Origin of the sequence: Nocardioides sp. (genome assembly GCF_036493135.1) — a bacterium.
Taxonomy (GTDB): Bacteria; Actinomycetota; Actinomycetes; order Propionibacteriales; family Nocardioidaceae; genus Nocardioides.
Genome location: NZ_DASXQG010000042.1, coordinates 1 through 57,164 on the forward strand (window position 1 = coordinate 1; position 57,164 = coordinate 57,164).

Sequence of the window (57,164 nt, forward strand, 5' to 3'; positions counted from 1 at the left end):
CAGCTGACTGGCGCACTCCAGGCCGATGCCGTCGCTGGCGCCGGTGATCACGAAGGTGGTCACGGGTGGGTCATGCCCTCGACGTCCAGCGCGGTGTCGAGCTCCTCCTCGGTGATCTCGCCGCGCTCGACGTGGAGCGGATGACGCGGCCTTGACGGGTGAGACGACGTACGTGATCACCGGCGGGTCCGACGGCATCGGGCTCGAGTGCGCCAGCCAGATCGCGAGGGCCCGGCCGGACTGCCGGATCGTGCTGCTCGGCCGCAACCCGTCCCGTACCGCGGCCGCCGTCGGGCGCATCCGCGCGGAGTCACCGCGGTGCCGGGTCGACTCGCTGCTGTGCGACTTCGCCGACCAGTCCGCCGTACGCCGGCTGGCCGAGGACCTGCTCCGCACCTGCGACCGGATCGACGTCCTGGTGAACAACGCCGGCACGGTCTTCGCGCGGCGGGTCCTCACCGCCGACGGCATCGAGTCGACGTTCGCGGTGAACCACCTGGGCGGGTTGCTGCTGACCGAGCTGCTCCTCGACCGCGTCCGAGAGAGCGCACCCGCGCGGATCGTGTTCACGTCGTCCGCAGGCCACTACTCCGGCACGCTCGACCTCGACGACGTCGGGTTCGAGCGCGGGTACTCGGTGATGCGCGCCTACGCGCGCTCCAAGCTCGCCAACGTCCTCACCGCGCGTCTTCTCGCCCGCCGCCTCGACGGGAGCGGGGTCACCGTGAACTCGCTCCACCCGGGAGCGATCTCCACCAACATCTGGAGCCGGGCGCCGTGGTTCGCCCGACCGGTGCTGGCGCTGATGAAGCGGCGGATGGAGCGCCCGGAGGTCGGCGGCTCGAGGCTGGCGTACCTCGCGACGAGCCCCGAGGTCGAGGGACAGACCGGCGGCTACTACGACGGCAACCGGCTGCGCGAGCCGTCCCCACTCGCCCAGGACGACGCGCTCGGACAGCGGCTGTACGACGTGAGCGCGCGGCTCGTGGGGCTGCCGGTCTGACCGGCTTCTCCTCCCCGGCCAGGAAGGTCTCGATCTCGCGGACCAGATGCGGCCACGCGGGCTCCTCGGCCATCGCGATGTGGTTGCCGCTGTCGACCAGGTGCAACCGGCTGCCGGGGATCAGCGCGGCCAGCTCGCGCGCCTGCGACTTCGGCACCCGGCGGTCACGCCGAGCGTGCACGATCAGGGTCGGACACCGCACCTGCGAGGCCAGCGGGGAGACGTCGAGGTTCGCGAAGGTGTCGAGGAACCGCACCACGTTCTCCGTGGACGTCGTCGCGCGCTGCAGGGCGTTGAAGGCGTCCCAGCGACCACGGTCGGCGTCGGGCAGGAACTGCGCGGCGAAGACCTGGCGGTACGCCGGGTCGTCGCGGCGCCACCCCACCCGGCCCACCTGGAGGTCGAGCGCCGCCTCCTCCCGCTCCTCCTCGGTCGCGGCACGCGCCAGCCGCCCACGCGCGTAGGCGCCGATCAGCACGATCCGGGTGACCCGCTCCGGGTGGCGTACGGCGTAGGCGATGGCGACGGCGCCCCCCTGGGACATGCCGAGCAGGGGGAACCGGTCGAGGCCGACGGAGTCCACCACGAGCTCGAGATCCTCGACCCAGGCGTCCAGGCTGAACTCGCGCACGTCCCAGTCGGACAGGCCGCTGCCGCGCTCGTCGTACCGGATCAGGCGGCGACCGGCCGAGAGCGCGTCGATCCAGTGGGCCCAGATCGGGCTGTCCCACTCCAGGTCGAGGTGCGTCAGCCAGTTGGCGGCCTTGACCAGCGGGGCTCCCGACCCCGTCGACGCCCAGGCGATGCTGACCCCGTCCGGCGACGTGCAGTACCGGATCTCCTGTGTCGTGCTCCGGCGGTGGCTCACCTCGACCGGAATGGCGGCATCGGGGGCTTCGTCCCCCACCGCCGCGACGAACCGGTAGCCGACCCCGTGCACGGTTGCGATCAGCCGTTGCCCTCGCCCGTCGTCCCCGATCGCCTTGCGGGCGGCCTTAAGCCGGCTGGTGAGCGTGGAGTCGCTGACGAACCGGTCTCCCCACACGGCGTCGAGCAGCTCGGTCTTGGGGACCACCCGGTCGCGGTGGGTGACCAGGTAGACCAGTACCTCGAACACCTGGGGCTCCACGTGGACGGCCGTCCCACCGCGACGGAGCTCGAAACGCGCTGGGTCCAGCTGACAGCTCTCGAACGTGAAGACCATGACCTTCGTCGGCCATTGTCCTCAGCCCGGACCGGGGGCCACAAGCACTTATGGACGTCCCGGTGCTGCGGGGTCAGCGGTGGGACAGGCTCGCCTTGTGGGTCATCGTCGCGGACCGGTTCTTGACCTCGTCGGTCGCCCACACCTTGTAGACCAGGGTGCCTTTGCCCAGGTGCGCCGCCTTGGCGGACCAGGCGTGCTGAGCGTCGACCTTCACGCGGAGCGTCCTGCTCTTCGCGAACGCCTTCGCCTTGGTCGCCGCCTTGATCCAGTGGTGGGTCTTGGCGTCGTAGCCGTACCACGCGCCGCCACGCTTCTCGACGATCTGCAGCGCGACCTTCTGGACACCGGTACCCGCGTCCGTGGCCGTGCCGCGCAGGGTCTTCCACGCCGCGACGGAGTGCTTGTGCCGCGGCAGGTGGAGCTTGACGACCGGAGCCGCCGAGTCGACCTTGACCGAGACGGCAGAGGAGTCGATCGGTGCGGAGCTGTTGCCCGCCTGGTCGGTCAGGGTCACGCGCGGCGTGAACGTGCCATGGGACTTGTAGACGTGGGTGAGGGTCGTGCCCGTGGCCCAGTCCGCCGACGTGCCGTCGCCCCAGTCCACGGTGCGGGCGATCTTGTTGTCGGGGGTCACGTTGTCGTGGATCGCCGTCTGGACGAGGTTCACCTGGGTGTGTTTCGCCCACGCGGTCGCCCGGTTCATGTGGAACGAGCCGGTCGGTGGCTGGGTGTCCGTGGCCGCGTTCGGGGCGGGGTACGCCGCGAGGTACGGCTTGTGGTTGTTCGTGCCGTTCACCACCTCGCCGGTGAAGTCGCCGCCCACCCACAGGGTTCCTTGTGTCGAGGTGAACGCCCAGGTCCCGGGGTAGGCCCCGATGTGCCTCGGCAACCAGCGACCGTCCGGCAGCCCGCTCCCGATGAACACCGCCACCAGCTGCTTGGCCGGCACCGGGTTCTGCGGCGATCCGGAGCTCCAAACCCCTTCACCGAAGTGACCGCCGTAGTAGACGTGGCCGTCACCGGGCACCCAGGCGGCCTGGAAGTCGCCCGTGCCCCGGATGGTGTGCCAGGGCGGCTGGCCGGTGGCGAGGCTGAACGCGCCGCCGGCGTTGCCCGAGGTCGCGACGTAGGCGTTGGTGCCGTCGGTCTGAACGTCCCAGTACTGGTCGCAGCTCGAGCACAGCTTGGCCGGCGCCCAGCCGGTCAGGGTGTTGGTGGACAGGTCGATGGATGCCAGCTCGTTGCGAGCCACGCCGTTGATGTGGGTGAACGAGCCGCTCAGGATCAGCCGGGTGCCGGTCAGGGCCAGGCCGAGCACGTCGTTGTCGGCCGAGAACGTGAAGCTCCCGTCTCGCTTGCCGGTGGTGGCGTCCAACGCACCGATGCCACGCTGAGCGACACCCCCGACGCTGGTGACCTTCCCCGCCACGTAGACGTCGCTGCCGTAGGCGATCAGGTCGCGCACCGTGCCGGCCGCGGCCCCCTTCCACGACGAGACCAGGGTGTGGTTGGCGACGTTGACGGCCACGACGCCCCGGTGGGTGACGCCCTCGACGGTGGTGAACCTGCCACCGGCGTACAGCGTGGACCCGTCGGGTGAGAGCGCCAGCGCACGCACGTCGTTGCTGGCGTGCAGCATCCACAGGAGGGCGCCCGTGGACTCATTGACCGCAGCGATCCCGCCGGTGCCGTCGAGCTTCCCGCCCAGGTAGACCACGTTGCCGCCGTCGAGAAGGGCATGCACCGGGCCGTCGGGGTTCCACGCCAAGGGGCGCGGCTCAGCGCGATAGATCGCGTGTGCCGGTCCGGCGAAGCCGAGCAGTGCGACGAGCGTCGCCGTCGCCGTGGCGCACAACGCGAACGTGCGAGTCCCCCGCATGGTGTCCCCCATCCCCTCGTCCCATGGGGAGCGTAGGGCGACGACACACGGTGGAAACAGGGGTGTGGACGCGTTTGCCCAATCTTGTGTACGCGGTCGTTCGTTGCGCGCGGGGGACCCGGTCGGTCAGTACCAGCCGTGGCTCTGCTTGAAGCCCCACGCGCCGCAGGGTGAGCCGTAGCGTTCGGCGATGTACCCCAGCCCCCACTCGATCTGGGTGGCGGGGTTGGTCGCCCAGTCCGCGCCGGCGGAGGACATCTTGGATCCGGGGAGGGCCTGGGGGATGCCGTAGGCGCCGGACGAGGAGTTCTCGGCGTTGACGCGCCAGCCGCTCTCACCGGCCCACAACGGGATCAGGCAGGACATCTGCGAGCTGTCGAAGCCGAACTTGGGCAGGAGTGCCTCGGCGATCCCCTGCGCGTCCCCGGAGGACAGGCTCTCCTGGCCGCCGACAGCGGGTCCGGTGGAGAGGCCGAGCGCGGCGGCCTTGGCCGGGTCGCGCTTGGTACGCCGGTCCGCGCGCGACAGCGCGGTGCGGTCGGCCGACCGCGACACGACGGCGCTGCGGTCCTGCACGTCCGCGGTCGGGGTGTCCGAGCTGTCGTTGGAGGCGACCGGCGACAGGGAGTCGGCGAAGCTCACCGCCGTGCCGGGCGACTGGACGACGCCGGTCGCGACCGCGACTCCGGTCGCGGCTGCGGCGAGCCCGGTCAGGGTGACCGTGCCGCGCAACGCCTTGCGGGCGGTGCGGCGTTTGTCGCCGATGTGGCGGGGTCCGGACAGGGCAACAGGCTGCGTCGGAACAGGCGCAGCCCGGTGCTTGGGCAGGTACTGCTGCTGAGGGGGCACGAGAGCATTCGGGGGTAGACGACTCGGGTGCGCCCCCCACCTCGACGAGAGCCGAGTTCACTCGAATCGGCGGAGGACCGCCCTGCCACCTTGCATGAGTTGGGGGGGCCGTGCAAACCGAACAGGCGAGAAAGTAGTGGAAATGTGGATGAGTTCAGGACTCACGAGTCACACCGAACACACCGAGCACACCAGTCCCAGCTCACAGCGGGAGATGGTCACGGAACGGTCACGGCGTACGACGTGCGTCGCGGCCGGACCGGGCCGGGGTCAGAGCGCGACGTCCTCCAGCATCTCGGTCACCAGGGCGGCGATCGGAGACCGCTCGGATCGGGTCAGGGTGACGTGGGCGAAGAGCGGGTGGCCCTTCAGCTTCTCGACCACCGCGACCACGCCGTCGTGCCGCCCGACCCGCAGGTTGTCGCGCTGGGCGACGTCGTGGGTGAGCACCACCTTGGAGTTGGCCCCGATCCGGGACAGCACGGTCAGCAGCACGTTGCGCTCGAGCGACTGTGCCTCGTCGACGATCACGAAGGCGTCGTGCAAGGAGCGGCCGCGGATGTGGGTCAGCGGCATCACCTCGAGCATGCCCCGGTCGAGCACCTCCTCGATCACGTCGCGCGAGGTGATCGCGCCGAGGGTGTCGAACACCGCCTGCGCCCAGGGCGACATCTTCTCCGACTCCGAACCGGGCAGGTAGCCGAGCTCCTGGCCCCCGACGGCGAACAGCGGGCGGAAGACCACCACCCTCTGGTGCTGGCGGCGTTCCAGGACCGCCTCCAGGCCTGCGCACAGCGCCATCGCGGACTTGCCGGTGCCGGCGCGGCCGCCGAGGGAGACGATGCCGACCTCGGGATCGAGCAGCATCTCCAGCGCGATCCGCTGCTCGGCGGAGCGCCCGTGGATGCCGAACGCCTCCCGATCACCGCGGACCAGGTGGACGTGCTTGTCGGGTCCGACGCGCCCGAGCGCCGTCCCGCGCTCGGAGAGCAGGACCAGACCGGTGTGGCAGGGCAGCTCCCGGGCGGACTCGAGGTCGGTGGAGCCGACGTCGTACAGCTCGTCGAGCACGGCCGCCGGCACCTCGAGCTCGGCCATCCCGCTGTAGCCAGGATCCGAGTCGCCGGCGTGCTCGGCGTGGTACTCCTCGGCCCGCAGGCCGACCGCCGACGCCTTGATCCGCATCGGGAGGTCCTTGGAGACCAGGGTGACGTCGCGGTGCTCGTTGGCGAGGTTGCGGGCGACGGCGAGGATCCGGGTGTCGTTGTCGCCGAGCCGGAAGCCGGACGGCAGTGACTCGGGATCGGTGTGGTTGAGCTCGACCCGGATCGAGCCGCCCTCGTCGCCGACCGGGACCGCCTCGTCGAGTCTGCCGTGGGTCACCCGCAGCTCGTCGAGCACGCGCAACGCCGTGCGCGCGAAGAAGCCGAGCTCGGGATGATGGCGTTTCGCCTCGAGCTCGGTGATCACGACGACGGGCAGGACCACCTCGTGCTCGGCGAACCGGCGCATCGCGCCCGGGTCTGCCAGCAGCACGCTCGTGTCGAGGACGAACGTGCGCACCGTGGCCTTCTGCCCGGTCGCACGCGTGGTCCGTCGGGTCCCCTGCTTGGCCTGCGGCACCAGACACCCCTCACCAGACCGTGCGGGCACCCCACGCCCGGTCCTGTTCTCCCTCTGCGTGGCGGACCGGGAAGGAACCCGAAGGCCGGAGTGCCGACCTCGCTGGGCGCGGCCTGGCGGCCGAGCCGCACGGCCGACTGCACCGCGCTTGCTGATCGTGAAGTATCACGAACGGGCCTCCCGATTCGATGGGGTTTCCCCAACCCATCGATGCCGCGAAACTACGCCCGTCGTCCGGGGATTGCGGGAGACACGCTGAGGAGGTGTCTTCGGCAATCACGACCGGGTCAGGAGCCGAACCGACGCTCTCGTTGGGCGTAGGCCCGGATCGCGCGCAGGAAGTCGACCTTGCGGAAGTCGGGCCAGTAGGCCTCGCAGAAGTAGAACTCGCTCTGCGCGCTCTGCCACAGCAGGAAGCCCCCGAGCCGCTGCTCGCCCGACGTACGGATCACGAGGTCGGGATCGGGTTGGCCCTTGGTGTAGAGGTGTTCGGCGATGTGGTCGACATCGATCACCTCGGCCAGCTCCTCCAGGCTCGTCCCACGCTCGGCGTGCTCCTGGAGCAGCGAGCGTACGGCGTCCGCGATCTCGCGCCGGCCGCCGTACGGCACGGCGACGTTGACCAGGATCCCGTCGATGTCGCGGGTCGACTCCTCGGCCTCCTTGAGCCGGTTCGCCAGGGCGGCCGGCAGCAGGTCGAGGGCGCCCACCGGGTGGATCCGCCAGCGGCCCTGCTCGGCGAGCTGCTCCACCGCGTCGCCGATCACGCCCAGCAGGCCCTCGAGCTGCCCGGGCGGCCGGTTGAGGTTGTCGGTCGAGAGCAGCCACAGCGTGACCACCTGCACCCCGACCTCCTCGCTCCACTCCAGCAGCGGCTCGATGTTGGCCGCGCCGGCCTGGTAGCCGTGGGTGCTGTCGCCGCCGACGCCCTTGGCCCAACGGCGGTTGCCGTCGAGCATCACGCCGATGTGCTGGGGGATCCGGTCCTTCGGCAGCGCCTTGACCATGCGCGCCTCGTAGGCGGGGTAGAAGAGACGGCGTACGCGCTCTTTCAGCTCCGGTATCGCCGCCACCCCTCGATGGTAACCGGGGGCGGGCACCCACGAAGCAGCAACGGCGACCTTGCCTCGCCGGTATCGTCACCGCATGAGCGACTCGATCCGAGCGGGTCTCGACTCTCTCGCCCAGCACGTGGCCGAGAGCGTCGCGAAGCCGCGGCTGCGCGGGTGGTTGCACCTGGGCACCGCACCGGTGACCCTCGCCGCGGGTGTCGTCCTGATCGCGCTCTCGCCGACCGCGGCCACCCGCCTCGGCTCGGTGGTCTACGTCGTCTCGTCCGTTCTCCTGTTCAGCGTCTCCGCGATCTACCACCGCGGCCGGTGGTCGCCTCGCGTGACCGGGGTCCTGCGACGGCTGGACCACTCCAACATCTTCCTGCTGATCGCGGGCACCTACACGCCGTTCAGCCTCCTTCTCCTGCAAGGCACGGATCGGGTGGTGTTGCTGAGCGTGATCTGGCTCGGCGCGTTGCTGGGGGTGGGGTTCCGCGTCCTGTGGATCGACGCGCCCCGATGGCTGTGCGTGCCGATCTACGTCGCGCTCGGGTGCGCGGCCGTCTTCGTCCTGCCCGAGTTCGCCGCCGGGTCCGAGCGGTACGGGGTCGGCATCGGCACCGCCGTGCTGGTGCTGATCGCCGCCGGCGGGGTGCTGTACATCCTCGGCGGCGCCGTCTACGGGTTCCGTCGACCTGATCCGTGGCCGCGCTACTTCGGGTTCCACGAGGTGTTCCACTCGTTCACCGTCCTGGCGTTCGTCGCCCACTACGTCGGCATCTCGCTCGCGACGTACTCCCTGCGCTGAACACCGAGTCGCCTTGCGCCGACTCGGCGTGAACCCGCTCACGTCGGGACGGATCGCGGAACATCTGACCGGCGCCCGTCGTCACACCCTGCGATGCCTGATCAGAAGACCCATGCCCTGAACTACCCGACCGTGGTCGCCGGTGCGGTCGCTGCGGCAACCGCGACCGCGCTCTCCAGCCAGCTCGGACTGCTGGGGACGATCCTGGGAGCCGCCATCGCCAGCGTGATCAGCGCGGTGGTGACCAACGCCCTGGGTGGGTGGATCGCCCACCTGCACGGCGCCACCCGCGAGCACAATCCCCTCCCGTTCCAGCGGTTGCTGGTCGGGGTCCTCGCGATCACGCTCGTGGTACTGGCGTTCCACACCGGGGTCGACCTGCTGACCCGGGGCATCCCGGCCGACAGCTTCGCCGGAAGGCTGGTCGCGCAGGTCGGTCTGCGCTGAGCAGACGACGGGCGACGGATCAGCAGGGGATGCGCACGGTGAACGTCGATCCCTGACCCTGCGTCGAGTCCACGGTGATCCGTCCGCCGAGACGGGTGACGATGCGGGCGCAGATCGCCAGGCCGATCCCTGAGCCCGGGAACTCCTCGGTGCGCGCGTCCGGAGTACGGCGTGAGATGTCGAAGATGGTCTCGAGAAGGTCGGCCGGGATGCCGATCCCCTCGTCGCTGCACCGGAACTCCACCGCTCCGTCGGACCGGGTGAGATGCAGTACGACGCGGCCGCGCGGCAGGCTGAACTTGACCGCGTTCCCCACCAGGTTGGCGAAGACACGCGCCAGAGCGTTGGGGTCGACCATCGCCCACAGGTCCTTCGGGGTGTCGAGTTCGAAGCCGACCCCACGTAGACGTGCCTCGGTCTCGGCATGGTCGCACGCGTCGCGCAGCATCTGGACCAGGTCGACCTCGGTGAGGTTGTCGGCGCCCTCCTCGGCGCGAGCCATGGCGAGGAGGTCGTCGACCAGGTTCGACAGGCGGTCGGCGCTCCGGCGGATCGCCTCGACGGGGTGCGAGCCCGCTTCCGCGAGACGTCCGTCGGACTCGAGCAGCTCGGTGTTGAGGGCGATCGCGGTCAGCGGGGTCTTCAGGTCGTGCGTGATCGACGCGACGAGGTCGCGCCGGTACTGGTCGAGCCGCATCAGCTCCTCGACGATCTCCTGGTCGCGGCGGCGTCCCTGGACCTGGTCGGTCACGGTGCCGAGTCGACGGCCGAGTGCGAACACCGCCTCACGGTCACTGTCGGTCCAGGGCTCGTCCTCGGCCCGACGGAGCACCAGCAAGGCGCCCCGGCTGCCGGTGCCGTCACCGATCGCGGCGAGCAGTGCCTGCTCGTGCCCGGTCACGGCCGCCAGCCGGCCGAGCAACGGAGCCGACTCGTCGGTCAGCGTGGTCTCGTCGCTCAGGCAGGCGCCGATCATGGGCTGGAGCAGGGTGCACACGTCCGTGCCCAGTCGCTCGGCGACCTCCGGCGGGTACGACGCGGCCTCGGCGTGGACACCGGGCTCGAGCTCCGCGCAGGTCCAGGCACCGCGGGCGCGCATCATCTCCCCCAGCCTGCCGGCCACCGACTCGAGCAGCGACGGCACGTCCTCCGCGGCAGCGGCGGCCTGGAGTACGCCCTGGGCGGCGTAGGACATCCGGAGCCGTTCGGTCAGGACGTCCTGCCGGCGCAGCCCGGTCAGTGCGAGCCGCGCCTGCTCGGCGTACAGCTCGACGAGCTCGCAGGTGCCCGCCGGCGGGTGGGCGATGTCGACCGGACCCTCCGTGGTGAGGACGCCGAGGAGCTCGCCGTCCGCAGCGTGCAACGGTGCGACCAGCAGGCCGAGGTGGTCGGCGACGTAGAGCGAGGTCTCGGGCACGTTGGTCGGCACCTCGACGTAGGACAGCGTGCGCCGCTCGGTGGCGTGGAGCCGCCCCAGCTGCTCGGCGTCGGCGAGGAGATTGGCCAGGTCGGAGCGGCGCCAGCGGAGCCCGTCGACGAGCCCGGACGACGGCTCGCCGACCACGGTCATGACCTCGAGCCACTCGTCGTCGATGACCCGGCTGATCATGGCCGCTCGGGTGTCGACGACCTCCCTGACGGATTCGGCGATCCGTGCCACGTCGTCGACGAGCTGCTTGTCTGCGGGATGGACCGCGCCGCTCCCCATTGGGTGCGCATCACCCGCGGCTGGTCCCCCCAATGCCGATCACCTTCGGTCCGCCGCAGGCCCCCCGGTCGCGGTCGTTTGAAGGTTAGGTCAGCGTCCAGAGGGTGGAAAGAATTTGCCAGGCGATAGCACCGGATGGTCACAAACGTTGCCACGACAGACGTACGCCGCGGGTGTGCCGTCGACCGGACCCCGGCCCTCGAGCAGCAGAACGGCGTCGCTCGGGCCCTCCGCGACGACGACGACCGCACCCGGCCACCGGCGCGCCTGACGCTCGAGATCGTCGCGCTCAGGGCCGCCAGGACCCACCACCGCGATCTCCGGCGCCCCGTCGACGAGAGACTGGGCGGCCGCCAGGGACCAGCCTGCGAAGCGGGGAGCGCGCCGCGCCAGCTCGGACACGCCCGCCAGGGCCTCGTCGGCCGCGTCGCGCCATCGCCCGTCGCCGGTGAGCGCGTGGGCCGCGAGGAGTGCGTGGATCGTGGCCGAGGTGCCCGAGGGGCTGGCGTTGTCGCCCGGGTCGCGCGGCCGGGCGACCAGCCGCTCGCCGTCGGAGGGCGTGTCGAAGAAGCCGCCGTCGTCGGCCCTGAAGTGGGTGAGCGCGGCGTCGAGGAGGTTTGTGGCGCCTGCCAACCAGCGCTCGTCTGCGGTCGCGCCGCACAGGGCGAGGAACCCGGCCGCGACCGCCCCGTAGTCCTCGAGCACGCCGGCCGGGCCTCCAACCCGGCCGTCGCGGGAGACCCGGCGCAGCCGGCCGTCGACGAGGTGGACAACATCCAGGAACTCCCCCGCCGCGAGTGCGGCGTCGACGTACTCCTCACGGCCGAGCAGACGACCGGCGTCGACAAGGCCGCAGATCGCCAGGCCGTTCCAGGCGGCGACGACCTTGTCGTCACGCTCCGGCCGCACTCGCTGCCCGCGCGCGGCCAGCAGGCGGCGTCGTACGTCGTCGAAGCGGCGCCAGTCCTCCGGATCGCGCGGAAGCTGGAGGGTCGAGCTGCCGTGCTCGAAGGTGCCGGTGACCTCGAACAGCCCGGTCGCCCAGCGGCCGTCGTCCTCGCCGAGGACGTCGGTCAGCTGCTCCGGGGTCCAGACGTAGAAGCGCCCCTCCTCACCCTCGCTGTCGGCGTCGAGCGCCGAGGCGAACCCGCCGTCGGGAGTGCGCAGCTCGCCGAGCATCCAGTCGGCGGTGCCGGCGGCGACCCGATCGCCCAGCGGGGTTCCCCAGCGGGCGTAGAGGCCGACCAGCTGGGCGTTGTCGTACAGCATCTTCTCGAAGTGCGGTACCACCCAACCGGCGTCGACGCTGTAGCGGGCGAAGCCGCCGGCCAGCTGGTCATGGATGCCGCCGCGGGCCATCGCCTCGAGGGTGCCGTCGAGCATGCGCCGGGCCGCGTCGTCGTCCGGTCGGCGCCGCAGGAGCTCGAGCACCATGCTCGGCGGGAACTTCGGCGCGCCCCCGAAGCCACCATGCGCCCGGTCGAAGTCCGATGCCAGCGCGACTACGGCGGCATCGAGGTCGTCGGCGGTGAGTGCGGCCCCCGTGAGCGAGACCTCGCGAGCGAGATGGTCGCGCACGGTGCCGGCCGCACGTCGTACGTCGTCGGGCCGGTCGCGCCAGGCCTCGGTCAGTGCGGAGAGCACCTGCCGCAACGCCGGCTGTCCGCCGCGCGGTCGGTCGGGGAAGTAGGTGCCGGTGAAGAACGGGCTTCCGTCGTGGTCGAGCACCACGGTCATCGGCCAGCCACCGTGGCCCGTCATCGCGACCGTCGCCTCCATGTACACCGCGTCGACGTCCGGTCGTTCCTCACGGTCGACCTTGACGCAGACGAACTCCGTGTTCAGCTGGGCGGCCGTGGCAGCGTCCTCGAACGACTCGTGCGCCATCACATGGCACCAGTGGCACGCGGCGTACCCGACCGACAAGAAGATCGGTACGCCGCGACGCCGCGCCTCGGCGAACGCCTCGTCGCCCCACTCCCACCAGTCGACCGGGTTGTCGGCGTGCTGGAGGAGGTACGGCGACGTGGCCGTGCTCAGCCGGTTGGGCATCCGTCCACGCTAGCCGCGCTGCCGTGAGGGTCGCAGCGGGCGCAGTGATACACGCAAGTGATCCCACGAGGATCACCATCACCGTTTGCCATTGGCAGCACAGCTGCGACCGGGGCCGGCATCACTCAGGCGTCGTGCGCTCCAGGGCCTGGGTTTGGGCGAGCTTCAAGGGGGCGAAATCGGCTAGGGCTGTGGCGGCGAGTCGGTGCCGAGGTGCGTCCCTGGATCTGAGGACAGGTCGGTTCCACGCCGGGGGAGGCAGACGGTGATGTCCAGGCCGCCCGAGGGGAATGCGGACGCGTTCAGGGTGCCTCGGTGTACCGCGGTGATCGACGACACGAGGGTCAGGCCGAGCCCGAACCCTTCGTGGCGGGTTCGGTCGTCGAGCCGAGTGAACGGTAGGAAGAGTCGATCGACCATGTCGGCGGGAACGATGGTGCCGGTGTTGGTGACTCGTAGCACGGAGGCTTTGTCGTTCGTGGACGTTGAGATCGTGACGGTTCCGTCTTCGACGTTGTAGCGCTCGGCGTTGTCGAGGAGGTTTGCGACCAGGCGTTCGAGGAGCACCCCGTCACCTGTCACCGGTGCCTCGTCAAACTCTGTGATGGTCGTGATGTGATCGGTGGAGCGCCCTTCGAGTGCGTCCTCGGCGATGACTGCGAGGTCGAGGGGGTCGGTCAGCGCGCGGGTCTGCTCGTTGCGGGCGAGCACGAGCAGGGCCTCGATGAGGCGCTCGGCGTGATCGACGGCCTGGCGTACCTCTGTGGCCATCGACACCAGCTCCTCCCGGGTCGGCGCCGGCTTGGCGAGGACGACGTCGATGGCGGTGCGCATGACGGTCAGCGGAGTGCGTAGCTCGTGGCTGGCGTTGGCGATGAACTGCCGCTGGCTGGTGAACGCGCGGTTGAGCCGTTCGAGCATGTTGTCGAAGGTGTCGGCGAGCTCACGGAGCTCGTCGCGCGGGCCTTGTAGAGCGATGCGTTGGGACAGGTTCTGCTCGGTTGCCGCCCGGGCAGCTGCCGTGAGCCGGTGCACCGGCCGCAAGATGCGCCCAGCGGCGACCCAACCTCCCACCGCGGCCAGTACGACGACGGCCGCCAGCCCGAGCAGCGAATAGGTGAGCAAGTGGTTCAGTGTCGTGCTTCGCTGGGAAGCTGCGCCTGCCTGGACGGCGTTGGTGTACAGAGCCGTGCACTTGACCATGGCGCCGGGGCGACCGTGTGTCTGGACTGCCTGGACGCACCGCGCGACGGCTCTCTGGACCTCCGGCGTGATGGATGTCGTCGGGCTGTGCAGGCTGTGCGCGACCAGCACGTAGGTGATCGCGACGAGTGTGCCTCCGCCCAGCGCGAAGAGCGACGTGTAGAGCAGCGTCAGCCGTGACCGTGCGCTCAGGGTGCTCACAACCGGTAGCCCACGCCGACCACGGTCTCGATCACCGGCGGGTCGCCGAGCTTCCGGCGTAGCCGCCCGACGGTCACCGCGACGGTGTTGCTGAACGGATCGGCATGCGCGTCCCACACGTGTTCAAGCAGGTCCTCGGCGCTGACCGCCGCGCCGTCAGCGCCGAGCAGGCATTCCAGAACGCCGAACTCCTTGCGGGTCAGGGCCAGCGGGAAGCCGGCGCGGCTGGCGCGGTGCCGTGCGCGATCGACCGTGAGGTCGCCCCGCTGTACGAGCGCGGGAGACCCGGGCCCGCGTCGGCCCAAGGCCCGGATGCGTGCGATCAGCTCGTGGAAGGCGAACGGCTTGCCCAGGTAGTCGTCCGCACCCAGCTCCAGCCCATCGACCCGATCGTCGACGTCGGCGGCGGCGGTGAGCATCAGGATCCGGGCTGGCGAGCCGTCGCGCACGAGTTGGCGGCAGACCCGGTCGCCGTGCACTCGCGGCAGGTCGCGGTCGAGCACGAGTACGTCGTACGCAGTGCTGGTCGTGCGTTCCAGGGCCGCGGCGCCGTCATAGACGACATCGACCGCGAACCCAGCGTCGCGCAGGCCCTCACCGATCCGGTCGGCCAGCGCGATGTGATCCTCCACGACCAACACTCGCACGGGCTCATTGTGCGCGCTTCCGGATGACAACCGCCTAACAACGACTGTTCGGCTGGTGTCACCGCCTCGGCGCTAGAACGGATCCGGGATGGGACGTGGAGTCGCCTCGAAGGAGCAGCCATGATCCAGGCTGGCAGTGCGAAAGTCGCCATACGTCGCCGTCTGCATGACCCTGCCCGTCGCGGGATGCAGCGGCGGCGATCACCCGACATCCGACGGCCCACCGAAGGCAGAAGGGTCGCCGACGGCGACGTCAGCGGTCGCTTACTCGGCGTGCATGCGTTCCCATGGTGTACCGAACCGGCCGACCCCACGGTCGACTCCCAGGGCCGCCCCGGCTTCGTCATCGGCAACACCAGCATCGACATCGGCTCGGCTCAGTGGATGGCGGCCGACAAGTCGCCCGAGCACCCCGTAGGGATAGCCGGCGAGGTTCCGGTGGATGTGGGGTGAGGCACCCGTGAACGAGCTCATCGCAGTACGTCGCCGACAGCGGTTGCAGCCGCACTGGGCGGGCATCATCGCCGCCATGGTCCTGCTCGTGGCGGGTTGTGGCGGGCACCCGTCGTCTGCCGGCGGGTCTCCGGATGCGGGTGGGGGAACGTCGCCGACATCGGCCTCCGCCGTCGGCTTCTCCCGGTGCATGCGTTCCCACGGGGTGCCGGAATTCCCGGACCCCGACAGCAGGGGAGTTGTCCCCAAGGTCGTGCCGCAACAGGTCGCGGTCACCGCTTCCCAGCTCGAGCGAGCCCAGGCCGCGTGCGGCCACCTGCTCCAGGCGTCGCAGGCCCAGTCGCAGCAGACGATGAGCGGCATGCTGGACTTCGCGCGGTGCATGCGCGCCCACGGAGTGCGCGACTGGCCCGATCCCAGCACCGATAGCGACGGCGCCACTGTTTTCGACCTCCGAGGCCAGGTCAACCCGGATACGCCGCGCTTGGACGCCGTTTCTGGCGACTGCTCACATCTGCTGCACCCCGCTCCGGGTCAGAACGGCGCCGTTCTGTGCAACGGCATCGGCGAAGACGGCTGCCACCACTATGGATGAGCTGATGTGCACTGAGCGCGTCCGCGTCGTACGCCGGGCATGGGCGGTCACGCTGCTGGCAGCCGGGATCCCGGCTGCCCCGATGGTGGCGCTCCGCTGGTCACAGGATGTGGCAGTGGCAAATCGTCGTCCGCCGGTTCATCGCTTTCACACCGGTTCGAGGCGACGTTGGACGAGTGCGAGCGCCTGGACGGAGAGGACGCCCCGTACCAGTTCGAATGACCCGCACGCACCGGGCCGTCGTCGCACGACGTGCGGCGGGACCGACGTGAAGGAGACGCCATGAGTGCCCGGACAACAGGCACCGGGACGACTTCGGCCGCCGGCAAGCGCGCGCCCGTGAAGACCGGTGGTCGGCGTGGCCCCCGCCGGTGGTGGATCCTGACTGGGGTACTCGTGGTCGGTGCCGGCACGGTCGGAGCGGTGGTCGGTGGCGCGTTCGACAAGGGGCGGGACGCTGCCCGATCGAGCGAGGCCGCGTCGGCGACGTCGCTGTCGACCGTCACGCGTCGGTCACTGTCCGAACACACACAGGTCAACGGAACCCTGGGGTATGCGGGCTCCTACGCCGTGTTGGGACGCGCGCGCGGGACGGTGACCTGGCTCCCGAGGGCAGGTCAGGTCATCCGCGAGGGACAGGTGCTGTGTCGGGTGGACGGGCAGCCGCTGGTGCTGCTGTACGGCGCAAGCCCGGCATGGCGCACCCTCGCAGCGGGCGCGAGCATCGAGGACGTGACCGGGGCGGACGTGGCACAGCTGAACCACGCTTTGGTCACGTTGGGCTACGTCAACGAAGCCGACGTGGCCTCGACCTCGGACGAGTTCAGCTGGGCCACCCGGCTCGGCGTGGAGAAGCTGCAGGCCCACCTCGAGGAAGACCAGACCGGGAGGCTCGATCTCGGCCGTGTGGTGTTCCTGCCCACCCCAGCGCGGGTGACCGCGCTGCAGGCCGACCTCGGGGGACCGGCGAACGGCCCGGTGCTGCACGCGACGTCGACCACCCCGACGGTGAGCGTCGCGCTGGATGCGGGGATGCAGGCGGAGGTCAAGACCGGAGACCGGGTCGCCATCACGTTGCCCGATAGCAGCACCACCCCCGGCCGGGTCATCTCGGTCGGCAAGGCCGCCACGACCGCTCCCCCGGACGCCTCAGGACCGGGTGGGTCGACGCCGACGGTGCCGGTGCACATCAGGCCGACCCATCTGAGGACAGCCAGCGGCCTGGACCAGGCGCCCGTGGAGGTGTCGATCACCCATCGCACCGTGCGCCACGTGCTGGCCGTGAACGTGACTGCGCTGATGGCGCGATCGGGTGGCGGCTACGCGGTGGAGGTGGTGGACGGCGATGGGACCCATCACGTGGTGCCGGTCACCCCGGGGTTGTTCGACGACGTGGCGGGCATGGTGCAGGTGTCGGGGGCAGGGCTCCGGGCTGGACAGCGTGTGGTCGTGCCCGGCCATGAGTGACACCGATGCCAGGGTGGTGCTGGAGGTCGCCGGGGTGACCAAGACCTACCCCGGTGTCCCGCCGCTGACCGCGTTGCGGGAGGTGAGCCTGACCGTGGCCGCCGGGGAGCTGGTCGCCGTCGTGGGCCCCTCCGGTTCGGGCAAGACCACGCTGCTGCAGGTGATGGGCGGCCTGGACCGACCCTCGTCCGGCACGGTCATGATCACGGGACTCGACCTGGCGCGCCTGTCAGATCGTCAGCTCTCGACCCTGCGGGCGGGCCGGGTGGGGTTCGTGTTCCAGCAGTTCTTCCTCGCCGAGCACGCCACCTTGCTCGACAACGTCGCGGACGGACTTCTGTACGCCGGCGTGCCGATCGGCCGGCGGCGGGAACGCGCGGCCGAGGCGCTGGCCTCGGTAGGGCTCCCAGACCGGCTCCACGTGCGTCCGACGCAGATCTCCGGCGGGCAGCGGCAGCGGGTCGCGATCGCCCGCGCCCTCGTCGGCTCGCCGGCCATCGTCCTGGCGGACGAACCCACCGGCAACCTCGACCAGGCCACCGGACAGACGCTCCTGACGCTGCTCGAAGAGCTCAATGCCGGGGGCACCACGATCGTGTTGATCACCCATGACGAGCGCATCGCGGCGCGGATGCCTCGTCGGGTCGAGATGCTCGACGGGCGGATCGTCGGCGACGCCGGTCGCGCGAGGATCAGCAGGGGCGTCTACTCATGAGCATCACGGCGCAGCTGGGCACGCACCGGATGCGTCCGGCGGACCTGGCTCGCCTGGCGGTCGTGGGCATCCGGACTCGCAGGCTGCGCGCCGCCCTCTCCGCGCTCGGCATCGCGATCGGGGTGGCCGCGATCGTCGCCGTACTCGGCCTCTCCGCGTCGTCCCAGGCCGGACTGCTGGCCGAGATCGACCAGCTGGGCACCAACCTGCTCACCGTCGCCAACGGCCAGACCCTCGGCGGCCAGACTGCCGAGCTCCCGGTCGCCGCACCGGGCATGCTCGCCCGCATAGGCCCCGTCACGGACGTCCAGTTCACGGGCACCGTCGAAGGGGTCAACGCGTTCCGCAGTCGGCTCATCCCACCGATCAACACCAACGCGTTGTCCGTCCAAGCCACCAGCCTGGGACTGCCCTCCACCGTCTCCGCCCCGATGGCCGAGGGTCGTTTCCTCAACGCGGCCACCGCGCGGGAGCCGGTCGCCGTGCTCGGCGCCGCTGCCGCCTCCCGGATGGGCATCGGCCGGATCTACCCGGGTGAGCGGATCTGGATCGGCGCCAGTCCGTCGTCGGGGCAATGGTTCTACCTGGCCGGCGTACTCGAGCCGGCCTTGCTCGCTCCCGAGATCGACTCGGCGGTGCTCATCGGCTTCCCGGCTGCGGACAGATACCTCGGCCTCGATGGCCACCCCTCCCAGATCTACCTGCGCGCGACCACCGACCATGTCGACGCCGTCCACGACCTGCTCGCTCCCACGGCCGACCCGGAGAACCCCGGCCAGGTGGCCGTCAGTCGGCCCTCGGACGTCCTGGTCGCGCGCGCCGCCGCGAAGGGAGCGCTGAACAGCCTGTTCCTCGGCCTCGGCGCGGTTTCGCTGCTCGTCGGCGCCATCGGCGTCGGCAATGTCATGCTCATTTCCGTCCTCGAACGCCGTTCGGAGATCGGGCTGCGCCGTGCCCTGGGCGCCACCAAGGGAAACATCCGCGCCCAGTTCCTCACCGAAGCCATGCTTCTGGCGTTGCTCGGTGGGGCGGTTGGCATGGGGCTCGGCGCGGCCGCGACCGCCGTCTACGCCCGTACCCACAACTGGGAGGTCGTCATCCCGCCTCTCGCCTGGGCCGGCGGCGTGGCCTCCGCTCTCGCGATCGGTGCGCTCGCCGGACTGCTCCCGGCCGTCCGAGCCGCCCGCCTGTCCCCCACCCAAGCCCTCTGGAGCATGTGACCCCACGACCTCACAACGGTCGACCGGAGCGAGCTCGCTCGCACGGTGGCTTGGTCAACCCAGCGAGGGAGCAAGAATGGCGGCATGGACGCCGAGGCGTGGAACGAGCGCTACCGGGCGAGCGAGCTCGTGTGGTCGGCCGGGCCGAACCAGTTCGTCGAGACCGAGCTGTCCGGGCTCCCACCTGGCCGGGCGCTCGACCTCGCCTGCGGTGAGGGCCGTAACGCGATCTGGCTGGCTCGGCAGGGCTGGCAGGTCACCGCGGTCGACTTCGCCCAGGCCGGTCTCGACAAGGGGCGGATGCTGGCCGAGGCTCTCGACGTCGCGTGGGTGCGCGCGGACGCCACGACGTGGCGGGGCGATGCGTCGTACGACGTGTGCCTGGTGGCCTACCTCCAGCTCGCGGCCGCGGAGCGTGGCGCCGCGGTATCCAACGCCTATGACTCGGTCCGCACCGGCGGGACGTTCCTGTGGGTCAGCCACGACCTGAGCAACATCAGCGAGGGCGTCGGCGGCCCGACCGACCCGGCCGTCCTGATGACCGCGGAGGACGTGCTGACCGACCTCGGGGGGCGGGCGTTCGAGGTGCAGCAGGCGGGGCGGGTGGCCCGGCTGGTCGCGGACGGGCACCGTGAGGACTCGGCGGACACGGCCTGGGACTGCCTGGTCCGTCTGGTACGGCGCGACTGACGCGCACCGGGCGGCTCAGGTCTGGTGGGGCGTGGGCGGCTGGTCGGAGGTCTGGTCGGACGACTTCGGCTCCTCCTCGGGCTTCTCGTCCTCCTCGAAGACGCCGGCCTTCTGCGCCGCGTCGACCTTCTTCAGCTGCTTGGTGAAGCTGCGCAGGATGAAGACCACCGCCACGATCAGCGCGATCATCACCGCGAAGCCGACCCACCCGGCCACGACGTTGTTGTCGTCCGGCCTCGGGTCGGAGGCCAGCGCGAGAGCGACGACGTCGATCATGAGTCCATTGTCTCAGGTGTGGCCCGCGTCAGCGACCGCGGATCCCGGCGAACAGGTCGTCCTCCGGGATGGAGGTCTCGACGTGGCTGGTGACCAGCTCGAAGTCCTCGGTCGGCCAGGCCAGCACCTGGAGCTCACGCGAGACCGAGAACCACGGCCCGTCCGGATCGATCTGCGTCGCATGCGCCAGCAGAGCCTGGTCGCGGACCCCGAAGTAGTCGCCACACGGCACGCGCGTGGTGAGCCGCTTGTCCCACTCCTCGTCGCGCTCCCAGGTCTCGAGCCGCTCGGCGTACGGCGACTCGAGATCGTGCTCGATCAACAGGTCGTGGATCGCCTTGATCCGGGCGTAGCTCCAGCCGTGGTGGTAGTACAGCTTCTGGGGCTGCCACGGCGCACCGGCGTCGGGGAAGCGATCGGGGTCACCGGCCGCCTCGAACGCCGCGACGCTCACCTCATGACAGCGGATGTGGTCGGGGTGGGGGTAGCCGCCCTTCTCGTCGTACGTCGTGACCACGTGCGGCTTGAAGTCGCGCATCAGCCGGACCAGCCGCTCGCTGGACTCCTCCAGCGGCACCAACGCGAAGCAGCCCTCGGGGAGCGGCGGCTTGGGGTCGCCCTCGGGCCAGCCCGAGTCGACGAAACCCAGCCAGTCCTGGCGGACGCCGAGGATGTCGCGCGCCCGCTCCATCTCCTGACGGCGGACCTCGGTGATGTTGGCGGCGATGTCCGGGCGGTCCATCTTCGGGTTGAGGATCGAGCCTCGCTCGCCGCCGGTGCAGGTCACGACGTGCACGTCGACGCCCTCGGCGACGTACTTCGCGGTCGAGGCCGCGCCCTTGCTCGACTCGTCGTCGGGATGGGCGTGCACGTGCATCAGCCGGAGACCGGCCCCCGGGCGCGCGTCACCATGAGGGTCCTGGGACATGCGCGACAGCCTAGGTGGGAGCATCGACGGCGTGGAGCAGACCCTGAGCGAGCGGTACGCCGCGCCCCCGGCGTGGTGGCGACGAGCCACGATCGCGGCCGTCGCCGTGCTTGCGCTCGTCGGTCTCGCCTGGCTCGCCTGGGCGGCGTACACCGAGTCCACGCCCAAGGTGCAGTCGCAGCTGGTCTCCTTCCACGTCGTCGACGAGCACTCCGTCACGGCCCGGATCGACGTCCGCCTCGCCTCGGGCACGACCGACGCGACCTGCACGGTCGAGGCCCTCGCTGACGACCACTCGATCGTCGGCGAGCTGCATTTCACGCCGACGACGGGCACCAACCGGGTGACGGTCCGTACGGAGCGGATCGCCACCGCGGTGGAGCTGCCCGGATGCACCGCCGAGGGCCAGGACCGAGCGCGCTGAGGGCCACCTCGCGAGCACGCCCGCTTCGGTCTCGTTTATGGGTTTGGCGCCGGTGTCTTGGTAGACTCCTCTCTTCTGGCCGCGCCACGACGACGCAACCAGCACGACCTAGTCCTTGCCCGGTGGCGCACTCACACCGACACGACATAGCCGCGTACCCACGCGTCTCTGGAGGAGTTCCGCATGATCTGGCTGACTCAGCAGACCTTCGACCGGCTCACCGCCGAGCTCGAGGAGCGGCGCGGGCCCATCCGTGCCGAGATCGTGGAACGGATCAGCGCTGCCCGCGACGAGGGTGACCTCAAGGAGAACGGCGGTTACCACGCCGCCAAGGACGAGCAGGGCACGAACGAGGCGCGCATCCGCCAGCTCGAGGACATGCTGTCCGGTGTCACCACCGAGCCCGCGCAGGACGACGGCAAGGTGTCCCCGGGCAAGGTCGTGACCCACAAGTTCGATGGCGACGACGAGGAGTCGTTCCTGCTGGCGGCTCGAGACGTGGCCGACGACGACGGCATCGGCGTCAACGTGTTCTCACCGGAGTCACCCCTGGGAGCCGCGCTGGTGGGGCACTCGACCGGCGAGACCGTCGACTTCGAGCAGCCCAACGGCCGGGTCGCGAAGATCGAGATCATCAGCGCGGTACCTTTCTCCGCCTGACGGTCGCCGCTATTCGAACAGCCTGTACCCGCGCTCGCGCAGGCGGGCCAGCACCACTTCGGCCTGCGCCTCGCCACGCGTCTCGAGCTGGAGGTGCACCTCGACCTCGTCCAGCGACAGGTCGGCGTCGATGCGCGCGTGCGACACCTCGATCACGTTGGCGCCCGCGTCGCCGAGCTCGCCCAGCAGCTTCGCCAGGCCGCCGGGTCGGTCCGGGATGCGCAGCCGCAGGTTGAGGTAGCGGCCGGCGGCGGCCATGCCGTGCTGGATCACCTTGCCGAGCAGCAGCGGGTCGATGTTCCCGCCGGAGAGCACCCCGACCGTCGGCGAGCCGAAGCGGGACGGGTCGTCCAGGATCGCCGCCACCGCAGCGGCACCGGCCGGCTCGACGACCATCTTCGCCCGCTCGAGCGTCGCCAGGACGGCGCGCGAGAGTGAGGCCTCCGACACGGTGACGACCTCGTCGACGAGGTCGCGCACGGTCGCGAACGTGACCTCGCCGGGCACCCCCACCGCGATGCCGTCGGCCATGGTCGACATCGACTCGAGCGCGACGGGATGCCCGGCCGCGAGCGAGTCGGGGTACGCCGCGGCGCCCTCGGCTTGCACACCGATCACCTGGACCTCCGGGTGTTTCGCCTTGACCGCGACCGCGATGCCGCTCAGCAGCCCACCCCCGCCGCAGGGTACGACGATCGTCTCGACGGCCGGTGCCTGCTCGAGGATCTCCAGACCGACGGTCCCCTGTCCCGCGACGACGTCGGCGTTGTCGAAGGGGTGGATCAGGATCGCGCCGGTGCGCTGTTGGAAGGCGCGGGCCTCGGCCAGCGAGTCCTCGAGGTAACGGCCGTGGAACACGACGTCCGCGCCGTACCCCCTCGTCGCCTTCTCCTTGGGGATCGGGGCGCCCTCCGGCATGAAGACGGTCGCCTTGATCCCGAGCGCCTGGGCGGCGAGCGCGACGCCCTGCGCGTGGTTGCCGGCGGACGCGGCGACGACGCCGAGCGCGCGCTCCTCGTCGGAGAGGTGCGACATCCGGGTGTAGGCGCCGCGGACCTTGAACGACCCGGTGCGCTGGAGGTTCTCGCACTTGAGCATGACCGAGCTGCCGGTGAGTGCGGAGAGCCACCTGGACTCCTCCATCGGGGTCCGGAGCGCCAACGGCTTGATCGTCTCCGCGGCCCGCTCGACGTCCGCCAACGACACCCGGAGCACCTCACTCATGGTCCTCCTCGCCGGGGTCGACCGGCTCCGCCGGCGAGCCGGAGTCGAATTGGTCCGCGACCCCCGCGTCCTTCGTGTCGCCGACGAGTCCGTCCTCCGCGTCGCCCGGGGGCCTGCTCGGGGCGTCCGTGTCGACGTGCTGCCCGGTGTCGTCGTAGTCGTGCTCGAGGGCCTCCTCCGGGTCCTCCCCCACCTCGGTCTCGCCGGCCAGGTGCTGCACGACTGCGTTCGCGGCCGCCGCGAAGGGCACCGCGACCAGCGCTCCGGGGATGCCGGCCACGAGGATCCCGGCCGCGATCGCGACGATGATGCCGAGCGGATGGATCGCCACGAAGCGGCCCATCAGGAACGGTTGCAGCACGTGGCTCTCGATCTGCTGCACGAGCACGACCGCCCCGAGCATGAGCAGCGCCACCACGATGCCGTGGTCGACGAAAGCCACCAGGACGGCGACGGTCCCGGCGACGAACGCGCCGATGATCGGGACGAACGCCCCGAGGAAGACCAGCACGCCGATCGCGAACACGAACTGCACCTGGAGGATCGACGCCGCGATCATCACGCCGACGGCATCAGTGATCGCCACGATCACCGTGGCGCGTACGAACTGGGTCAGCGAGATCCAGGCGACCCGGCCGGAGCTGTCGACCCGCGACCGCGCCGCGCGCGGAGCGATCCGGACGACCCAGGCCCAGATACGCTCGCCGTCCGCGAGGAAGAAGTACGTCGAGAACAGCACCAGGAACAGTCCGGCGAGCACGTGGCCGAGGGCCGAACCGACGTGCGTGGCCTGGCTGAGGACCTTGCCGGACTTGGCCTGCTCGGCCAGCTTGTCCTGGGCCTTCTGGATGTAGTCACTGATCTGGTTGTTGGAGAGGTGGAGGGGTCCGGTCCTGAGCCAGTCCTTGAGGTCGCCCAGGCCCGAGGAGACCTGCGTCGCGAGGTCGTTGGCGCCGCTGGCGATCTGCTGCCCGGCGAGCGCCAGCATCGCCCCGACCAGGACCAGGAGGCCGAGCACCACGATGCCGGCGCCGGCCTTCCGACGGATCCCGATGCGCTCCATCCACGACACGATCGGCGCGCACAGAGCCGTGATGAGGAGCGCGACGATCACCGGGATCGTCAGCTCGGCGAAGTACTCGACGCCACGGAACAGGCCGTACGTCGCGAGCCCGATCATGATCAGCCGCCAGGCCCAGGCGGCCGCGAGGTCGAGCCCCCAGGGCACCTGAGCCCTCGAGAAGTTCGACGGACCTGCGGCGATCGCGGCCGCCTCGCCCCGTCGCTGCTCGGCACGGAGATGGGCCAGCTGGTGGCCCAGACGCTCGGTCAGCCGCTCGCCTGACCCGGCTTTCGGGTCATGACCGCCGGGTGGCGAGCTGGCGTCGTTGCTCACGGAGTCACCCTAGGTGTTCTGCCCTCGGCGAGACGGCCGACGAGGCGTCGCGCGGCGTCGCGGTGCTCGGCGGCCAGGAGCCCGGCGGCGGCCAGGACGTAATTGGCGTCGACGGTGACATCGGCGCGGCGCGGCAGCTGCCAGCCGCCCTCGACCTCGTCGACGCTGCCGGCGAAGATCCGGTCGGCCACGCCGGGCCGACCGTGCCGGAGCACGCCGCCGGAGCCGACGAGCAGGTCGACCTCGCGGAGATCCTTTCCGCTGCGCTCGACGACCCGTCCCTCGGGGCTGACCACGACCTTGCTCCGGCCGGCGTGGCGACGCAGGGCCAGCCCGACCGCCTCGCGGGCGATCTGCTCGTCGAGGTCGCACTCGGCGTCGTCGTGGGGCACGAATCCGACGTCGGCGCGACGACGTACCGCTGCTTCGGTCAGATCGGCCCGGCCGGCGGCCTCGACGGTCGTCACCGCCGACCAGCGCATGCCGAGGTCGCCCTCCACGGTGCGGGTGACCCGGGTGGTCGCCACCACCTCGCGGCTGAGGCCGGCGTCCTCCGGGTCGAGCTCGACGACGCTGTGTACGTCGGTCGTGGCCCCGCCGACGTCGACGACCACGGTGTCTCCGGCGACGTCGGCCAGGAGCTCGACGCCGGTCAGCACCACATCGGGAGTCGCGCCCTGCACCATCGCGAGGAAGTCGTCGCGGCTGCTCAGGTGCTTGCCGCCGATGACATGCGAGAGGAAGAGCTCGCGGATCGCCGTACGGGCGCCCTCGGGGGCGAGGACGCCGATCCGCGGCACGATGTTCGGCGCGACCACGAGCGGGTGGTGGGCCAGGATCTCCGCCACGTCGGCCTGGGCGTCGACATTGCCGGCGACGACGACCGGGCCCTGCCAGGTTGTGGCGAGCGCGCGTGCGCAGGCCAGGATCGGCTCGCGGTTTCCGCCATCGGTGCCCCCGGTGAGCAGCACGACGTCGGGCTCGCAGCCGGGGATCTCGCCCAGGTCGTCGCCGCGGCTGGCCGCGAACACCGCGACCACCTTCCCGCCGCTCGACAGCGCGACCCGCCGTCCCGCCTCGGCGGTGACGAGCTCCTCGTTGCCGACGACCGCGATCCTCAGACCCCCGCCGGCGCTGGAACAGGCCAGGGTCGGCGCATCGCTCGCGCGGGGGTCCTGTTCGCGCAGCGCCGCGAGGCATGCGTCGTACGCGTCCAGGACGTCGGTGTCGATCGTGGTGCGGTGCTCGGCGGCCGCGACGATGGTGCCGGCGGTCACGTCGACGAGCGAGGCCTTGGTGAACGTCGAGCCGAAGTCGACGCAGATGACGAGGCCCTGCTCAGGTCCCGGTGGTGTCGAGACAGGCGCCAGGACGCCTTCCTCAGCCACCGGAAAGCGCACGGTCGAGGTCCGCGATCAGGTCGTCGACGGTCTCGATCCCGACGCTGAGCCGGATCAGGTCTCCGGGGACCTCGAGCTCGGTGCCGGCGACACTCATGTGGGTCATCCGGCCCGGGTGCTCGATCAGGCTCTCCACGCCGCCCAGCGACTCCCCGAGCGTGAACACCTCCGCCCGGCCACAGGTGTCGACGGCGGCCTGCTCGCCGTCCGTGTGACGGAAGCTGACCATGCCGCCGAACCTCTTCATCTGACGCGCCGCCACGTCGTGGCCCGGGTGCTCGGGGAGACCGGGGAAGTAGATCGTGGCGACCTTGGGGTGCGCCGACAGGAACTCCACCACCCGCTCGGCGTTGTCGCAGTGCCGGTCCATCCGGACCCCGAGCGTCTTGATGCCGCGGTGGGTGAGGAAGCAGTCGAACGGACCGGGGACCGCACCCATCGCGTTCTGATGGAAGGTGATCGCCTCGGCCAGGTCGAGGTCGCGGACCACGACGGCGCCACCGACCACGTCGCTGTGCCCGCCGACGTACTTGGTCGTCGAGTGGACGACGATGTCGGCCCCGAGGCTGAGCGGCTGCTGGAGGTACGGCGACGCGAAGGTGTTGTCGACGACCAGCAGCGCACCGGCGTCGTGGGCCAAGGAGGCGAGGGCCTCGATGTCGGCGATGTTGAGCAGCGGGTTGGTGGGTGTCTCTACCCAGACCATGCGCGTGGCGCCGGCGCGCAGGGCCCCGCGGACCGCGTCGACGTCGGAGATCGCGACCGGAGTGTTGTCGAGGCCCCAGCGCTTCTCGACCCTCTCGAAGAGCCGGAAGGTGCCGCCGTACGCGTCGTCCGGGATCACCACGTGGTCGCCGGGGCTGGTCAAGGCGCGCAGGATCGTGTCCTCGGCGGCCAGACCGCTGGCGAACGCGAACCCCCGCTCCCCCTCCTCCAGCGCCGCCAGCGCACCCTCGAGGGCGGTCCGGGTCGGGTTGGCACTACGGCTGTACTCGTAGCCGCCGCGCAGTCCGCCGACACCGTCCTGCTTGTACGTGCTGGTGGCGTAGATGGGCGCGATCACCGCGCCCGTGCTCGGGTCGGGCTCGTAACCGGCATGGATGGCGCGGGTGTCGAAACCGGACTTCTGTCGGTGCTCCTGGGTCACGGAGCCACGGTAGTGGTGGTTTCGAGACGGCCGCAGAGCGACCTCCTCAACCAGCGAAAGACGTCATGGACTCGTCACCGCCGCCGGGAACGACGCGGCTCCCTACGGTGTTGCAGACTGTGAGAGCACCATCCAGGTGCTCGTGAAGGAGTCAACGTGTCGATCTTCTCCCGCCGTTCTACCACCCTGCCGAACGCCGATGAGGCCCTGCGGGGCCGCGACGTACGGTCGTTCACCGTCGCCGACAAGCACGTGGTGCTCGACGCGCCGGTGATCACCGACGAGGTCCCCGAGGGCTACGAGGTCGCGCTGTTCGGGCTCGGCTGCTTCTGGGGCGCCGAGGAGATCTACTGGCAGGTCCCGGGCGTGTGGTCGACCTCCGTCGGGTATGCCGGCGGCGTGACGCCGAACCCGACCTACGACGAGGTCTGCAGTGGCCGTACCGGCCACACCGAGGCCGTGCGGGTCGTCTACGACCCCGCCCAGGTGTCGTACGCCGACCTGGTGAAAACCTTCTTCGAGGTCCACGACCCGACGCAGGGCATGCGCCAGGGCAACGACGTCGGGACGCAGTACCGCTCGGCGATCTACTGGACGACGCCCGAGCAGGAGCAGACCTCCCGCGAGCTGACCAAGATCTACGGCGACGAGCTGCACCGGCAGCGCATCGGCGACATCACCACCGAGGTCCGCCCCGCCTCGGAGATCACCTACTACTACGCCGAGGACCACCACCAGCAGTACCTCGCCAAGAACCCGTTCGGGTATCGCTGCCACTCGAGCACCGGCATCCGCTTCCCCGAAACCGCCTGACAACTACTGAAGAGGAAGGGGCCACCTGGCCCCTTCCTCTCAGAGGTCTACTCGACGCAGAGCTCGTTCCCCGGGGTCCCCCACCCGCGCTTCGAACCGAGTGCTTCGAACCGCGGATGAGGCTGGTGCGTAGATTCGGTTGTGATCGACGCTGGTCACCAGCCTGGACTGGATGGCGTCCGGGGGGTGGCGATCCTCCTGGTCCTGGGCCAGCACGCCCCGACCAAGCCGCTCGTCAACGGCTACGTCGGCGTGACCGTGTTCTTCTGCCTGTCGGGGTATCTGATCACCACCCTCCTGGTCCGCGAGCTCCACACCGGCACCATCGATCTGCGCGCGTTCTACCGCCGACGCGCGGCGCGCCTCGGCCCGGGCTTGTTGACGGTCGTCGCGGTGACGACCGTCGTGCTGCTCATCGACCGACGAGACCTCGGTGTCGGGCAGGTCCTGGCCCCCGCCGGCACGGCTCTTGCGTATGCCACCAGCCTCTATGACTGGACCGGCCACTTCTTCGCCACCTACGACTACTTCAACTACACCTGGTCGCTCTCGGTCGAAGAGCAGTTCTACCTGCTGTGGCCGTTCGCGCTGCTCTGGGGCTACCGCCGCAACCCTCGCCTGTTCACCGCGCTCACCGTGGCCCTCATCGGGATCACCCTCGGGCTCAACCTCTACCTCGGCCTGAGTCAAGCGGTGCGGTTCGATCCGCACGAGTACGTCGGGAGCGACACCAATGCGCTGCCCATCCTGGTCGGCTGCCTGCTTGCGCTCGTCGTTCAGAACGACTGGCTGTCACAGTCGGTCCGCTACCTGGCGCCGGGTGCGCTGCTGGCGCTCGCCCTCCTGCCCGTCCTGGCCGCTCGGAACGACACCACTCGCACCTCCCTGGTGACGGTCACGGGGACCGGACTGACTCTCGTGCTGTTGATCGGAGTCGTGACCCGGCCGCTATCGGCAGTTGGATCGCTGCTGTCGACCGGCCCGATGCGGTGGCTCGGTGAGCGGTCGTATTCGATCTATCTCTGGAATGTCCTGGCGCGCATCGCGATACTTCACGCACTCGGGCATACGGTCGTCGGTGATCTCGCCTGGATTGCCATGGCGGTCGTGCTGGCTGAGGCGAGCTTCCGGTTGGTTGAGCGCCCGCTGCGGGCCAGGTTCGGGCGACGATCCGGGGTGGCCGCACGCGACCGGCGGTGTTTGATTCTCCGGGAAACCGTGTCGGATTCGCCTGTCGCCGTTCGTGGGGTGGGTGAACGCGGACCACTGGGTGCGCCACAGGAGAAGGAGCGGTCATGACCGAGTACCTCATGTACTTCAACCAACAGTGGGTGGGCGACCACACCGAGGAGTGGTTCCGTGGGCGCGGACCGCTCGCCATGGCGGTGGTGGAAGAGATGAAGACGGCCGGCGTGTACGTCTTCGCCGGGGGGCTCGAGGAGGAGGACGGGCCAGTCTACGGCGCCGACCCCACCAGCGGCACCGTGGTGATCACCGACGGACCCTACGTCGAGACCAAGGAGTTTTTGGGCGGGTTCGCCGTGGTGGACGTGGCCGATGACGAGGCCGCCAAGATGTGGGCCGGCAAGGTGGCGGAGGCGTGCGGCTGGCCCCATGAGGTCCGCCGCTTCAAGCCGCAGCCTCGGGTCGAGTGACTTCATCGTCGAGCACGGGCGGGCTCACCCGCTCGGGGTTCGCCGCGGGAGTCTCCGGCAGCGACCGCGGCGGGTAATTTTTCGGGGGTTGTGCCCCAGGGCGGTTGAGCCGTGTGTCACGATCGGGTCGAAGCTGCCCTGGGGGATCCAATGCTCGACCGACCTTTGCTCCGGCGCGCCCTCGTGGCCGCCACCAGCCTGATGCTGGCTCCGCTCGCCCTGCTGCCGGTCATGGAGACCGCCCACGCGGGTGGCTCGCGACTCGGCAACATCTCCGCCGCGACGTACCAGACGAACGGTCGCGTCTCCGCGATCATCGTCGTGCGGAACACGATCTACATCGGTGGTGACTTCACCGCGGTCCGACCATCCGGGGCAGCTCCCGGCACGCGGGAGGTTCCGCGCGCACACCTGGCCGCCTTCCGGGCGGACAACGGGAGGCTCCGCGCCTGGAACCCGGGAGCGAACGGCTCCGTCTCCGCCCTGGCGACCTCGGCGGACCGCAAGGTCATCTACGTCGGCGGCAAGTTCAGCAGGCTGGCAGGTGCTCGCCGCCACAACGCGGGGGCCGTGAAGGCCGCGACCGGCGCGATCACGCGCTTCCACGCGAACACCAACGGCGAAGTGCTCGCCCTCTACCGGACCCGCTCGCGGCTCTACCTCGGCGGCTCGTTCACGAGCGTGAGGCACACGCACCGGAAGCGCATCGCCGCGCTCACCCTGGGCGGGCGACTGATCCGCACCTGGCATCCGGGTGCGAACAACTCCGTGCGGACCATCCAGGTGTCGCGCGACCGGACCAAGGTCTTTCTCGGAGGCGAGTTCAACATCGTCAACGGGCGCTCCGAGCCGCACCTGGCCAAGCTGTCGTCGACAGGGAAGCTGCTGCCGTGGCGGCGGCACCCGGGCTTCCCCGTGTGGCAGATCGTCCTCACCAAGAAGCGCGTGTTCGCCGGCGGCAACGGACCCGGCGGCCGGGTCGCCGCGTACACGACCGGCGGCAGAAAGGCCTGGTCGATCCAGACCGACGGCGGAGTCCAGACGATCGCTCTCTCTGACGGGGCCCTGCTTGCGGGGGGCCACTTCCGCAACGTCTGCGTCGGCAACATCGGCGGGCCGCAGATCGGCTTCGACTGCCTGCAGGTCCTGGCCCCCCGAGCGCATCTGCTGGCGCTGAGCCCCAAGACCGGCGCGCTGAGGCCGTGGAAGCCGCACGCGAACAGCGGACTCGGAGTGTTCTCACTCGCGACCTCGGCCTCCACCGTCTACGCCGGTGGGGTGTTCACCGAGATCAACGAGGCTCCCCAGCAAGCGTTCGTCGGCTTCCCGAGGAGCTGATCAGGGGCCGGCCGTGCGCCGGCGGTCCCGGCACCCATGCGTCAGGGAGAATGACGACATGACCGAGCTGCCCCGCAGGGCCGTCGCGCGCACCGCGCGGTTGGCGGCGCTGCCGCTCGGGTACGCCGGACGGAACGCGCTCGGACTCGGCAAACGCCTCGGAGGGCGCCCGGCGGAGGCGGTGATGAGCGAGATCCAGCAGCGGACCGCCGAGCAGCTGTTCCGGACCCTGGGCGAGCTCAAGGGCGGAGCGATGAAGTTCGGACAGGCGATGTCGGTGCTCGAGGCCGCCCTGCCCGACGAGCTGGTCGCGCCGTACCGCACCGAGCTGACCCGGCTCCAGGACTCCGCGCCCCCGATGCCGACCCAGACGGTCCGCGACCAGATCGAGCAGGACCTCGGCGCCGACTGGAGAGACGAGCTGGTGTGGCTGGACGGCGGTCCGACCGCGGCCGCGAGCATCGGCCAGGTGCACCAGGGCCGCTGGCAGGACCGGCGCGAGGTCGCGGTGAAGGTGCAGTACCCGGGCGCGGGCGAGGCACTGCAGTCGGACCTGCGTCAGCTCGCGCGGCTCGCCCGCACGATCGGCCCGCTCGTCCCGGGCATCGAGGTGAAGCCCCTGATCGAAGAGCTGCAGGCACGCGCCAAGGACGAGCTGGACTACACCCTGGAGGCCGAGGCGCAGCACGCGTTCGCCGACGCCTTCCGCGACGACCCCGACATCGTGGTGCCCGACGTCGTCGCCGTCGGTCACCAGGTCCTGGTCACGGAGTGGCTGGACAGCCCGGCCTCGCTCGCGTCGGTGATCCGCGACGGGACGCAGGAGGAGCGCGACCACTACGGCGAGCTGTTCGTGCGGTTCCTCTTCGCCGGGCCGTCGCGCACCGGGATGCTGCATGCCGACCCCCACCCCGGCAACTTCCGGATCCTCCCGAACGACGACGGCAGCCCGGGCCGGCTCGGGGTGCTGGACTTCGGGGCTGTCGCCCGCCTCCCGGACGCGGGGCTCCCGGAGGCCATGGGGCGGCTGATCCGCATGGCCGGGGACCGTGCACCGGACGAGCTCGCGGCGGGGCTGCGCGAGGAAGGCTTCATCAAGCCCGGGCTCGACGTCGACCCGGCGCTCGTCCTGGACTACCTGTCGCCGTTCGTCGAGCCGACCCTGGTCGAACGCTTCCGCTTCTCGCGGGAGTGGATGCAGGGTCAGTTCCAGCGGATCAACAACCCCAAGGAGCCGACGTACGCCGTGGCGCTCAAGCTCAACCTGCCGCCGGCGTACCTGCTCATCCACCGCACCTGGCTGGGTGGCGTCGGGGTGCTCAGCCAGCTCGGCGCCGAGGCGCCGTTCCGGGCGATCCTGGAGGAGAACCTCCCCGGCTTCGCCGGCTGACGTTACGGTGACCGCACCATGAGCCCACGAACCTCGGAGCGCGTGTGACCATCCTCTGCTACCACTCGGTGGATCCGGCGTGGGAGTCGCCGCTGGCGATGCGGCCCGCCGAGTTCGCCGACCACGCCGCGTGGTTGGCCCGGCACCGCACCGTCGTGCCGCTCGGCGAGGCCGTGCCGCGCCTTGACCGCAAGGGACGGCTCCCGCGCGGGATGGCGGCGCTGACCTTCGACGACGGCTTCACCGGGGTCCTCGAGCATGCGCTGCCCGAGGTGCAGCGCCACCGGCTCCCGATGACGATCTTCCTGGTGGCGCAGACCCTCACCGACGAGAGCCTCGACGCGTGGTGGGTGCGCACCCCGCCGCCGTGGCCCCTCACCACGCTGACGGTCGAGGAGGTCCTGCACCTGCGCGACCTCGGTGTCGACCTGCAGTCACACAGCTGGGCCCACCAGGACCTGCCCGAGCTCGACGAGGGCGCCTGCGTGGGCGATCTGCGCCGCAGCCGGGAGTTCCTCGAGGACCTGCTGAAGACCCCGGTGCCGTTCCTCGCCTACCCACGCGGCCTCCACGACGACGGCGTACGACGAGCGGCCCGCCTGGCCGGGTACAGCCATGCCTTCGCGCTGCCCGAGGGCCCCGAGCGGGTCGACGAGTACGCCGTACCGCGCGTGGGGATCCATCGCGGCAACGGCACCCGGACGCTGGCGGTAAAATCTCATCGGCGCTACCTCGACGTCCGGCACTCCCGGCTCCTGCGCAGACACGGGTGATTCGGGCCGTTTGCGCCCCCTGAGCGGCGACTCCTCAAGATTGGGGAATCGTGCCTTCGCGGGGTCAATCTGCGGCATCTGCTCCTTATGCTCCGCGTACAGGTTGAACCTTTGGGGGGCTCGCCATGCGTCGGACGCGCACATTTGCATTCCTCGCCACGGCCGCGACGAGCGTGGCGACCGTGCTCGGTCTCGCCGCGCCCGCCCACGCCAACTATGCACACGACCCGATCACCTTGCCCTGGAACCCGGCCGGTGCGGTACACGCCAGCCTCTCGAACAACGGCGTCGTCTACCTGGGCGGCAAGCTCGACGGGACCGGTGGCATCGCCGCGGTCGACGCCGCCTCCGGCAACCTGCTGTGGCTGGTTCCGGCCAACAACGACGTGCGTGCGCTCGCCCTGTCGGCGGACGGCAGCACGCTCTACGCCGGCGGGAACTTCACCACGGTCAACGGCGTCACCCACCGTCACGTGGCCGCGCTCAGCACCGCCAACCACAGCCTGGTCACCGCGTTCAAGGGCGTGGCGGGTGGCACGGTCCGCGACCTGATCGTGAGCGGCAGCGATCTCTACGTCGCCGGCAAGATCACCACCGTCGGGGGTGTCGCCCAGCGTGGGATCGGGGCCCTCAACGCCACGACGGGGACCCGCGACGCGAGCTTCACGTTCTCGGCCGACAACGACGTGCTCGGCCTGGCCCTGACCGGCACCCGGCTGATCCTGAGCGGCTCGTTCACCCACATCAACGGCGTGGCTCGCAACGAGCTGGCATCCATCGACCTGCCCACCAACACCCTGACCGGCTGGGCGCCGGCCAAGCTGTGCTCGAGCTGCGACCAGTACTGGGACGTTCAGACCGACGGCACCAACGCCTACGTCGCGACCTCAGGAAACGCCGCCGGCGCATTCAGCCTGGCCACCGGCCTGCAGCCCTGGCGCATCATCCGTGGCACCGGCGACTTCCAGGCTGCCTGGCTGCCCGGCGACGGCAAGGTCTACTTCGGCGGCCACTTCGGCCTGGGCGTCTGGAGCGGGCCCATGCCGCAGAACATCGTCGACGCGAAGATGCTGGTGTCGGTGTTCACCGCGAACGGCTCGATCGACCCGTCGTGGACGCCGACGCTCTACAAGGCCTATCCCGGCGTCTGGTCGTTCACCTCCACCGCCGGCAAGTTGTGGGTCGGTGGCGACTTCACCGGCGAACAGGTGAATGGACAGAACAACAAGAAGCCGTACTTCGCCGCGTATCCAGGGTGATCGCAGCGGATCCACACAACCGTCTCATTTGGGGGAAGACACCATGCGTTGGACCAGCAGATTTGCGACCGTAGCCGTAGTGGCGGGGGCGGTCACGACCGCTCTCGGTTTGTCCGCTGCGAACGCGGCCTACACCCCGCAGGCCCTTCCCCTGCCGTGGCACCCGACCGGGGCAGTGCACTCCAGCCTCGCGGGCAACGGTGTGCTGTACGTCGGTGGCAAGCTCGACGGCATTGGCGGCATCGCCGCGATCGACCCTGCCACCGGCAACACGCTCTGGGTGGTGCCCGCCAACAAGGACGTCCGCGCGCTGGCGCTGTCGCCCGACGGCAACACGCTGTACGCCGGCGGAACGTTCAGCACGGTCGACGGTGCCACCCACCGGCACCTCGTCGCGATCAACGTCGCCGACCACACCGTGCTCCCGAAGTGGAAGGCGGCAGCCGCCGGCGAGGTCCGTGACCTGGTCGCCTACGGCAGCGACCTCTACGTCGCCGGGAAGATCACGAGTGTGTCCGGCGTCGCCCACCGCGGCATCGGCGCCGTCGTCGCCGCCACCGGGAAGCTCGACGCGGCCTTCACCTTCCAGGCCAACGGCGATGTCCTCGGTCTGACCATGACCGGTTCTCGGCTGCTCCTGAGCGGCGCGTTCACCCGGATCAACACCACCATCCCGCGCTCCAACCTGGCCATGATCGACCTGTCCGACAACACCTTGTCGAGCTGGGCACCGAGCAAGCTGTGCTTCGACTGTGACCAGTACTGGGACGTGGTCACCGACGGCACGAACGCCTACGTGGGGAGCTCCGGCCTCCAGGGCTTCCTCGGCGCGTTCAACCTGAGCACCGGCCGGCAGCCGTGGCAGCTCGTCTCTGCCGACGGCGACGTCCAGGCCCTCTGGCTCGACCCCGACGGAACGGTCTACCTCGGTGGTCACTTCGCGCACTGGGTCAACAGCGGGTACGCCACCTTCAACCCGCGCAACCCGGTCAGCGTCACCAACGTGGCGGCGGTGTCCACGGCGACCGGTCTGCCCATCGCGTCGTTCAACCCCAGGATCTACAAGCCCTATCCCGGTGTGTGGACCATCACCGCGACCGGCGGGAAGCTGTGGGTGGGTGGCGACTTCCAGGGCGAGGGCGTGCCCGGTAAGAACGGCGTGGTGATCAACAACAAGCTGCCGTTCTTCGCCGCCTATCCCGTCATCTGAGGTCCTGACGTCGAGTCCGCAGACTCGGACAGCCGGCCACGGCGGCGACTGCAGTTGCCACCGTGGTCGGCCTCGTCCCGTCGTCGACCCGCGCCGGCTGAACCAGCCTGATACCTTCTCCCTTTCCGAGACGGGCTGAGAGCAGGCGGAGCAGCTCGGTGGCAGCTCGGTGGGACAGACGCGATCTGGGGGACGGGGAGCGGGATGACGTCGGGACCCTCGAAGCGGGAGAGCGGCGCGGACTCTGCCGAGGCCGACGAGGTGGTGCGCGCCTTCTCGATCCTGGCCCGCGACTCCGCAGGGGACTGGTTCTCCTGCTTCGACACGACCCCCGTCACGAGCAGCTTGGTCAAGCTCTACGCGCGGCCGCGTTGCTTCGTCTATCGGTTCGCCCTCACCGACGGGACGAGTCGGCGTGACGTCGTGGTGAAGATCCGCCATTCACACGAGACGTTGCGACGCGCGGAGCGATTCGGCGACCGGCCTCAGCTCACCCCACAGCGCACGATGTCGGATCGAGACTCGGCCGGCTGCGAGTTCACCGGACTGAGGCAGGCCGCCCAGGCGATGGACGGCGCCGACCCGGAGCGCTTCGGCGTACTGCGTGCCCTGGCGTGGCTGGACGGCCCGGCCGGGATCGTCATGGAGTACGTCGACGAGCCGACGCTGCGGCAGCTGCTGGAGCGCCGCTGGCGGCGCGCCCTGGTCCGGCGGACGAGCCCGAGCGACGAGGAGCAGACGTGGACGGCGTTGGGCGAGTGGCTCCGACGCTTCCACGCCGCCGACAAGGGCGATGCGCTGCCGCCCCGGATGACCCGACGTGACGAGCTGGTCGAGCACGTCCAACGGTCCCGGGAGTTCCTCCTGCGTGCCGGCGCCGAGCCCGGGCCGGTCCATCGGCTGGCCCGCACCGTGGCCGAGCGTGCCGAGCTGGTGTATCCGGTCGAGCTGCCGGCGGCGGCGGGGCACGGCGATTACACCGGCCAGAACGTGTTCGTCGGGCCACGCGGCCGGATCACCGTGTTCGACCCGCTCCCCATGTGGCGGGTGTGCGTGTACGAGGACTTGGCGCGGCTCACGATGGGCGTCCGGCTGCTCGGCCCACAGGTGATGACCCACGGGCGGTTGCTCGACGGCGACCTGTGCGACCGGTGGGAGGCCCGACTGCTCGAGTCCTACGCCGGCGGCGGTCACCCGCCGGCCCACGAGCTGCACCTCTACCAGTCGTTGCTGCTGATGGACCGCTGGGGAGAGCTGGTCGGAAAACGCCCGGCGCGTGGTCGGGCACGCCAGGTCGCACGCCGGGTCCGGGTGCGGGCCGGTAGCGGCTGGTTCGAGCAGCAGGCAGAACGGCTGACCTCGCTGCTGAACTGAGGTGGGGCTCAGCCTGGATCCAGGCTCAGGCCATCAAGAGGCGCAAAGGCTTGATCTTGCGCAGCTCGGGAAACATCGCGAGCAGGTCGAGCTCGCGCCGCGTCACGCGCACCACGCCCAGGGTGACGATGGTCGAGACCAGCATCGCCTCGAGGAAGCCGGGGTTGACGGCCAGCCGGACCGCCACCAGCACGAGCAGACCTGCGGCCACCACGATGTACGGCCGGATCCAGCGCATCGGGTTCGAGCCCCAACCCAGCACCCGGATCAGGGCCATCTGGTTGACGATGTTCTGGGCGGCCATGGTGGCGCCGTTCGCCACCGCGGCACCCGTGGCGCCGTACCTCGGGCTGAGCGCGAATGCCAGGGCGAGGCTGACGACACAGACGCCGAGGTTGGAGTAGATGAGGAACTTGAACTTTCCGTAGACCTGCAGCACGTAGGTGTTGAAGCCCAGCGCGACGCTGACGTAGTAGCCGACCGACAGGGCCACCAGCACCGACGCCGCGCCGGCATAGCGCTCGCCGAAGAGCGTGACGGTGGTTTCTCGGGCGAACACCGTCGTCATCACCATGATCGGGAACGTCGCCACGGCCTGGAAGTGCGAGCTGTGCCAGTAGGTCTCGCGGACCCCTTCATGGTCGCCACGTGTGTGCAGCCGGGCGGTCATCGGCAGGAACATCGTCACGAAGGTCTGATAGACGACCTGGTTGAGGCGCGCCGCCGGCAGTACGGCGCGGAAGTTGGCGAGCGCCTTGGCGCCATGGAAGTGACCCAGGATGATCACGCTTCCGGTGTTGGTGACCAGGTAGACCAGCTCGGTGGTGAGGGTCGGCACCGAGAACGAGAACACCTCCCGGAAGGGGAAGATGACCTTGTCCCGTCCGAGCCGGAAGGTGATGCCCCGCTCGCGCATGACGGCGAAGAAGAGCCAGAAGTAGATCAGGATGCCGAACGCACTGGTGAGCACGTAGCCGAGCGCGAGCGCTGCGACCGTGCCGCCGGTGTAGGCGATGAAGACCACCACGCCGAGCTGCAGCGCCGGCGTCAGGAGGTACTTGCGGAAGAAGATCGCGGTCGGCTTGGAGAAGACGGCGAAGATCGACACGAAGACCTGGTCGAGCGCATTGAGCGGTGCCAGGAACATCAGGGCCAGCAACACCCCGGTGGTGCTCGGGTTGTCGAACGACTTGCCGATCAGTGGCGCCAGGCCGACCGCCATCCCGCCCAGCAGCACGAAAGAGGTGACCGTGATCGCTCCGACGGCCATCAGGATCGCCCCGAACATGCGGGCGTAGTCCTTCTCCTCCTCGTACTTCGCCATGAACCGGCTGAGCCCCCGGCCCTGGCCGAGACTCAGCACGATCCGGCCGGCGGCGGTGATCGTGAAGGCGTAGGCGAAGACGCCGTAGTCGGTCTTGCTGAGCGCGCGGACGATCACGATCTGGGTGAGGACCGTGAAGAGCAGCGAGACGAGGCGCCCGACGAGGAGCAGCATCGAGCCGCGGACGTTCCGCTTGTTGAGCCTGGCGGCGTCCGCGCTGCTGCTCGGTCCCTCCATCTGGTCCGTCATCGCCCCCCCGTGAACATTGCCACCCTGCAGGATAGGGATCCGATGGTGGCTTGCGGAGCGAATCCGAGAACGTCCCCCAATTCAGGGGATCACGGGTATCTCACGATCCTCCCACGGGCACCCACCTGACCCATATCATGACCACGTGGGTGACCGCCGGGGGACGATCGAGTCGCCTGCCTCCATTCAGGCAGGTGGCAAGCACGCGCCGCGTCGTCGCGCCCGCGGGCCCCTCCTCGGGGCTCTCGTGGTGGTGGCGCTGGTGGTTGCGGTGTTCCTCGTCGTCGTGCGCCCCTTCGGTGGTGGCGGGCAGCCCAAGACCGCCCCACCCACCACGGCGCCGTCGAAGTGGCGCGAGGCGCCCCTGGACGCCCAGGGGCGGCCCTACCGGCCGTTCATCGACCAGTCCTGGTGGAACAGCCCCGTCCCGGCGAACGCGCCTCTGGATCCCGACGGTGCACAGATCCTCAACTACCTGAGCACGGCGCCGCAGAGCGGGCACGGCTGTCTGCGCCTCGCGGGTGCCCAGCGGAACAAGTGGGGCCAACCGGCGTACTGGGCGCGGCCCGGCGATCCCGAGTACGACGTGCGTGGCCTGCCCGACGGCGCCCCGCCCGAGATGCGGCACCTGCGCATCCCGGCGGGAGCGCGGAGCGCGAACAACTCCGACGGGACGATGTCGGTCTACGACATGAAGCGGGGGTACGTCGCGCTGCTGACCGACGCCCACTACCGCCCGGCCACCGACACCTGGTCCGCGTCCGGCGGCACGGTCACCTTCGTGGACTCCAACGGCCTGATCGCGGCCTCCGGCAAGTCCGACGACCCGCGCAACGTCGGGACCCACCGGGGCAACAACGGCGCCACGTCGTACGTCCGGTTGGACATGGTCCAGAACGGCGAGGTCCGCAACGTCCTCAAGATCGCCTCCGGTCCCGAGCTGTCGAACCGCTTCGTCTTCCCGATGACCGGCTCCGACGGCGACGAGACCGACCCGTCGGTCGGCGCCCCTCCCGAGGGGCTCAGGATGCGGATCAAGCCGTCGATCAACCTCAAGGCCCTCGGTCTGCACCCGCAGGCGCTGGTGATCGCGGAGGCGCTGCAGAAGTACGGCGTCTACCTCGGCGACTCCGGTGGCACCACCGCTCTCAAGCTCGAGGACACCAAGGCCGAGGGCCGCGGGCAGCTCTGGACGGTCACCGCCAATGACCTCTGCACGCTGCCCTTCACGACCCAATACTGGGACGTCTTGCCGGAAGGATATGACCCGAGTGCGCCCTGACACGGTCCCCGACTTCCTCTACATCGGCACCAGCAAGGCGGGGTCGACCTGGCTCTTCAACGCCTTGGCGATCCACCCCGACGTGTGGCTCGCCTCCAACAAGGGCCTCTACTACTTCGACGCCCACTACGACCGCGGCCTGGACTGGTATCGCGCGCAGTTCGAGGGCGCCGATGGCCGCGCGGTCGGCGAGTTCTCCCACTCCTACCTCTCCTCACCCGAGGCACCGGCGCGGATCGCGACGTACTCGCCCGCCATGCAACTGCTGGTGTGCCTGCGCGAGCCGGTCGACCGGGCGTTCTCCGACTATCTCGACCTGGCCAAGAACAACGGCTTCACCGGGAGCTTCACCGAGGCCGTCGAGCAGTATCCCCGGCTTCTCGACCGCGGGCGCTATGCCACCCACCTGTCCCACTACCTCGAGCACTTCCCGGCGACCCAGATCCATGTCGGCCTCTTCGACGACCTCAAGACCGGCGCTCAGGAGTACGCCGACGAGGTGTACGACTTCCTGGGCATCGACCGGATCTTGCTGTCGGCGGGAGACCTGCGCGAGCGGATGCCGGCGGGTCGGCCGCGGAACTCCGCCATGGTCGGAATGGCCAAGCGCGCCTCGAAGATGGCCGCGTCGGTCGGGATGCGCCGGTGGCGCTCGAAGATCAAGCGCTCCACGGTGGTCCGCTCGGCGCTCTACAAGCAGTACCGGGACGACAAGCCACGCCTCGACCCGGCCGTCGCTGCCGAGCTCCGTCGGGGCTTCGCCGACGAGGTGGCGCGGCTCGACGAGCTGCTGGGCCAGCCCGTCTCCCAGCGCTGGGGCTACACCTCGGCGCAGGTCACCTGACCGGGTCGAGCTCCGCCGCCTCGCGCTCTTCCGCACGTTCGAGGTAGCTCGCGCTGCGATAGAGGGCGACCATGATGAACGCCATCCAGAAGAACTTGTAGCCGAGGTTCGACAAGAACAACGACGCCTGATAGGTGCCGAGCAGGGCCGCCAGCGGTGGACCTCTCACCGCTCGCGGCAGCCGCCATGCCTCGACCAACGAGAGGCCGAGGACCGAGAAGAAGAAGAGCAGGCCGGGGACGCCCAGCTCGATGCCCACCAGCAGGATCACGTTGTGCGGCTGGTAGGAGCCGCCCTTGCCGACCAGCACCTCGGCACCCGGCACCGTCGGTTGGGTGCGCTCGTACACGATCGGGAACGTTTCCCAGCCGGAGCCCAAGGGGCAGTACTGCGGACAGGCCGCCAGGCCCACCTTCCAGATGCTGGTGCGGCCCGATGACGAGGTGGTCGAGACCTCGCGCTCGGCGAGCCCGAGGGGGTGCAGGAAGAAGGCCACCAGTCCGGCGATGACACCGGTGACCAGGAAGGCGGCCAGGATCCCCCGACCTCGCGGGACGGCGGCGATCAGCACCACGATGCACAGGACCGCGGCGAGCATGCCGCCACGCGAGCCGGTCATCACCATGCCGACGAACATCAGGAAGGCGAAGGCGGCATGCAGCCGACGAGTGCTCGCTTTCGGTGCGGTGGCGGCGCGTTGTAGACAGATGCAGAACGGCAGCAGGAAGGCCACGGCGTTGTTGTTGGGACCGAGCATGTCGTTGCCGAAGCGGCCACCGGGTCCCGGCGGCAGCCCCGGTACGTCGTTGGGGAACCCGCCGAGCAGGGTCAGCTGCACCACGCCGTACCCGACCGCGGCGAGGCCACCCGCGATCAGTCCTTGTTCGACCCGGTGGACGATCTCGCGGTCGATCTGGTTCATCGAGATCAGGGCATAGAGCGCGACCAGGCTGCCGATCTCCAGGACACCGTTGGCGGTCAGCGAAGGACCGAGGCTCCACAGCGCCGTGGTGGTGGCGACCGCGACGAAAGCGATCCAGAGGAAGACCGTCCCGGACAGCGGCGCCCGCTGCTTGCGAACGACCACCAGGCGCAGCGTGAGGCCGATCAGCATCAAGAAGCCCAGGATCGAGGAGAGCGAGCTGAAGCGGGAGTGACCGATCCCGATCAGGCTCCCGAACGGGATCGAGGCCGCGAACAACGGGAGCGAGACGGTCAGCGGTTTCTGGATGCAGAGCAGGGCGAAGAGCACCCCGAGCGGGGCGAGCAGCACCAGCATCAGGCCGGACATGGTGCCACCCCCTCACGGTTCCTGCGTGCTAGCCTGTCGACCTTTCTCCGGGTCACAGATGCGCCCGGACCGAGCACGCGGCGGGGGCAGGGTTGGCGGTCGGGCGACTCGTCGAGACGCTCCTGCAGAGCATCGTCCCGCACACGCACGAGTGGTTTCCCGACCAACCCCACTCCGGGCTCGAGGTGCGGGTCCTGGCCGACCGGCCGAAGTGCCTGCTCCTGACCGTCCACCTGGACGGGGCCGAGGTGCCGGCGGCGCTGGCCAAGTTCCGACGCGACTCCGTGAGCCGGCCCGGTGCCGGCACACGGCCGCGGCTGCGGGACGAGCCCGCGACCGTCGAGCAGCTGACGGTCCTCGAGTGGTCGGGGTTGGCGGCGATCGAGCGTGCCTGCGGTGACACGGCGGGCCTCGGCGTCGTGCGCCCTCTGCTCCTGATGCGGGACGACGCGGGAATCGTGATGTCCTTCACCGACGCCCCGACGCTGCGGAACGTCGTGCTCGACCTGAGCCGGCTGCGTCGCGGGCGCGGCAGCCTCGACGACGCGATCGCCGGCTGCACGCTCGCCGGCCGCTGGCTCCGAACCTTCCAGGAGCGCTCCGAAGAGTCCGACCGCCCGGTCAGACAGGGCACGCGTGAGGTGGTGGTCGACCGACTGCGCGCCTACGGCGAGTTCCTCGACTCGCGCGACTGGCGTCGTGTGGCGACGAAGGGCACCCAGCTCGTCTCCGAGCGGCTCCCCCGCGAGCTGCCGTTGACGGTCGGCCACGGAGACTTCGCGCCTCGCAACATGCTGCTGCGCGACGGCCGGCTCACGGTCCTCGACCCACTGCCGCGGTGGCGCGTGCCGACGTACGACGACCTGTGCCGGTTCCTGGTCGGCATCCGGCTGATCGGCGAGCAGGTCCACACGCACGGGCTGGCCTTCGGCGCCGGCGCGCTCGACGCGCTCGAGGCGGCCGTCGTCGCGGCGTACCTCGGGCCGCACGCCGACCAGGCGCCGTTGCGCGCGTACGAGCTGCTGATCCTGATGGACAAGTGGACCGCGATGCTCGACAACCCGCGGCGCGACGTGCCGGGTCGGATCGCCCGACGATCGGCCGCCCTGGCCGATCACCGGGTCCGCGCCGAGGCCGAGCGCCTGCTCGACCTCGCGAGCCAGGGCTGACATCTCAGTCCTTGACAGCGGGCTTCGGCTTCGCGTTGCCGCGGTGCGTGGTGACCATGACGACGCCCGTGGCATTACCGGTGTCGTGCGCCTCCGCGAAGAGCCGCAGCTTGCGCGTGCTGATCCCGATCGGAGCCAGCAGCACGGTGTAGGCCTTGTCGTCGGGAGCGCAGATCCAGTCGTCGGCCCGTTCGGGTGCGGTCACCTTCGGCATGGGCGCCACGCCACCGTTTCCACCGGGCCGCTTGGGATGCGGTCGCGGCATGGGCGGCATCCGCCCGAAGACCTCGTTCATCACCCCGGCCACCTGTTCCGCCTGCGCATGCGTGGGCGCGGCCACGTGGATGGCCGACGCGGACGTGGTGAGCAGGCGGCGGCAGAGCAACCCGATCGCACGATCGTCGGAATCCTGTGGTCCGTGGCGCCGCAGGCGGATGCGACCGATCACGGGTGAACCGGTGATGTCCTGCGCGGTGGAGATCTCCACGACCGGACGACGGATCACCAGCACCAGTCCGACCAGTGCCACGCCCGCGAGCAGTCCGCCGACGAGCCCTAGAGCCACCGAGGCAGAGCCACCCGCGATCTTGGGAACCTTCTTGGCGACGACGGCCTTGTGTGTGAGCACGAAGGGCGCGACGGAGTTCTGGTAGTCGCCGAGCTCGATCACGAAGGCCTCGGCCGCCGTGTTGGCGATGGCCATCGCCTGGGCAGCCGTGGACGCATGGGCCTGGACCTCCAGGACGAGATTGTCCTGGGCCGCGATCAGCCGCACCTTCGACGGGATGACGTTCCCCTTCGGCTGGTTCAGCTCCCTGCGGACGGCGATCTCGACGGCGCCGTTGTTGAAGACCGATTCGGCGATGCGCGGCAGCGGGTCCGCGTTGGACAGCTGCAGCTTCTGGGTCGGGCCGACCTGCGCGGTCGCCTGGTACTCGTCGGTGCGTCCCGAGAGGAGGAACGGCACCAGCACACCGAGGGCCAGCATGAGCGCCAGGACCAGTGCGACGTAGCGGCGGAGGCCCCACGTCAAGGTGGCGAAAACGTCCGAGCCGGTCTCCACACGGTCCCCCTTCACCGCACCAACAGTAGAGGGCCTGTGGTCACCTTGTGAGCGAACTGGCGTGTCGGAGACTCTCATTGCCCCACCGCCCCGTAAGGGATCAAAGCGTCCAGGTCAGACCGGAAACCGTCACACCGAGAGGTGTCGACGAACTTCGGGTTCCCCGAGAGCACGAGATTGCCCGTTCCATGCACGATCTTCCTCACTTCCGGGCGGAGGAGTTGCGCCGCGTCAACCGCCACGTTGTTGTTCACCGAGGTGCCATGCGGCAACCCGAGGTGGAACCGGATCTGGGCCGGCGCGGTGCTGCCGCCGACGACGTTCCGGATGATCTTGACCCGGTGCGGACGGCCACGGACGTCGATGCCGAGGCTGCCGTGGTAGATGGTGTTCCGGATGACGTTCACCCGGTTCGGGGCGCCGGCACCGGAACCGATCCGCAGATTGGGCTGGTCGTCTTCGTTGAAGATGGTGTTGCGCGCCACGGTCCCGTGAGCGCCCGAGTGCATCGTGCCGAGGAACAGGTTGGTCGATTTGGTCGGCGGGTCGGGGAGGCCGTGGAGGCAGTTGCCGCTGAAGTCGAACCCGGCCGGCTCATCGACCCCGAAGCCCGTGATCAGCACGTTGGCCCGACTGCCCGTGTCACGGAACTCGCTGTTCTCCCAGGTCCACGACCGGCCGCCGATCAGCTTCACCATGAACCTCGGCGGGTGGGCTGACGACGGATCTCCGGTCACGTCGAGGTTGTCGATCAGCCAATAGTTCGGCCGGTTCAGCGACATGCTGCCGACCAGGACCGGGCTCTCGCCCGGGTAGGGCAGGACGGTGATCGGCTTCCCCTCGGTACCGCTGTGGAGACTGACGTGGTCGAGGTTCTCGTGGTACTCGCCGCCGCGCACGAAGAGCACTTGACCGGCGTAGATCCTGCCGAGCGCGTAGGCCAGGGTGCGCCACGGTTCCTCGAGGGTGCCGCGATGCTGGTCGTTGCCGGTCGGACTGACGTAGCGCACCAGGTTCCGGCTGGTCGGAATCTTCGGGGTCGGAGTCACGGTGGGCACCGGCGTGGGCGCGGCGGTGACCGGCTCCTCGTCGGTACAGCCGAGCAGCGGCGTCACGAGCAGGGCCAGGGTCAGGGCCGTACCCGCGACCCGCCTCGTCATCGCCCCCTCCGGGCCGCTGTCTTCGCGACGTTGGTCAGGTCGGTGACGAAGGGGCGCGGGTCGCGGGCCGACCAGATGGCGTGGGTGCGCGGTCCGCGCAGCGAGGACAGCCACTCCCTCGGGGTGAGCTCACCCCGACGGATGCCGACCGCGGCCGCCTGCACGTCACGGCGTACATCGAGCCAGGTCGTGCCGACGTACTGCTGGGTGCGCGCCTCGGGAAGCGGCAGTCCCGCCGCATCGCAGTACGCCGTGTAGACCAGCTCGACGCCGCCACCCTCGGCGATCGCGGAGCGCCCGGTCGGGCGGCCGACGTTCGGCTCGATGATGGACATCGCGCCGGTGCGTGAGTCGCGCTTCATCTCGAGGTAGGCGAGGCCGTGGTAGTCCACGGACCCGAAGACCCGCAGGGTCTCCTCGAGCACCTCGTCGTTGCGGCACTCCTCGCCGGACGCGCTGGTGCCGATCTGTGGCGGCCACTGACGCAGCTTGCGTGCCACGAACGTGACCAGCGGCGTGCCGGAGGCGTCGAAGTAGGCGTTGCACGAGAACAGCTCGTCCTCGGGACCCTCCACCCACTCCTGGACGAGCAGCACCGGGGCCCAGTCGGCGACCCGGTCATAGACGTCGAGCAGCTCCTCGGGGCCCTGCACGGGGATCGCCTTGGCGCTGGTGTGCGCCAGCCAGGCCTCGGCCTTCACCGGCGGCTTCACGACGCTCGGCCACGAGAGCACCTCGGCGGCCTTCTCGGCGTCGGCCCGGCTTCGCATCACCTCCGTGCGGGGTGCGGCCAGGCCGTGCATCTTCGCGTGGTCGGCGAAGCGCACCTTGTCCATGAGCAGGTCGATGCCGTCGTGGTCGCCGAGCGGCAGCCGGAACTGGTCGACCAGCTGGTCGCGCTGCTGCGACAACGACCACACGGCACCGTCGGTGCACGGCACCAGCACCGCGGGATCCGGACCGAGCCGCCGCGACAAGGCTCGCAGGGTGTCGACCAGCTCGGATCCGGACAGGCGCGACTCGACGACGTGGACGCAGGCGTTGGTGCGCGCGCCGAAGTGCCGCCTGTTGGCGGCCACGCCGTACACACGCACCCCCCGGTCGGCCAGGATCCGCGCGGTCTGCAGACCGGTGATGTTGTCGAGCCCGACCACGACGGCGGCCGGCCCCTGCTCCATCGACCGGCCCGTCGACGTGCGCCGAGCGTCAGCCCTCCTCATCCGCCTCCTCCGCCTGGATCGTCTCCGTGGTGTGGACGAGATCGAAGATGTGGTTCACCGAAGCGATGGTCGGGTCGGCCGCTGCCGGCTTGCGCTCCTTGTCGAGGACCTCGAGGGTCTCCTCCATCGCCTTCACGGCGGCCCGCATCGGCTGGTTGGCGAGGATCACCATCGAGAAGCCCTTCTCGTGCAGCTCGTCGGCGGTGTAGTCCGGGAACAGCGTCGGCACGGCGACGAGCGGCTTGGTCATCCCGGCCGCGTGCCACGCCTCGAGGAAATCGGTGATCTCGGTGAGCGTCTTGTCCTTGCTGTGGATCAGGATCGCGTCCGCACCCGCCTCGGAGTACGCCGTGGCCCGCTCCATCGCAGCCTCCACGCCGTGCCCGGCGATGAGCGCCTCCACCCGGGCGATCACCACGAACGCCTCGGAGTCCTTGCCCTCTACCGCGGCCTTGAGCCGACGGGCCTGCTCCCGGGTGGGGATCAGGTCGCGCTTGGACTGGCCCTGGTAGAGGCTGTTCCGCTTGGGGAACAGGTTGTCCTCGATGCAGACGGCGGCCACGCCGGCCCGGTCGAACTCCACGGCCGTGCGAACCACGTTGCTGAAGCCGCCGAAGCCGTTGTCGCAGTCGACGACCACCGGCAGGTCGGTGACGCTCTCGATCGCCCGCGTCACCGCGAGCGTCTCGCTCATCGTCACCAGGTTGAGGTCCGGCTGGCCATAGGCCATCGCCGAGACCCCGAACCCGCTCACCCACACGGCATCGAAGTTGTAGTTGCCGATGAGGACGGCGCTCATCGCGTCGTGCGCGCCGACCGCCACCACCGGTGTGTCACCCGCCAGCCCTGACCGCAGTCGCAGCCGCTTCATGTCGGCGCGGCTGGGGCGCAGTTGGTCAGAGGACATGTTCTCCATCACGAATCTCCTCGTCGAGCTTTCCGTTGTCATAGGCCTGCACGAGCTCGACGATGCGTTCGCCGATCAAGCGCTGTGAGTCCACCGCCATGGCCCCGATATGCGGTGTGAGGACGACGTTGTCCAGGTCGGAGAAGCGGGACCGGGTCCCCTCCCCCTCGATCTCGTGTACGTCGAGGGCCGCGCCGGCGACGGTGTCGCCCTGCGTCAGCGCCTCGAAAAGTGCGGCCTCGTCGACCACGCCGCCCCGCGCGACGTTGATCAGCAAGGAGCCCGGCTTCATCCGCGACAGCGCCTCGGCCCCGATCAGGTGTCGGGTCGACTCGTCGAGTGGGGTGTGCAGGCACAGGAAGTCGGAGGTGGTGAGCACCTCGTCGTAGTCGGTGAGCCGGACCCCGCGGCCGAGCAGCTGCTGCGCGACCGTGTCGTTGGGGTTGGCCACGCAGCCGATCGCGCGCATGCCCCACGACGCGCCCATCTGGCCGACCAGCGCACCGATGTTGCCGGCGCCGACGATGCCGAGTGTCTTGCCGTGCAGGAGGGGGCCGCCGAGCGTCGGCTTGGGCCAGTGGCCCTCGCGGAGCTGGCGGTCGGCCACGGTCACCTTGCGGGCCAGCGAGAGCAGCAGCGCGAAGGTGAACTCAGCGACCGGCGGTGCCGACATGCCCGGGATCTTCACGACCCGCAGCCCCATGGAGCGGGCCTGGTCGAGGTCGATGTTGTCGAGACCGGCTCCGGCGCGCACGAGCAGCTTCAGCCCGGGCGCCGCGTCCAACACGTCGGCGGAGAGCATCACGCCGCTGCGCAGGACGACGGTGTCGCGGTCGGCGATCGCCTCCTTGAGGGCCTCGGGTGTCGAGGCGGCCGGCTTGACCACGTCGTACGACGCGGACAGGACGTCGACGGTGCCCGGGTCGATCGGGCTCGCCAGCATGATCTTCACGCGCTCTTCGCCTTCCAGGATGACTCGATGACCGCCACGACCTCGGACACCGCCGCCTCGAGGGGACGGTTGACGTCGACGACGACGAACTGAGGAACCACGGGGGCCAGCTCCAGATACTGCTGCCTGCGTCGCTCGAGCCACGCCACCGTGGCCTCGGGCTTGCGGGCGTGGAGCACCTCCGCCGGTGCGTCGAGCATGATCACCAGGTCGGGCTTGGGATACACGCGCTCGAGCATCCAGCCGTGCAGCCGCTGCGCCGGGCCGCGACGTCCGGACTCGACGTCCGCGTGGTAGTAGTCGAGGAAGAAGTGCCGGTCGAAGATCACGATCCGGCCGCGCAGGCTGTGAGCGAGGGCGACGAGCTGCCGCAGCCACTCCTCGGTCATCCAGACCGCCATCCGTGCCGTGCTCTTGATTGAGGCGCCGCGACCGGAGGGCGCAGCCGGCGCCTGGCCGGTGTCGGGGTCCACGTCACGCAGGCTGCTGGCCACCAAGTCCGGGCGCCCGCCGCGGGCCCGTTTCGCCGCGAGCAGCAGGCGAGTGGTCGGGAGCATCAGCGTGCTGGCCTCGAGGTTCACGCCCATGTAGATCGTCTTCACGGGTGCCGGAAGGGTGGCCTGACGCAGGCGTGCACTGATGGTGCTCTTGCCTGCCCCGTCGGGTCCGACGAGGGCAACCGTGAGCCGCGGCCGAGCCACTGGACTTCCCCCTTTGCCAATGTTCGAAATGTCAGAGTATTGGGCGAGGAGCGAAACCGGTCGGCCTCTGCGAAATCCTTGACATCATCTCCTCAATTCCGGGTACGCGCCCCGCGTGCCGCGTCCAGGACCGCGCGTCCGAGCTCCTGGACGTCGCAAGGGTGCGGGTGGGTGACCTTGGCCGAGGGCACGTGATCCAGACGGTCGGCGAGGAGCCGCGCCTCGAGCTCGCCGGCGGACTCCAGCAGCGGCGAGGGCCGGTCGGGAAATGCGTAGCGGAACTGCCGGTAGTGCACCATCAGCGGCGCGCGCTCCTCGGCCAGCGACGCGGCCATCCTGCGGGAGATCTCACCGGGCTCCGCGGCGCGTACGACGGTCTCCGGTGCCTCGTGGCTCAGCACCAGCACGACCGCGTCGAGCCGGGCGCTCGACACCATGCCGTCGGCGCCGAAGAGGTCGGCCGGCGGCACCTGGAGATACGCCTGCCGGCCGAGTGTCGGGGCGACCCGGCGTACCATCCCCGAGCCCTTCCAGGAGCGGTCGGCCATCCCGTCGGCGATCCGCGACAGGGTCGACCACGCGCGCAAGCGGCGGCGCTCGGCCGACGTCCGAGAGGCGAGCAGGTCGGGCCGCTGGGCGAGCTGCCAGGCCCACAGCCGGATCGGCTCGGGCAGCCCGAGCATCCGGCCGTCCGGCGGCAGGTGCACCCACTCGTCACCGACGTAGCGAGCGCCGTGGCTGGTCGCCGCGAGCAGGGTCTCCGTCTTGCCGCCCTTGGACCAGCCGGTGACCAGGATCCCCTCGCCGTCCACCTCGAGTGCGGTCGCGTGCAACGGCAGTACGTCCCGGGTCAGCAGCACGAGGTTGACGGTGGCCAGGAGATGGGGCACGGCGGGGATGCCGCGCTCGCAGACGAGCTCGGCACCGGGCCCGAGCCGGTCGAACGGGATCTTGGTCCGTCTCGTGCTGCCGCCCTTGGCCTGCAGCAGATAGAAGGAGTCGTCGTCGTACCCGCTCTCCCCCACGCCGACCAGGGTCAGGGGAGCGGGCGCGAGGCGGTCGACGAAGCGCACGGTCAGGTCCGGCTCGCGGTCGAGCGTGGTCTCCGGGTGGCCGAGCTGGCGACGTACGACGGCCACATCGGCGGGTGTGCCGTCAACAACTCGGACGCCCACGAGGCCGTGCAGGTCGAAGTCGGAGCTCTCGTTGGGAGGCGCCATCAGGGACGGCCGTCGTGCCGCAGCGATGCCCACGCGCCCTTCACGTCGGCCCAGGTACGGCCGCGTTGGATCCGCCGGGCGGCCTCGGCGATCCGCACCGCTCGGCGGCCCCTGGTCCGGGCCAGGGCCGCCTCCACCTGAGCCAGACGGCGGGCCAGCTCCTCGGGGTCCTGGTCGATGGCGAGCTGCACGGTGGGACCTGTCTGGTCGAGCACCCCGGGGCGCTCGGCACAGCGCGCGGCCAGCTCCTTGCCGGTGGCGGTCCACTGCTGGGTGCCGGCAGGGAACGGCGCGGCACCGGTCGCGGTGTAGCCGAGGATCTCGCTCAGCGGGGCGGCCGCGGCGAGCGCATGGCGCTGGCCGGGGGTGATCTCGTCGGCCCACTTCTCGGCGCGCCGGGAGTCGATCGGGTCGCGCGAGCTGGTGCTGCCGTCGGTGAGCTTGGGAGCGCCCTGCGCCCGTTGCACCTCGTGATGTCGCAACAGCGCAGGGTCGAACTCCTCGCCGATCGCGGGCATCAGCTCGCGCAGCACGTCCTCGCTGTTGCTGACCAGGTCCTCGTAGCGGCACAGCGCGAAGCGATCTCCGAGCTCACCGGCGGCGGTGAGCATCTGACGGTTGACGTCACACCAGTAGGCCACGGCCTCGTCGAACGCGTAGTGGAAGCTGCGGTGCAACGATGCGGCGACCGCACCCGGGTGGCGGACGATCCCCACGAAGACGGCGTCGGGGAAGACGTGGCCCATCTCCTCCATGTGGGAGGTGTGGAAGGGGGTCTTGTCACCCCACCGCGCCTTTCCCTGCGACCGCGCGTGGCGCTCGAACATGCCGGCGTAGAACTCGCGGAGGCGGGCGTCGAGCTCCTGCTCGGTCCAGCCGATCCGGCCGAACCACTCCGCACCGTGCTTCCAGCCGGGGATGCGACGCGTGGCCAGCAGGCCTCCCATGAAGCCCGTCTCGGCGCCGATCGCGATCCGCGGGTGGCTGTCGAGGATGAGGCGCAGCATGGTCGAGCCCGAGCGCATCGAGCCGACGATGAAGATCGGTGCCTCGTCCATGCGCGCCATTATGGCCGCAGACGGAAGGCCCCGGGCCAGCTTGACCCGGAGCCTTCCTGGGGGGGCGGTTCGTCAGGGGCGGTAGCCACCCTTGACGAACACGTAGTCGCTCCACGGGATGCTGCGCAGGGAGTCCTTGTTGAGGATGCCCTTCCAGTTCGTATTGCCCTGGAGCTTCATGCTGTTGCCTTGGCCGGAGTTGTCGCCGACCACCGCGCCGTACTTCTGCAGGGCACGGGCGATGACGTAGGCCGCGGGCGAGAGCGAGAGGGCCTTGAGGTTCACGCTCGGCTTGATCCGGATGACGGCGCCCTCGGGGACGACGCCGGACTTGCCGCTCTCCGAGCCGGTCATCGGGAAGTAGGCGCTGCGGCCCTCGGGCGTTCTGGACGCCGTCTCGTGCCAGTAGATCTCGAGGCGGTGTCGGATCTTCCCGCGCTGGATCTCGCCCTTGGTCACGGCCGGCACGGAGGCCGGAATGCCTCGGTGTCCGAAGTTGGCCTTGACACCGCTCGGCAGTCCGCCGGCGATGCCGGTGGACTGGTAGCCGTAGCGCGACAGTCCGGAGACGCTCCACTTGCCACCGGAGACGTGGGCGCCGAAGAGACCCACGACCTGGTTCGTGGAACGGTCGATGATGGTCAGGGCCGCGTCGCTGGCGTTCATCGGGCGCGCCTGCCGGGGGATGTGGACCCTGACCGTGTGACCGCCGGAGGTGATCCGGACCAGCGGGTTCGACGGCTTCGCGCGGTAGACCGGCATCCCCCAGTCACCGAGGACGAGGTTCAGGTGAGGACCGCCAGCCTTGGCGTCCTTGATCCAGCTGGCGTTGTGCGGGCTCTTCGGCGCATGGCCGAGCCGGGTGTTCCAGTAGCCGGTGGGTTGGAAGGGGCGAGGGCCGGCGACCGTCGTGCGATCGACACGACCCTTCGCGGGTTGGGTCGCGCCGTGGGCGGCCGGGGCAAGGGCCCGGGGAAGAGTCGCGGCTGCTGCCACGAGTGCGACGATGGCGAGAAATAACATGACCGGGCGCAGGCGCCCGAGATTCAAGGACATCGGGGGAGTTACCTTGTGGGTTGGGGGCATCCTTCAGCCACGAGTAAGTCAAAGGTCACGGGTTGATTGCAAGTTTGCGGATCTCTTGCGCAACCCGTTCAGGCGTGATCTCCGTGTCTCACATCGTGGAACAATCGGTCGATCGCGCGGGCCGTCGCGGTGCTCGAGAAGGCCTCGACCGCCCGTCTCCTGCTCGCCTCACCCTGCCTCCGCCGCAGCTCCGGGTCGACCAGCAGCCCGCGTAGCGCGTCCGCCAACCGCTGCGGGTCCTTGGCCGGCACCACCGCTCCGCACTCGGGCGTCACCAGCCGCGAGACATCCCCCACATCGCTGGCGACGACCGGCAGTCCGGCCGACATCGCCTCCAGGACCGATAGCGGCATCGCCTCCCACCAGGACGGGAGGCAGAACACGTCGGCGTCGGCGTACTCCGCGGGCATCTCCTCCGGCGGCCGGGTGCCCAACAGCCGGGCGACGCCCTCGGCGGCGGCCAGGACCGGCTCGGCGGCCTCGGGGCCCTCGTCCGGCATGCCGCCGAGGAGGAGGAGCTCGTGCTCGACCCCTTCGTCGCGCAGCAGGCGGGAGGCCTCGATCAGGTCGAGGACGCCCTTGCGCGGCGTGAGGAGCCCGACGTAGAGGACCCGCGGCGGATGGTTGTCGGTCTCGGCCGGGACGAAGCGGCTGGTGTCCACGCCGTTGTCGATCAGGCTCACCCGACCCGGCCCCAAGGCCCGACCCAGCGTCTGCTCCCCCGCGGACCAGACGGCGACGACGTGGCTGGTGGGCCTCATGGCCAGCCGCATCAGGGCCCTGGTCCGCCGGGTGGTCAGCCAGGTCTCGATGTTCCCTCCGTGGGCGTGCATGACCACCTTCGCCCCACGCAGCCGACCGGCCAGGCCCAACAGCCCGGCGCGGCCGACGGTGACGGCCGGGGCGAGGGCGGAGTGGATGTGCACGATGTCCTGGCCCTTGGCCATCCGGAAGACGTTCCGGGCGTCGCGGAGGGTGCGGCTGATGTTGCCCGCGGTCACCTCGCCGCCCTCGGGGGTGTCGAAGTGCGCGACGTTCAGGAAGGTGATCTGGTGGAGCTCCCCGAGCTCGCCGTGCCGGAGCGTGTTGAGGAACGTCGGGATCCCGCCCCGGTCGGGGAAGCCCTTGCCGACCAGCAGCACCTTGCTCATGCGCCCTCCCCCTGCCCGCCGGCCAGCGCGACGTACTGCTGGAAGAGTTGCCGCGCCTCGCCGAGAAGCCGGGCGGCCCGGGGTCGCTGCAGGGACGCGGCGATCTCGGCCTTCCGGGACTCCCGCTCGGCCGACGGTCGGCCGACGTGGGTCTCGACCACCTCACCGCCGCTCTCGAGCCGGTTCATCTCCTCGACGAGCTCGAACGCCGCAACCTCGTTCTCCGGCGTGGCCCGGTAGCGCGCGAACGTCGTCCCGAACCGCGCGTTGACGCGGTCGATCACCGTCCCGAAGTCGCGGGTGACGTCGTCGAACAGGCCGACCACGAACGCGTCCCGGGCCGGCCAGGCGGTCCGGTAGAAGTCGAGGTACTCCACCAGGACGTCCTCGGCGTGCAGCCCCGCGCGGCGGATGAGGTACGACGGGACCGCGTCCTCCGGCTCCCGCACCAGCGCGACGGCGGGGATCCCGAGACGCTTCGCGCGCAGCAGGTGTGGCGCCCCGTGGAGATGACGGCCCAGGTGCGGCTGCGGGCCGTTGGCGATCTGGAAGGCGGCGACGCTGAAGGTGTTGCCCGAGCGCGGGAAACCCTCGATCACCAGGGCACTGTCTCGTCGGGCCAGGGTGGAGCGCTTGTCGGCGCGGGCGTACATGGCAGCGTCCCACGCGTACGGCAGTCGTGACACCGGCCGCCGCACGTGGAGACGGAGCCTCAGGAGGTCCTGACCGACATGCACGGCGAAACCGTACCGGCCGCAGTGGAGACCCACCGCGGGATCGTGAAGAGTGACCGGAACGGCCATGGGTTGTCCCACCTCGCGCTACCGTGCCGGTGTGTCGGCCAGGCGGGGGAAGCACACGGACGAGCTCGTCACCGTGATCATGCCGGCCCGCAACGAGGAGCAAGCGATCGGTGCCGCTCTCGACTCGGTGCTGGGCCAGAGCTACCAGAACCTCCAGTTCGTGGTCATCGACGGCGGTTCCACCGACGGCACCCGGCCGATCATCGAGGAGCGGCAGGCACTGGACCCGCGGCTCGAGGTCGTCACCAACCCGCTGCCGAACATCCCGGTCTCGCTCAACATGGGACTTGCCGAGGCCCGTGGGCGGTGGCTGGTCCGGGTGGACGCGCACAGCACGGTGCCTCCGACGTACGTCGCCGACCTCGTGGCGCGCCTGCGTGAGGGCACGTGGGCGGGCGTCGGTGGCGTCAAGCCGGGGGTGGGCATCACCCCGGCCGGGAGGGCGATCGCGGCCGCGATGGGCAGCCGGTTCGGCGTCGGCAACAGCAAGTACCACTACGCGACCACCGAGCTGGAGGTCGATCACCTGCCGTTCGGCGCCTACCCGGTCGACCTGCTGCGCGAGGTCGGCGGGTGGGACGAGAACCTCGTGGCGAACGAGGACTACGAGCTCGACTACCGGCTTCGCGGGCGCGGCGGCCGGCTGCTGCTCGACCCGCGCGTGGTCATCGCGTGGCAGTGCCGGCAGTCGGTGCCCGACCTCTACAAGCAGTACGTCCGCTACGGCAAGGGCAAGGCCGACGTCGCGATGCTCCACCCGGCGTCGCTCTCGGCTCGCCACGTCGTGGCGCCGGCGCTCGTCGCGTGGCTGGCCCTGGCCGCACTCCGAGCGGGTCGGCACCCCGCCCAGGCCGCCCTGATGGTCTCGCCGTACGTCGCGGGCGTCGCCGTCGCGACGCGGCAGACCCGCCGGGTGTTGGAGAACGACGCCGACTGGGTGCATCTGCCGGGCGCCTTCACCGCCATGCACGTCGGCTGGGGTTACGGCTTCTGGGCCGGGCTCGTCCGTGGTCTGGTGCGTCGACGCTCCGCTCGCTAGTCCAGCGGCAGGTACATCACGTGCAGCCCGACCCGGCCGTGCGTCGCCGAGCGGAAGGCGCCGGGGACGGTGCCGACGATCTCGAACCCGAGCGCCTGCCAGAGGTGGACCGCCGCCGCGTTGGTCTCCACGACCGCGTTGAACTGGATGCCGGAGTAGCCCTGCGCGCGGTGCCAGTCGACGACGTACGTCGCGAGCGCCCGGCCGATGCCCCGCCCGCCGGCCGCGGGGTCGACCATGAACGAGGCGGTGCCGACGTGGTCGCCGCGCGAGGGACGATTGGGACCCATCTTCGACGTCCCGAGGACCCGGCCTTCCTCCTCGAGCACGACCGTCAGGCCCGGTGGCCGCTCCATCCAGAGGTCGCGTGCCTCGTCGGAGCCGAGGTCGTCGGGGTAGGCATAGCTCTCGCCCTCCGCGACGATCGCGCCGAAGAACGGCCAGATCTGCGGCCAGTCGTCTGCCGTCGCCGGGCGGATGCGCGGGTCGGGCCCGTCACTCACCGGTCTGGCCGTCGATCGACTCCCGGACCAGGTCGGCGTGGCCGTTGTGCCGGGAGTACTCCTCGATCATGTGCACGAGGATCCAGCGAAGGGTGAAGGTCTCGCCCGTGCGCGGGCTCACGCGTGCCGACTCTTCGTCGAGCCCACCGCGCGCCAGCGCGTCGTCGACGACGGCGTCCGCGCGGCTCACAGCCTCGTCGAAGAGGGCTCTCAGCGCCTCCGGGCTGTCGTCCCGTGCGGTGTCGAACTCCCAGTCCGGGGCGGCGTCCCAGTCGGCGGTGTCGAACGGCGGGGCGAGGGCGAGGTCGCGGAAGAAGTAGTCGAACCACTGCGACTCGACCAGAGCGAGGTGCTTCATCAGCCCGCCGAGCGTCACGTCCGACGGCGGCAGGGTCTGGGCGAGCTGCTCCTGGGTGAGGTCGGCGCACTTCAGGCGCAGGGTGTCGCGGTGGTAGGTGAGGAAGCCGCGCAGGATCGCGACCTCGTCGCCGTGCAGGGGCGGGTCGACCCGCGGGTCTGCCGGGGCCTCACTCACCGGTCATCCCGTCGATCGACTCGCGGATCAGGTCGGCCTGGCCGTTGTGGCGGGCGTACTCCTCGAGCATGTGCAGCAGGATCCAGCGCAGGCTGAACGCGCCATCCTGCGAGCTCGACTCGACCGACTCGGCGTCCAGACCGCCGCGGGCCAGGCCCTGGTCGATGGCGGCGTCCGCACGGCGTACGCACTCGTCGTAGAGAGCGCGCAGCTCGTCGGGACTGTCGTCGGCAGCGGTGCGCCACTCCCAGTCGGGGTCGGCGTCCCAATCGATGTCGGTGAACGGCGGCGGGTAGGCCTCGCCGGCCAGCGTGTTCCCGAACCACCCGACCTCGTTCAGCGCGAGGTGCTTCATCATCCCACCGAGCGTCATCGTCGACGGCGCGTGCGGCCGGGCGAGCTGTTGCTGGGTCAGGCCGGAGCACTTCCAGCGGAAGGTGTCGCGCTGGTAGTCGAGGAACCCGCGCAGTGCGGTGACCTCGTCGGCGCGGAAGGGCGCCTCGGTCCGGGTGGCCTTGTCG

At 70.2% G+C, this 57,164-nt stretch carries 54 protein-coding genes and 1 pseudogene (1 of these 55 running past the window's edge); 24 read left to right on the forward strand and 31 right to left on the reverse strand.

Going from position 1 to position 57,164, the window contains the following annotated elements:
• The first annotated feature begins 151 nt into the window (after window positions 1–151).
• Entirely contained in the window at window positions 152–1,003 is an 852-nt protein-coding gene (locus tag VGJ24_RS06490) for an SDR family NAD(P)-dependent oxidoreductase (protein ID WP_331499697.1), read from the forward strand.
• A 70-nt stretch (window positions 1,004–1,073) separates the two neighbouring features.
• Here VGJ24_RS06490 and VGJ24_RS06495 read toward each other — a convergent pair.
• The 5 genes and pseudogenes from VGJ24_RS06495 to VGJ24_RS06515 form a co-directional block, all read right to left on the reverse strand.
• A pseudogene (locus VGJ24_RS06495) lies at window positions 1,074–2,207 on the reverse strand (alpha/beta fold hydrolase); the annotation flags it as partial.
• Window positions 2,208–2,280: 73 nt separating this feature from the next.
• A complete protein-coding gene (locus tag VGJ24_RS06500; protein ID WP_331499698.1) occupies window positions 2,281–4,089 on the reverse strand; it encodes a PKD domain-containing protein in 1,809 nt (602 codons plus the stop codon).
• A 126-nt stretch (window positions 4,090–4,215) separates the two neighbouring features.
• Window positions 4,216–4,938 (reverse strand): lytic transglycosylase domain-containing protein, encoded by a 723-nt coding sequence (locus VGJ24_RS06505; protein WP_331499699.1) that lies wholly within the window; start codon window positions 4,936–4,938, stop codon window positions 4,216–4,218.
• Window positions 4,939–5,208: 270 nt separating this feature from the next.
• Entirely contained in the window at window positions 5,209–6,591 is a 1,383-nt protein-coding gene (locus VGJ24_RS06510; RefSeq protein ID WP_414691045.1) for a PhoH family protein, read from the reverse strand.
• A gap of 257 nt (window positions 6,592–6,848) precedes the next feature.
• Window positions 6,849–7,625: an isoprenyl transferase gene (locus tag VGJ24_RS06515; RefSeq protein ID WP_331499753.1), complete on the reverse strand. Its 777-nt coding sequence runs from the start codon at window positions 7,623–7,625 to the stop codon at window positions 6,849–6,851.
• Between the two features lie 82 nt (window positions 7,626–7,707).
• On the opposite strand from VGJ24_RS06515, the gene trhA reads away from it, so the two are divergent.
• Together trhA and VGJ24_RS06525 are read left to right on the forward strand one after the other, a co-directional pair.
• Window positions 7,708–8,421, forward strand: coding sequence for a PAQR family membrane homeostasis protein TrhA (gene trhA / locus VGJ24_RS06520; RefSeq protein ID WP_331499700.1), 714 nt, complete (start codon window positions 7,708–7,710; stop codon window positions 8,419–8,421).
• Window positions 8,422–8,514: 93 nt separating this feature from the next.
• Window positions 8,515–8,868, forward strand: a complete 354-nt coding sequence (locus VGJ24_RS06525; RefSeq protein ID WP_331499701.1) for a hypothetical protein — start codon at window positions 8,515–8,517, stop codon at window positions 8,866–8,868.
• A gap of 19 nt (window positions 8,869–8,887) precedes the next feature.
• Here the strand turns inward: VGJ24_RS06525 and VGJ24_RS06530 are convergent, their stop codons facing one another.
• The 4 genes from VGJ24_RS06530 to VGJ24_RS06545 all read right to left on the reverse strand — a co-directional run bounded on the left by VGJ24_RS06530 (window position 8,888) and on the right by VGJ24_RS06545 (window position 14,679).
• On the reverse strand, window positions 8,888–10,576 hold the full coding sequence (locus VGJ24_RS06530) for a HAMP domain-containing sensor histidine kinase (protein ID WP_331499702.1): 1,689 nt from the start codon (window positions 10,574–10,576) through the stop codon (window positions 8,888–8,890).
• Window positions 10,577–10,666: 90 nt separating this feature from the next.
• On the reverse strand, window positions 10,667–12,628 hold the full coding sequence (locus tag VGJ24_RS06535; protein ID WP_331499703.1) for a thioredoxin domain-containing protein: 1,962 nt from the start codon (window positions 12,626–12,628) through the stop codon (window positions 10,667–10,669).
• A 183-nt stretch (window positions 12,629–12,811) separates the two neighbouring features.
• Window positions 12,812–14,032 (reverse strand): HAMP domain-containing sensor histidine kinase, encoded by a 1,221-nt coding sequence (locus VGJ24_RS06540; protein WP_331499704.1) that lies wholly within the window; start codon window positions 14,030–14,032, stop codon window positions 12,812–12,814.
• A complete protein-coding gene (locus VGJ24_RS06545; protein ID WP_331499705.1) occupies window positions 14,029–14,679 on the reverse strand; it encodes a response regulator transcription factor in 651 nt (216 codons plus the stop codon). Before VGJ24_RS06545 ends, VGJ24_RS06540 begins: the two co-directional genes overlap by 4 nt.
• Window positions 14,680–14,799: 120 nt before the next feature.
• On the opposite strand from VGJ24_RS06545, the gene VGJ24_RS06550 reads away from it, so the two are divergent.
• The 6 genes from VGJ24_RS06550 (at window position 14,800) to VGJ24_RS06575 (ending at window position 19,819) form a co-directional block, all read left to right on the forward strand.
• The gene (locus VGJ24_RS06550) at window positions 14,800–15,132 is read left to right on the forward strand and encodes a hypothetical protein (protein ID WP_331499706.1); all 333 of its coding nucleotides are present in this window, start codon (window positions 14,800–14,802) and stop codon (window positions 15,130–15,132) included.
• Window positions 15,133–15,139: 7 nt separating this feature from the next.
• Window positions 15,140–15,727, forward strand: a complete 588-nt coding sequence (locus tag VGJ24_RS06555) for a hypothetical protein (protein ID WP_331499707.1) — start codon at window positions 15,140–15,142, stop codon at window positions 15,725–15,727.
• Between the two features lie 282 nt (window positions 15,728–16,009).
• Window positions 16,010–17,194, forward strand: coding sequence for a hypothetical protein (locus VGJ24_RS06560; RefSeq protein WP_331499708.1), 1,185 nt, complete (start codon window positions 16,010–16,012; stop codon window positions 17,192–17,194).
• A complete protein-coding gene (locus VGJ24_RS06565) occupies window positions 17,187–17,909 on the forward strand; it encodes an ABC transporter ATP-binding protein (RefSeq protein ID WP_331499709.1) in 723 nt (240 codons plus the stop codon). The genes VGJ24_RS06560 and VGJ24_RS06565 overlap by 8 nt, the downstream gene beginning before the upstream one ends.
• The gene (locus VGJ24_RS06570) at window positions 17,906–19,129 is read left to right on the forward strand and encodes an ABC transporter permease (RefSeq protein ID WP_331499710.1); all 1,224 of its coding nucleotides are present in this window, start codon (window positions 17,906–17,908) and stop codon (window positions 19,127–19,129) included. Before VGJ24_RS06565 ends, VGJ24_RS06570 begins: the two co-directional genes overlap by 4 nt.
• Before the next feature lie 84 nt (window positions 19,130–19,213).
• Window positions 19,214–19,819 (forward strand): class I SAM-dependent methyltransferase, encoded by a 606-nt coding sequence (locus VGJ24_RS06575; RefSeq protein WP_331499711.1) that lies wholly within the window; start codon window positions 19,214–19,216, stop codon window positions 19,817–19,819.
• A gap of 15 nt (window positions 19,820–19,834) precedes the next feature.
• Here VGJ24_RS06575 and VGJ24_RS06580 read toward each other — a convergent pair whose 3' ends face one another.
• Complete coding sequence (locus VGJ24_RS06580; protein ID WP_331499712.1) at window positions 19,835–20,095, reverse strand: hypothetical protein; 261 nt, start codon at window positions 20,093–20,095, stop codon at window positions 19,835–19,837.
• Between the two features lie 28 nt (window positions 20,096–20,123).
• Window positions 20,124–21,023, reverse strand: a complete 900-nt coding sequence (gene mca / locus VGJ24_RS06585; protein ID WP_331499713.1) for a mycothiol conjugate amidase Mca — start codon at window positions 21,021–21,023, stop codon at window positions 20,124–20,126.
• Between mca and VGJ24_RS06590 the strand changes: the two genes are divergently transcribed.
• Together VGJ24_RS06590 and greA are read left to right on the forward strand one after the other, a co-directional pair.
• The gene (locus VGJ24_RS06590; RefSeq protein WP_331499714.1) at window positions 21,022–21,447 is read left to right on the forward strand and encodes a DUF4307 domain-containing protein; all 426 of its coding nucleotides are present in this window, start codon (window positions 21,022–21,024) and stop codon (window positions 21,445–21,447) included. The two genes, mca and VGJ24_RS06590, sit on opposite strands and share 2 nt — an antisense overlap.
• Window positions 21,448–21,630: 183 nt before the next feature.
• A complete protein-coding gene (gene greA, locus VGJ24_RS06595) occupies window positions 21,631–22,107 on the forward strand; it encodes a transcription elongation factor GreA (RefSeq protein WP_331499715.1) in 477 nt (158 codons plus the stop codon).
• A gap of 9 nt (window positions 22,108–22,116) precedes the next feature.
• On the opposite strand, the gene ilvA is transcribed toward greA, so the two are convergent.
• Genes ilvA through VGJ24_RS06615 form a run of 4 tightly spaced genes read right to left on the reverse strand, consistent with a single transcriptional unit; the run spans window position 22,117 to window position 27,274 of the window.
• Window positions 22,117–23,331 (reverse strand): threonine ammonia-lyase, encoded by a 1,215-nt coding sequence (gene ilvA, locus VGJ24_RS06600; RefSeq protein ID WP_331499716.1) that lies wholly within the window; start codon window positions 23,329–23,331, stop codon window positions 22,117–22,119.
• Window positions 23,324–24,727, reverse strand: a complete 1,404-nt coding sequence (locus tag VGJ24_RS06605) for an AI-2E family transporter (protein WP_331499717.1) — start codon at window positions 24,725–24,727, stop codon at window positions 23,324–23,326. Before VGJ24_RS06605 ends, ilvA begins: the two co-directional genes overlap by 8 nt.
• Window positions 24,724–26,115: a glutamate mutase L gene (locus VGJ24_RS06610; protein WP_331499718.1), complete on the reverse strand. Its 1,392-nt coding sequence runs from the start codon at window positions 26,113–26,115 to the stop codon at window positions 24,724–24,726. The genes VGJ24_RS06605 and VGJ24_RS06610 overlap by 4 nt, the downstream gene beginning before the upstream one ends.
• Window positions 26,108–27,274, reverse strand: coding sequence for a cystathionine gamma-synthase (locus tag VGJ24_RS06615; RefSeq protein ID WP_331499719.1), 1,167 nt, complete (start codon window positions 27,272–27,274; stop codon window positions 26,108–26,110). The genes VGJ24_RS06610 and VGJ24_RS06615 overlap by 8 nt, the downstream gene beginning before the upstream one ends.
• A gap of 156 nt (window positions 27,275–27,430) precedes the next feature.
• Here VGJ24_RS06615 and msrA point away from each other — a divergent pair, with 156 nt between their 5' ends.
• From msrA to VGJ24_RS06660, 9 genes are all read left to right on the forward strand, one after another.
• Window positions 27,431–28,087, forward strand: a complete 657-nt coding sequence (gene msrA / locus VGJ24_RS06620) for a peptide-methionine (S)-S-oxide reductase MsrA (protein WP_414691046.1) — start codon at window positions 27,431–27,433, stop codon at window positions 28,085–28,087.
• 141 nt (window positions 28,088–28,228) lie between these two features.
• Window positions 28,229–29,386, forward strand: a complete 1,158-nt coding sequence (locus VGJ24_RS06625) for an acyltransferase (protein ID WP_331499720.1) — start codon at window positions 28,229–28,231, stop codon at window positions 29,384–29,386.
• Entirely contained in the window at window positions 29,383–29,742 is a 360-nt protein-coding gene (locus VGJ24_RS06630; protein WP_331499721.1) for a YciI family protein, read from the forward strand. The genes VGJ24_RS06625 and VGJ24_RS06630 overlap by 4 nt, the downstream gene beginning before the upstream one ends.
• 150 nt (window positions 29,743–29,892) lie before the next feature.
• Window positions 29,893–31,080: a hypothetical protein gene (locus tag VGJ24_RS06635; RefSeq protein ID WP_331499722.1), complete on the forward strand. Its 1,188-nt coding sequence runs from the start codon at window positions 29,893–29,895 to the stop codon at window positions 31,078–31,080.
• Between the two features lie 58 nt (window positions 31,081–31,138).
• The gene (locus VGJ24_RS06640) at window positions 31,139–32,470 is read left to right on the forward strand and encodes an AarF/ABC1/UbiB kinase family protein (protein WP_331499723.1); all 1,332 of its coding nucleotides are present in this window, start codon (window positions 31,139–31,141) and stop codon (window positions 32,468–32,470) included.
• Window positions 32,471–32,514: 44 nt separating this feature from the next.
• Window positions 32,515–33,243 carry a polysaccharide deacetylase family protein gene (locus tag VGJ24_RS06645; RefSeq protein ID WP_331499724.1) on the forward strand — a complete coding sequence of 243 codons (729 nt, stop codon included), beginning with the start codon at window positions 32,515–32,517 and terminating at the stop codon, window positions 33,241–33,243.
• A 125-nt stretch (window positions 33,244–33,368) separates the two neighbouring features.
• A complete protein-coding gene (locus tag VGJ24_RS06650; RefSeq protein WP_331499725.1) occupies window positions 33,369–34,502 on the forward strand; it encodes a hypothetical protein in 1,134 nt (377 codons plus the stop codon).
• Between the two features lie 79 nt (window positions 34,503–34,581).
• Window positions 34,582–35,712, forward strand: coding sequence for a hypothetical protein (locus tag VGJ24_RS06655; RefSeq protein ID WP_331499726.1), 1,131 nt, complete (start codon window positions 34,582–34,584; stop codon window positions 35,710–35,712).
• Window positions 35,713–35,916: 204 nt separating this feature from the next.
• Window positions 35,917–37,086, forward strand: a complete 1,170-nt coding sequence (locus VGJ24_RS06660; protein ID WP_331499727.1) for a hypothetical protein — start codon at window positions 35,917–35,919, stop codon at window positions 37,084–37,086.
• Window positions 37,087–37,111: 25 nt separating this feature from the next.
• On the opposite strand, the gene VGJ24_RS06665 is transcribed toward VGJ24_RS06660, so the two are convergent.
• Window positions 37,112–38,659 carry an oligosaccharide flippase family protein gene (locus tag VGJ24_RS06665; RefSeq protein WP_331499728.1) on the reverse strand — a complete coding sequence of 516 codons (1,548 nt, stop codon included), beginning with the start codon at window positions 38,657–38,659 and terminating at the stop codon, window positions 37,112–37,114.
• 145 nt (window positions 38,660–38,804) lie between these two features.
• Between VGJ24_RS06665 and VGJ24_RS06670 the strand changes: the two genes are divergently transcribed.
• Complete coding sequence (locus tag VGJ24_RS06670; RefSeq protein WP_331499729.1) at window positions 38,805–39,941, forward strand: hypothetical protein; 1,137 nt, start codon at window positions 38,805–38,807, stop codon at window positions 39,939–39,941.
• Window positions 39,931–40,785, forward strand: coding sequence for a sulfotransferase domain-containing protein (locus VGJ24_RS06675; protein WP_331499730.1), 855 nt, complete (start codon window positions 39,931–39,933; stop codon window positions 40,783–40,785). Before VGJ24_RS06670 ends, VGJ24_RS06675 begins: the two co-directional genes overlap by 11 nt.
• Here the strand turns inward: VGJ24_RS06675 and VGJ24_RS06680 are convergent.
• Window positions 40,778–42,076, reverse strand: coding sequence for an O-antigen ligase family protein (locus VGJ24_RS06680; protein ID WP_331499731.1), 1,299 nt, complete (start codon window positions 42,074–42,076; stop codon window positions 40,778–40,780). The two genes, VGJ24_RS06675 and VGJ24_RS06680, sit on opposite strands and share 8 nt — an antisense overlap.
• Before the next feature lie 92 nt (window positions 42,077–42,168).
• On the opposite strand from VGJ24_RS06680, the gene VGJ24_RS06685 reads away from it, so the two are divergent.
• Window positions 42,169–43,245: a phosphotransferase gene (locus VGJ24_RS06685; RefSeq protein WP_331499732.1), complete on the forward strand. Its 1,077-nt coding sequence runs from the start codon at window positions 42,169–42,171 to the stop codon at window positions 43,243–43,245.
• 4 nt (window positions 43,246–43,249) lie between these two features.
• On the opposite strand, the gene VGJ24_RS06690 is transcribed toward VGJ24_RS06685, so the two are convergent.
• From VGJ24_RS06690 to VGJ24_RS06740, 11 genes are all read right to left on the reverse strand, one after another.
• Complete coding sequence (locus tag VGJ24_RS06690; RefSeq protein WP_331499733.1) at window positions 43,250–44,323, reverse strand: hypothetical protein; 1,074 nt, start codon at window positions 44,321–44,323, stop codon at window positions 43,250–43,252.
• Between the two features lie 59 nt (window positions 44,324–44,382).
• On the reverse strand, window positions 44,383–45,468 hold the full coding sequence (locus tag VGJ24_RS06695; protein WP_331499734.1) for a hypothetical protein: 1,086 nt from the start codon (window positions 45,466–45,468) through the stop codon (window positions 44,383–44,385).
• A complete protein-coding gene (locus VGJ24_RS06700) occupies window positions 45,465–46,688 on the reverse strand; it encodes a hypothetical protein (RefSeq protein ID WP_331499735.1) in 1,224 nt (407 codons plus the stop codon). Before VGJ24_RS06700 ends, VGJ24_RS06695 begins: the two co-directional genes overlap by 4 nt.
• Window positions 46,675–47,595, reverse strand: coding sequence for an isocitrate lyase/phosphoenolpyruvate mutase family protein (locus VGJ24_RS06705; protein WP_331499736.1), 921 nt, complete (start codon window positions 47,593–47,595; stop codon window positions 46,675–46,677). The genes VGJ24_RS06700 and VGJ24_RS06705 overlap by 14 nt, the downstream gene beginning before the upstream one ends.
• A complete protein-coding gene (locus tag VGJ24_RS06710; RefSeq protein WP_331499755.1) occupies window positions 47,585–48,538 on the reverse strand; it encodes an NAD(P)-dependent oxidoreductase in 954 nt (317 codons plus the stop codon). Before VGJ24_RS06710 ends, VGJ24_RS06705 begins: the two co-directional genes overlap by 11 nt.
• A gap of 5 nt (window positions 48,539–48,543) precedes the next feature.
• Window positions 48,544–49,149 carry a hypothetical protein gene (locus VGJ24_RS06715; RefSeq protein ID WP_331499737.1) on the reverse strand — a complete coding sequence of 202 codons (606 nt, stop codon included), beginning with the start codon at window positions 49,147–49,149 and terminating at the stop codon, window positions 48,544–48,546.
• Window positions 49,150–49,340: 191 nt separating this feature from the next.
• The gene (locus VGJ24_RS06720) at window positions 49,341–50,468 is read right to left on the reverse strand and encodes a hypothetical protein (protein ID WP_331499738.1); all 1,128 of its coding nucleotides are present in this window, start codon (window positions 50,466–50,468) and stop codon (window positions 49,341–49,343) included.
• Window positions 50,468–51,526 carry a sulfotransferase gene (locus VGJ24_RS06725; protein WP_331499739.1) on the reverse strand — a complete coding sequence of 353 codons (1,059 nt, stop codon included), beginning with the start codon at window positions 51,524–51,526 and terminating at the stop codon, window positions 50,468–50,470. Before VGJ24_RS06725 ends, VGJ24_RS06720 begins: the two co-directional genes overlap by 1 nt.
• Window positions 51,527–51,598: 72 nt before the next feature.
• Window positions 51,599–52,522, reverse strand: coding sequence for a hypothetical protein (locus tag VGJ24_RS06730; RefSeq protein WP_331499740.1), 924 nt, complete (start codon window positions 52,520–52,522; stop codon window positions 51,599–51,601).
• A 158-nt stretch (window positions 52,523–52,680) separates the two neighbouring features.
• Entirely contained in the window at window positions 52,681–53,763 is a 1,083-nt protein-coding gene (locus VGJ24_RS06735; RefSeq protein ID WP_331499741.1) for a glycosyltransferase family 4 protein, read from the reverse strand.
• Complete coding sequence (locus tag VGJ24_RS06740; RefSeq protein WP_331499742.1) at window positions 53,760–54,500, reverse strand: hypothetical protein; 741 nt, start codon at window positions 54,498–54,500, stop codon at window positions 53,760–53,762. Before VGJ24_RS06740 ends, VGJ24_RS06735 begins: the two co-directional genes overlap by 4 nt.
• A 97-nt stretch (window positions 54,501–54,597) precedes the next feature.
• On the opposite strand from VGJ24_RS06740, the gene VGJ24_RS06745 reads away from it, so the two are divergent.
• Window positions 54,598–55,605 carry a glycosyltransferase gene (locus tag VGJ24_RS06745; protein WP_331499743.1) on the forward strand — a complete coding sequence of 336 codons (1,008 nt, stop codon included), beginning with the start codon at window positions 54,598–54,600 and terminating at the stop codon, window positions 55,603–55,605.
• Here the strand turns inward: VGJ24_RS06745 and VGJ24_RS06750 are convergent.
• The 3 genes in view from VGJ24_RS06750 to VGJ24_RS06760 are tightly spaced (each overlapping or abutting the next) and all read right to left on the reverse strand, a layout consistent with a single transcriptional unit that may run on beyond the window.
• Complete coding sequence (locus tag VGJ24_RS06750) at window positions 55,602–56,108, reverse strand: GNAT family N-acetyltransferase (protein WP_331499744.1); 507 nt, start codon at window positions 56,106–56,108, stop codon at window positions 55,602–55,604. The genes VGJ24_RS06745 and VGJ24_RS06750 overlap by 4 nt on opposite strands.
• Window positions 56,101–56,643 (reverse strand): DinB family protein, encoded by a 543-nt coding sequence (locus VGJ24_RS06755; protein ID WP_331499745.1) that lies wholly within the window; start codon window positions 56,641–56,643, stop codon window positions 56,101–56,103. Before VGJ24_RS06755 ends, VGJ24_RS06750 begins: the two co-directional genes overlap by 8 nt.
• On the reverse strand, window positions 56,636–57,164 hold the 3' portion of the coding sequence (locus VGJ24_RS06760; protein WP_331499746.1) for a DinB family protein. 14 nt of this gene lie beyond the right edge of the window; the window shows 529 of its 543 coding nt (coding positions 15–543); the start codon falls outside the window, past its right edge; the stop codon is at window positions 56,636–56,638. The genes VGJ24_RS06755 and VGJ24_RS06760 overlap by 8 nt, the downstream gene beginning before the upstream one ends.

Bases quoted from the DNA above. Each gene is read 5' to 3' on its own strand.
- VGJ24_RS06500 (WP_331499698.1), bottom strand. From the start codon at position 4,089: ATGCGGGGGACTCGCACGTTCGCGTTGTGCGCCACGGCGACGGCGACG.
- trhA (WP_331499700.1), top strand. From the start codon at position 7,708: ATGAGCGACTCGATCCGAGCGGGTCTCGACTCTCTCGCCCAGCACGTG.
- VGJ24_RS06525 (WP_331499701.1), top strand. From the start codon at position 8,515: ATGCCTGATCAGAAGACCCATGCCCTGAACTACCCGACCGTGGTCGCC.
- VGJ24_RS06530 (WP_331499702.1), bottom strand. From the start codon at position 10,576: ATGGGGAGCGGCGCGGTCCATCCCGCAGACAAGCAGCTCGTCGACGAC.
- VGJ24_RS06535 (WP_331499703.1), bottom strand. From the start codon at position 12,628: ATGCCCAACCGGCTGAGCACGGCCACGTCGCCGTACCTCCTCCAGCAC.
- VGJ24_RS06550 (WP_331499706.1), top strand. From the start codon at position 14,800: ATGATCCAGGCTGGCAGTGCGAAAGTCGCCATACGTCGCCGTCTGCAT.
- VGJ24_RS06560 (WP_331499708.1), top strand. From the start codon at position 16,010: ATGAGTGCCCGGACAACAGGCACCGGGACGACTTCGGCCGCCGGCAAG.
- VGJ24_RS06565 (WP_331499709.1), top strand. From the start codon at position 17,187: ATGAGTGACACCGATGCCAGGGTGGTGCTGGAGGTCGCCGGGGTGACC.
- VGJ24_RS06570 (WP_331499710.1), top strand. From the start codon at position 17,906: ATGAGCATCACGGCGCAGCTGGGCACGCACCGGATGCGTCCGGCGGAC.
- VGJ24_RS06575 (WP_331499711.1), top strand. From the start codon at position 19,214: ATGGACGCCGAGGCGTGGAACGAGCGCTACCGGGCGAGCGAGCTCGTG.
- VGJ24_RS06580 (WP_331499712.1), bottom strand. From the start codon at position 20,095: ATGATCGACGTCGTCGCTCTCGCGCTGGCCTCCGACCCGAGGCCGGAC.
- VGJ24_RS06590 (WP_331499714.1), top strand. From the start codon at position 21,022: ATGCGCGACAGCCTAGGTGGGAGCATCGACGGCGTGGAGCAGACCCTG.
- mca (WP_331499713.1), bottom strand. From the start codon at position 21,023: ATGTCCCAGGACCCTCATGGTGACGCGCGCCCGGGGGCCGGTCTCCGG.
- greA (WP_331499715.1), top strand. From the start codon at position 21,631: ATGATCTGGCTGACTCAGCAGACCTTCGACCGGCTCACCGCCGAGCTC.
- ilvA (WP_331499716.1), bottom strand. From the start codon at position 23,331: ATGAGTGAGGTGCTCCGGGTGTCGTTGGCGGACGTCGAGCGGGCCGCG.
- VGJ24_RS06630 (WP_331499721.1), top strand. From the start codon at position 29,383: ATGACCGAGTACCTCATGTACTTCAACCAACAGTGGGTGGGCGACCAC.
- VGJ24_RS06635 (WP_331499722.1), top strand. From the start codon at position 29,893: ATGCTCGACCGACCTTTGCTCCGGCGCGCCCTCGTGGCCGCCACCAGC.
- VGJ24_RS06640 (WP_331499723.1), top strand. From the start codon at position 31,139: ATGACCGAGCTGCCCCGCAGGGCCGTCGCGCGCACCGCGCGGTTGGCG.
- VGJ24_RS06650 (WP_331499725.1), top strand. From the start codon at position 33,369: ATGCGTCGGACGCGCACATTTGCATTCCTCGCCACGGCCGCGACGAGC.
- VGJ24_RS06660 (WP_331499727.1), top strand. From the start codon at position 35,917: ATGACGTCGGGACCCTCGAAGCGGGAGAGCGGCGCGGACTCTGCCGAG.
- VGJ24_RS06665 (WP_331499728.1), bottom strand. From the start codon at position 38,659: ATGACGGACCAGATGGAGGGACCGAGCAGCAGCGCGGACGCCGCCAGG.
- VGJ24_RS06680 (WP_331499731.1), bottom strand. From the start codon at position 42,076: ATGTCCGGCCTGATGCTGGTGCTGCTCGCCCCGCTCGGGGTGCTCTTC.
- VGJ24_RS06695 (WP_331499734.1), bottom strand. From the start codon at position 45,468: ATGACGAGGCGGGTCGCGGGTACGGCCCTGACCCTGGCCCTGCTCGTG.
- VGJ24_RS06700 (WP_331499735.1), bottom strand. From the start codon at position 46,688: ATGAGGAGGGCTGACGCTCGGCGCACGTCGACGGGCCGGTCGATGGAG.
- VGJ24_RS06705 (WP_331499736.1), bottom strand. From the start codon at position 47,595: ATGTCCTCTGACCAACTGCGCCCCAGCCGCGCCGACATGAAGCGGCTG.
- VGJ24_RS06710 (WP_331499755.1), bottom strand. From the start codon at position 48,538: ATGCTGGCGAGCCCGATCGACCCGGGCACCGTCGACGTCCTGTCCGCG.
- VGJ24_RS06720 (WP_331499738.1), bottom strand. From the start codon at position 50,468: ATGGCGCCTCCCAACGAGAGCTCCGACTTCGACCTGCACGGCCTCGTG.
- VGJ24_RS06725 (WP_331499739.1), bottom strand. From the start codon at position 51,526: ATGGACGAGGCACCGATCTTCATCGTCGGCTCGATGCGCTCGGGCTCG.
- VGJ24_RS06735 (WP_331499741.1), bottom strand. From the start codon at position 53,763: ATGAGCAAGGTGCTGCTGGTCGGCAAGGGCTTCCCCGACCGGGGCGGG.